The organism is Comamonas antarctica (assembly GCF_013363755.1).
Taxonomy (GTDB): domain Bacteria; phylum Pseudomonadota; class Gammaproteobacteria; order Burkholderiales; family Burkholderiaceae_C; genus Comamonas; species Comamonas antarctica.
In genome coordinates this window covers 2,092,867-2,150,537 of the sequence record NZ_CP054840.1, presented here as the reverse complement: position 1 = coordinate 2,150,537, position 57,671 = coordinate 2,092,867, and the positions used below count along the sequence as shown (strand labels likewise).

Genomic DNA, 57,671 nt, shown 5'->3' with positions numbered 1-57,671 from the left:
GTAGTTTCCGCCCGATCACTGATCACGCACTGCTTGGGAGCCAGCAGTACGGCGGACTGCTTTAGCAAGACTTCGTGTTGCTGTTGCAGTTCGCGCATCTCGCGTCGGCTATGGTCCAGCGCGGCCTGCAGAGCCAGCCGTTCCAGCAGGATTGCCTGTCCTGTCTCGATGGTGATGAAGGGATGCACCATGCGCTCGCCGCGACTGAACAGAAATCCCGGCCGATGCTCGGGATAGTGGGTGCGCATCCACCGCTTCAGATCGACATGGCGGACGGTCAGATCGAGTGAACTCACCAGATCTGGGTCATTAAGTGTGATCCCGTTCTTGCCGAAGGGTAGTTCGGCGTTGAGGATACCGTCGTAGATGCGTTCCGAGTACAGCCGACACTCGTTCCATCGCGGGCAGTCCAACATCTGCGGCAGACAACGCGGTGATGCGATCGATGCGACGATCACCGCTTCGTACCGCAACAACCCAGCCCACCGTATGGCAGCTTCGATGGGACGATAGAACACCTTTGATAGTGGTGGCTCCTTGTGCATGTTTTCGTCTCCTTTCGGAAGCGCTACATCACCGGCTCCTTCTTGCCCCACCAAGGGGCTGTTTTTTCGTTATGCCTGTGGCTGATGCCTGGGGCGATGCCCTGGAACATGGACGGAAGAGATCATGGCACCCGTCACAGGTGGTTCTCTCTTGCTCGATATGCAAGAATTGACCAGTTGCCGGTCCGTCGAGTAATAAGGAAGAAGCACGCTCGACAATTGCGCTCACGGTGCCAGCGTCATGGGGTGCGTCAAGCACATCAAGACCGATTCGATATGGTCTGATATCCCCACGGTTTCACAAGGCGCAGGGGATTGCATCCGCTGCTCCACGTCCAGAGGGACCTGGAGAAATCCGCGCATGTCATGCTTGTTTCGGCATCCTGATATATCGACATAGCATCTTGCGGCGAAGCATTTTGCTTGGTTCAATCCAACGCACTTTGCGTTCACGCGCCTGCGGTGTGGGCCAAACATGGTCACATCGCATCAGGATGCAGTGCAGTTCTATCGCCCGCTAGGCATCCTGCCTTCCCTTGAACTAGTCCGTGGTGCGAGAAGGCATCCGCCGCTCTTGATAGAAGCATCTTGCTGCCGCGATGACTTTGATGGGCGTGATGCGCGGAACATAGTCCAAGAACTCGACGGCGGTATGCCGCGAAGCCATGAATGACTTGCCCGCTGATTCTTATCCATTAATTCAATAATTGTTGTACTATCGAATCATGAACGAAGATCAAGCCGTTTCCGCCCTGAGCGCCTTGGCGCACACCCAGCGCCTGCGTGTGTTCCGCGCCCTGGTCGTCGCCGGCCCGGAAGGACTCACGCCCAGCGTGCTGGCCGACCAGCTCGACGTGGCCCGCAACACCTTGTCCTTCCATCTGAAGGAACTGGCCCACGCCGGCCTCGTCAGCATCGAGCAGCAAGGCCGCAACCTGATCTATCGCGCCGAATACGACCACATGAACGGCCTGATCGGCTACCTGACCGAGCATTGCTGCCAAGGCGGAGTGTGCGAGGTTTCCGAATCCACCCGCTGCGACTGCTGACGCCATGACCGACACGATCTACAACGCATTGTTCATTTGCACGGGTAATTCCGCCCGCTCCATCCTTGCCGAAGGCATGCTCAACGAGCTGGGCAAGGGCCGCTTCCACGCTTATTCGGCGGGCAGTCACCCCAAGGGCGAGGTTCATCCGCTGGCACTTGCCACGCTGGAGCGGCTGCACCTGCCGACGACCGGCTACCGCAGCAAGAGCTGGGACGAGTTCGTGGCACCGGGTGCGCCGGTGTTCGACTTCATCTTTACAGTTTGCGACAACGCTGCTGGGGAGGCTTGCCCGCTGTGGCCGGGCAAGCCGGTGTCGGCGCATTGGGGCGTCCCTGATCCGGCAGCCGTCGAGGGCACTGAGGAGCAACAGCGCAAAGCGTTCCTCGACGCCGCGATCACGCTGCGCCGACGCATTGAACTGTTCCTGTCGCTGCCGCTCCAGCGCCTGGACGCCATGTCGTTGCAGCGCGAGCTGCGCGACATCGGCCGCCAGTAAGGGCGGCGCGATGACTACAGAAACCGAAGCGGCCGGTCACGCGCCGGCCGCATCTGCCATGAGCAGCTTCGAGCGCTATCTGACCCTGTGGGTGCTGCTGTGCATCGTTGCCGGCATCGCGCTGGGCCAGTTCGCGCCGGGCGCGTTCCAGGCCATTGGCCAGCTGGAAGTCGCCCAGGTCAACCTGCCGGTGGGCTTGCTGATCTGGGTGATGATCGTGCCGATGCTGCTGAAGGTGGACTTCGGCGCACTCGGCCAGGTCAGGCGACACTGGCGCGGCATCGGCGTCACGCTGTTTGTGAACTGGGCGGTCAAGCCGTTTTCGATGGCGCTGCTGGCGTGGATCTTCATCCGCCATGTCTTCGCACAGTGGCTGCCGGCCGGGCAGCTGGACAGCTACATCGCCGGGCTGATCCTGCTGGCCGCCGCGCCCTGCACGGCGATGGTGTTCGTGTGGAGCCGGCTGACCGGCGGCGATCCGGTGTTCACGCTGTCGCAGGTGGCGCTGAACGACACCATCATGGTGTTCGCCTTCGCGCCCGTCGTCGGCCTCCTGCTGGGCCTGTCGTCGATCATCGTGCCATGGGTCACGCTACTGGTGTCGGTCGCGCTCTACATCGTCATTCCTGTCATCCTCGCGCAGCTCTGGCGCCGGGCGCTGCTGCGCCGGGGTCAGGTTGCGTTCGACCGGGCGCTGGAACGTATTGGCCCGCTGTCGATCGCCGCGCTGCTACTGACGCTGGTGCTACTGTTCGCCTTTCAGGGAGAGGCCATTATCCGGCAACCGCTGGTGATCGCCATGCTGGCGGTGCCGATCCTGATCCAGGTGTTCTTCAATTCCGGGCTGGCGTACTGGCTCAACCGCAAGGTAGGCGAGAAGCACAGCATCGCCGGCCCCTCGGCACTGATCGGCGCGAGCAACTTCTTCGAGCTGGCCGTGGCCGCCGCCATCAGTCTGTTCGGCTTCCACTCGGGCGCGGCGCTGGCCACCGTGGTTGGCGTGCTGATCGAGGTGCCGGTGATGCTGCTGGTGGTGCGCGTGGTCAACCGCTCGCGCGGCTGGTACGAGCGCCAAGCGTAATCATGGACAACACCATCCCGCGCTCTCGCGGCTGGCTGATTCCCTCGCTCGGACTGACGCAGATCGTCGCGTGGGGGTCGATGTTCTACGCCTACGGCGTCCTGATGCAGCCCATGCAGGACGAACTCGGCCTGTCCAAGCCCGCCATCGTCGGGGCTTATTCGGTGGCCTTGCTGATCTCGGGACTGCTTTCGACCGCGGCCGGCAGCATCATCGACCGCATCGGTGGACGTCTGCTGATGGGAAGCGGCGCCTTGCTGGCCGCCGTCATGCTCGCGTGCCTCTCGCGGGTACACAACGCGACGGAGCTTTACCTCGTGTGGGCCGGTATCGGCGTGGCCATGAGCGCGACCTTGTACCAGCCGGCCTTCGTGGTCATCACGCAGGTCCATGGCAGCAACTATCGCCGGGCGATCACGCACCTGACGTTGTTCGGCGGTTTCGCCAGCACGGTATTCTGGCCGCTGACGCAAACGCTGTTGCAACACGTCGGCTGGCGCGAGGTCTGGTTGATCTATGCGGCCGCGAACCTGCTGATCTGCCTGCCCATCCATGCCAGCCTGCCAAAGGGACGCGGCCCGGCACACGGCACACCCCCAGCGCGGACGGAAACCCGATCCCGCAATCTCACCGCGGTCATGCGCGAACCGGTGTTCTATCTCGTCACGGCGGCTGTGACGCTGAATGCACTGGTGTTCGCGGCGATGTCGCTGCACATGATCCCAGTCTTGCAGGCACATGGCATCTCTGCCGCAAATGCGGCCTGGGTCGGTGCGCTGATCGGGCCAATGCAGGTACTCGGCCGTGTGGTGCAAGCCACGGTCGGCAAGCGGGCCAGCACGCGCCAGGTCGGCATGGCGGCCATCAGTCTGCTGCCGCTGTCATTGCTCCTGCTCTTTGCTTCCGAGCAGTGGCTGCCGGTGTATGTCGTGTTTGCCGCGCTCTACGGCATCGGCAATGGCGTCATGACGATCGTACGAGGCGCCTTGCCCGCCGAGCTGTACGGTCGGGCCGCTTATGGCGCCATCAGCGGCGCGATGGCGACACCCGTGCAGATCGCAGTGGCCGCCGGCCCCTTCGTGGCCTCGCTGCTGTATTCCGCCGGCAACGGCTATCCCGGCACGCTGCTGGCCCTGACCGGCATCAGCGCGGCGGGCGCGATCCTGTTCGGCTATGTGATCAGGCATCTGCGCCAGCAATCCATGCTTCTCTCGAACGAAGGCACCTCGACATGAGCCACATCACGATCTACCACAATCCCGATTGCGGCACGTCACGCAACGTCCTCAGCCTGATTCGCAACAGCGGCGAGGAACCGGCTGTCATCGAATATCTGAAGACACCGCCCGACCGCGACATGCTGAAGGCGCTGATCGCCGCGATGGGCATCCCGGTACGCGCGGTGCTGCGCGAGAAAGGCACGCCGTATGCGGAACTCGGCCTGGGAGATCAGAAGTGGAGCGACGAGCAATTGATCGACTTCATGCTCCAACATCCGATCCTCATCAACCGACCTATCGTGGTCACGCCGCTGGGCACGCGCCTGTGCCGCCCGTCGGAAACAGTGCTCGACATCCTGCCGCAACCGCAGCGCGGCGCGTTCAACAAGGAAGACGGCGAGCCGGTAGTGGATGTGGAGGGCCGTCGTGTCTGAATCCCGTCTCGACCTGCCGAACATCGACGCCGCATTGCTCCAGCCGCCGGACATGGAACGGCTACTGGCACCCGAACGTTCCACCCATGCGCCACGCTTCCTGCTGCTCTACGGCTCGCTGCGCGAACGCTCGTTTAGCCGACTGGCCGCCGAAGAGGCAGCCCGCGTGCTGCGGGCGTTGGGCGGCGAGACGCGGCTGTTCAACCCGTCGGGCCTGCCGCTGGTGGATGACGCGACCGAGGATCATCCCAAGGTCAGGGAACTGCGCGAACTCGCGCAGTGGGCCGAGGGTATGGTGTGGAGTTCGCCGGAGCGCCATGGCGCGATGTCCGGCCTGATGAAAACGCAGATCGACTGGATTCCGCTGTCAGTCGGCGCGGTGCGTCCGACTCAGGGCAAGACGCTGGCAGTGATGCAGGTGTCGGGCGGCTCGCAATCTTTCAATGCTGTCAATCAGATGCGCGTGCTGGGCCGCTGGATGCGGATGCTGACCGTCCCCAACCAGTCCTCGGTCGCCAAGGCGTATCAAGAATTCGATGAAGCGGGACGCATGAAACCGTCGGCCTACTACGACCGCATTGTGGACGTGATGGAGGAACTGATGAAGTTCACGCTGCTCACGCGCGATGCGTCGCCGTATCTGGTGGACAGGTATAGCGAGCGCAAGGAAAGCGCCGAGGCGTTGACCAAGCGCATGCAGCAGGCGGTAATCTGATAACCCCTGATTCCATTCGCCTATCGCCGCACGACGGCCTTGGCCACTGGAGGCCCCATTGCATCGCGACAGCATCGTAGGGCGGTGCGACTGCGAAAAGAGCAGTCCTTGGACTTCAATGGAAGTCGTTGGATGAACTTTGTTGCCGAGGGCGAAAAACAAGGCTATAATTCAGGCCTTCGCTGCTCACCACAGCGGAGAAAGTGATTGGGAAACAGAGACTTATCGCTCTAGTGCATGACTCGTTTCCGGATTCACATTGAATGAGGCGAGCCGCGTCTTTCTGAATGTGAGTGCTGCGGATGTGGGCAGCTTCAGCCGTGTCGGAAATGACCTGGTATTTTCCGTTTGCGGCGATGTTGTCACCATTGCAGGATTTTTTCTCCCTGAAACCGCAAGCCAGCTGTTTCTGCGCAATGCCGAGGGCGAGGCGGTGCTGGTGGAGATGGAAACCACGGGCGCTGATGGCGCGATCATCGCGCGCTTCCTGCCCCAGGCCGAAGCCGCGCCGTTTGAATCCCTGACTTCGACGGCCGCTTCCGCCGCCTGCGTGATCGTTCCCGAATCGGGGCCGAGCCTGGCTGCGCTGGGCGCCGTGCTCGGCGGCGGGCTGCTGGTGGCGGGCATCGCCGGCAGCGGCAGCTCATCGTCCGCATCGGTCCCGGGCGGCCCGGGCCCCGGTGGGCCGGGCCCGGGCGAGCCCAATCCCGTGCCGCCCGCCTTTGTCTCCGCTGCACTCAACGCCGATGGCGGCGTGCTGACGCTGCGCTATGACGCCGCGCTCGATGCGGCCAATCCGCCGCTTGCCTCGAGCTTCGTGGTGCAGGTCAACGGCACGCCGGTGGTCGTGACGGGCGTGCGGGTCGACGGCAGCAACATCGAGCTGACGCTGGCCTCGCCCGTGCCTGCCGGCGCGACCGTCAGCGTGGAGTACACCGACCCGACGGCCGGCAATGATGCCAACGCCATCCAGGATGCGGCGGGCAACGATGCCGCCAGCCTGCCGCCGACCGGCGTTGCGAATCCGGTGGGCGAGGGCACGCCGCCGGCGTTCGTATCGGCCGCGACCAGCGCCGATGGCGCGACGCTGGTGCTGGCCTATGACCAGGCGCTCGATGCCGCCAATCCGCCCGCACCCGGCGCCTTCACCGTGGTCGTCAACGGCGTGGCGGTGGCCGTGACCAGCTTGGACATCAGCGGCAGCAACCTGGTGCTGACGCTGGCCGTGCCCGTGCCGGCGGGGGCGGCCGTCACGGTGGCCTATGCCGATCCCACGCCAGGCAATGACGCCAACGCGATCCAGAATGGCGCCGGAGACGACGCCGCAGCGCTGCTGCCGACCGATGTCAGCAACCAGGTAGCGGACGCCGCGGCGCCGGTGTTCGTCTCGGCAGTGACCCGTGCCGACGGTGCGGCGCTGGTGCTGACCTATGACGAGCCGCTCGATGCGGCCAATCCGCCCGCAGCGGGCAGTTTTGTGGTCAACGTGAACGGCGTGGCGGTCGCAGTGACGGCCGTGTCCGTCGTGGGCAGCACGGTGGTGCTGACCCTGGCTGCTGCGGTGGGCAGCGGCGCCGTGGTGACCGTCGCCTACAACGACCCCACGCCGGGCAACGACGCCAGCGCCATCCAGGATGCTGCCGGCAACGATGCCGCCAACCTGGACGCCACCGCGGTGGTCAACACCGTGGGCGACACCACGCCGCCGGCCTTTGTCTCGGCCGCGACCGGCGCGGGCGGCGCGTCGCTGGTGCTGACATTTGACGAGGCGCTGGACGCGGCCAATCCGCCCCCGGCAGGCGCCTTCCTGGTCGATGTCAACGGCACGGCCGTGGCGGTCACGGGCGTGTCGATTTCCGGCAGCACGGTGGTGCTGACGCTCGCTTCGGCCGTGCCGTCGGGCGTGCCGGTCACGGTTTCCTACACCGACCCCAGCGCTGGCAATGATGCCGCGGCGCTCCAGGATGGGGCTGGCAACGACGTTGCGACTCTCGCCACCACACCGGTCAACAACACCGTGCCGGATACGACGCCTCCGGCGTTCGTTGCGGCCGCGACCAGTGCCGACGGTGCGACGCTGGTGCTGACCTATGACGAAGTGCTCGATGCGGCCAATGCCCCGGGCGCGGGCAGCTTCGTGGTCAGCGTCAACGGCAGTCCCGTCGCGGTCACGGCAGTCTCGATCTCGGGCAGCAGCGTGGTGCTGGCGCTGGCTGCGCCGGTCGCGGGTGGCGCCGTGGTGACCGTGGCCTATGCCGATCCCGGCGCGGGCAACGATGCGGCCGCCATCCAGGACGTGGCCGGCAACGATGCGCTGAGCCTCGCGCCCACGGGCGTGAACAATCTGGTGCCCGATGGCGTGCGCCCGACCTTCGTGTCGGCGGCCACGGCGGCCGATGGCGCGACGCTGGTGCTGAGCTACAGCGAGCCGCTCGATGCGGCGAATCCGCCCGCAGCGGGCAGTTTCGTGGTCAATGTCGATGGCACGCCGGTGGGCGTGGCGGCGGTGGCCGTCGTCGGCGCCACCGTGGTGCTGACGCTGGCCACGCCCGTGGCCCACGGCGCCGTGGTCACGGTGGCCTACAGCGACCCCACGGCCGGCGATGATCCCAATGCGATCCAGGGGGCCGGCGGCAGCGATGCTCTGAGCCTGCTGCCGACCAGCGTGAGCAACCAGGTTGCCGATGCCAGCGCGCCGAATTTCGTGTCCGCGGTGACCGGCGCCGATGGCGCGACGCTGGTGCTGTCCTATGACGAGGCACTCGACGCCGCAAATCCGCCCGCGGCCGGGGCCTTCGTGGTCAACGTGGCGGGCGCACCGGTGGCCGTGACCGGCGTGGCCGTCTCCGGCAGCACCGTGGTGCTGACGCTGGCTATTCCCGTGGTCAATGGGCAGGCCGTGAACGTCGCCTACAACGATCCAACCACCGGCAATGACGGCAATGCCATCCAGGACGCTGCCGGCAACGATGCCGCGAGCCTTCCCGCCACGGGCGTGAGCAACACGGTGCCCGACGGCACGCCGCCCGCCTTTGTCTCGGCGGCCACCAGCGCCGATGGTGGCACGCTGGTGCTGACCTATGACGAAGCGCTCGATGCGGCCAATCCGCCGGCCGCCGGCAGCTTCGTGGTCAATGTCGATGGCGCGCCGGTGGCGGTCACGGCCGTGACCATCGTCGGCAGCACGGTGGTGCTGACGCTGGCCGCGCCCATCGCCAATGGCGCGGGGGTCACGGTCGCCTATGCGGATCCGTCGACCGGCGATGACGCCGCCGCGATCCAGGATGCGGCAGGCAACGATGCCGCCAATCTGCCCGCGACGGTGGTGAGCAACCAGGTGCCCGATACCGCTGCGCCGACCTTTGTCGCGGCGCAGACCGGCGCGCAGGGCGCGACGCTGGTGCTGACCTACAGCGAGCCGCTCGATGCGGCCCATCCGCCCGCGGTGGACAGCTTTGTGGTCAATGTCGACGGCACTGCGGTCGCCGTGGTGGGTGCAGCGGTCGTCGGCAACGCGGTCGTGCTGACGCTGGCCACACCGGTGGCCCATGGCTCGGCGGTGAGCGTGGTCTACAACGACCCCACGCCGGGCAATGACGCCAGCGCCATCCAGGATGCAGCCGGCAACGATGCCGCGAGCCTGTCCAGCACGGGCGTCACCAACCTCGTGCCCGACACCACGCCGCCGGCCTTTGTTTCGGCAATGACCAGTGCGGATGGCAGCACCGTGCAACTGAGCTATGGCGAAGTGCTGGATGCGGGCAATCTGCCGCCCGCGGGCGCCTTTGTGGTCACGGTCAACGGCACGGCCGTGGCCGTCACCGGCGTGGCCGCGGCAGGCAGCAGCGTGGTGCTGACGCTGGCCACGCCCGTGCCGACGGGCGTGCCGGTCACGGTGGCCTATACCGATCCTGGTCCCGGCAACGACCTCGACGCCATCCAGGATGCGGCGGGCAATGATGCCGCAAGCCTCGCGCCCACCGCGGTCAACAACGCCGTGCCCGACACCACGCCTCCGGCGTTTGTCGCAGCCGCCACCAGCGCCGACGGCGCCACGCTGGTGCTGAGCTATGACGAAGCGCTCGATGCGGCCAACCCGCCCGCGCCCGGCGCTTTCACCGTCACCGTGAACGGCGCGCCGGTGCTGGTTGGCAGCGTGGCGGTGGCGGGCAGCACGGTGGTGCTGACGCTGGCCAGCGCGGTCACAGCCGGCGCGGCGGTGAGCGTGGCCTATGCCGATCCGTCGACGGGCAACGATGCGGCAGCCCTGCAGGATGCGGCCGGCAACGATGTGGTGGACCTGCCCGCCACCGCGGTCAACAACCTGGTGCCCGATGGCACTAGCCCGACCTTTGTCTCGGCAGCGACCAGCGCCGATGGCGCGGCCCTGGTGCTGAGCTACGACCAGCCGCTCGATGCGGCCAACCCTCCGGGCGCGGGCAGTTTCAGCGTGACCGTCGGCGGCGTGCCGATTTTGGTCGCGGGCGTTGCGATCGATGGCGTAAACGTGGTGCTGACGCTGGCCACTCCCGTGCCCCATGGCGCCGTCGTCACGGTGGCCTACACCGATCCATCCAATGGCAATGACGCCAACGCGATCCAGGGGGTGGCCGGCAACGATGCCGCAAGCCTGCTGCCGGTGAGCGTCGCCAATCAGGTGCCCGACACCGCGGCGCCGAACTTCGTTTCCGCGCAGACCAGCGCCGATGGCGCGGCGCTGGTGCTGACCTATGACGAAGCGCTCGATGCAGCCAGCCTCCCGGCCGCAGGCAGCTTCGCCGTGACCGTCGATGGCGTACCCGTGGCGGTCAATGGCGTGGCGGTGAACGGCAGCAGCGTGGTGCTGACGCTGGCCACGCCCGTCGCCAACGGCGCGGTGGTGCGCCTGGCCTATACCGACCCGTCCGCCGGCAATGATCCCAATGCGATCCAGGACGCGGCGGGCAACGACGCCGCGAGCCTGGGCCCGGTCGGCGTCAGCAACACCGTGCCGGACGCCACGCCGCCGGCCTTCGTCTCGGCCGTGACCAGCGCGGATGGCGCCACGCTGCAACTGAGCTATAGCGAAGCGCTGGACGCGGCCAACCTGCCGGCTGCGGATGCCTTTTCCGTCACCGTGAACGGTGCCGCGGTGGCAGTGACCGGCGTTGCGGTCGACGGCAGCAAGCTGCTGCTGACGCTGGCGACGCCCGTGACCGAGGGCGCGGCGGTCAGCGTGGCGTACTCCGACCCCTCGGCTGCCAACGATGCCAACGCGATCCAGGACGCGGCGGGCAATGATGCCGCGAGCCTGCCGGCCACCAATGTCAGCAATATCGTCGCCGATGTCACGCCGCCGGTGTTCGTCTCGGCCGCGACCAGCGCCGACGGCAGCACGCTGGTGCTGAGCTATGACGGCCCGCTCGATGCCGCCAACCCGCCGCTGCCCGGCAGCTTCACGGTCAACATCGACGGCGCGCCGGTGGTGGTGACCGCCGCCGCCGTGAGCGGCAGCACGGTGGTGCTGACGCTGCCGGCGCCCGTGGCCAACGGCGCCGTGGTCACCGTGGCCTATGCCGATCCGACGTCGGGTGACGACGCCAACGCGGTGCAGGATGCCTCGGGCAATGATGCCGCGGCCTTGCCGGAAACCGTGGTGACCAACAACGTTCCAGACACCGCAGCGCCGGTGTTCCTGTCCGCCGTGACCAGCGGCGATGGCGCGAGCATCGTGTTGACCTATGGCGAGACGCTCGACGCGGCCAACCCTCCGGCCGCGGGCAGTTTCGTCGTCAGCGTGAATGGCGCGTCCGTGCCGGTCGCGGCGGTGGCCATTGCGGGCAGCAGCGTGGTCCTGACCCTCGCCACGCCGGTCGCCAACGGCGCTGCGGTGACGGTGGCCTATGCCGATCCCACGCCGGGCAACGATGGCGCGGCCATCCAGGACCTGGCCGGCAACGATGCCGTGACCCTGGCCGAGACCGGCGTCAGCAACGCGGTGCCGGACACCACGGCGCCGGTCTTCGTGTCGGCCGTCACCAGCAGCGATGGAACCACGCTGGTGCTGACCTACAGCGAGGCGCTGGATGCGGCCAATCCGCCGGACGCGGCCGCGTTTGCCGTCACCGTCAACGGCACTGCCGTGGCGGTGGCGGGTGTGGGCACGAATGGCAGCACGCTGGTGCTGACGCTGAGCAGCGCCGTGCCGTATGGGGCGGCCGTGACGGTGGCCTACACCGACCCCTCGGCGGGCAACGATGGCGCGGCGATCCAGGACGCGGCTGGCAACGATGCGATCAGCCTGCCGGCGACGAATGTCAGCAATCTGGTGCCCGATGGCGTGCCCCCGGTGTTCGTCTCGGCCGCCACCAGCGCGGACGGCAGCGAGCTCACGCTCACCTACGACAAGCCGCTCGACATGGCCAATCCGCCCGACATCGGCAACTTCACGGTCCGGGTCAATGGCGCGGCGGTCGGATTGCGCAGCCTGTTCGTCTCGGGCAACAAGGTCGTGCTGGGAATGAGCAGCGCGATTCCTGCGGGCGCCAGCGTCACGGTGGCCTATGTCGCTCCCGGCGCGGACGATCCCGGGTCGGTGCAGGACCCCGCCGGCAACGATGCGGCCAACCTGCCGGAGACCGGGGTCAACAACCTGGTGCCCGACGGCGTCAGCCCGACCTTTGTGTCGGCCGCCACGAGCAGCGATGGGGCGAGCCTGGTGCTGAGCTATGACGAAGCGCTGGATCCGGCCCATCCTCCGGCGCTGGGCAGTTTCGCCGTCAGCGTGAACGGAGCGGCGGTCGCGGTCACCGGCGTGGCGGTTGCCGGCAGCACCGTGGTGCTGACGCTGGCGTCGGCCGTCGCCAACGGGGCGGTGGTCACCGTCGCCTATGCCGATCCCACGGCCGGCAATGACGCCAATGCCGTTCAGGACGCCGCCGGCAACGATGCCGCCAGCCTCGCGCCGATCGCCGTCGACAACCTGGTGCCGGACACGCTTGCGCCGACCTTCGTCTCGGCCCAGACCAGTGCCGATGGCGCCACGCTGCAGTTGACCTACAGCGAGCCGCTCGACGCGGCCAATCCGCCGGCCGCGGCGAGCTTCGCGGTGACCGTCAACGGCGCGCCCGTGGCGGTGACCGCGGTCAGCGTGAGCGGCGCCGGCGTGCTGCTGATCCTGGCCACGCCGGTGGTCAACGGCGCCGTGGTGACGGTGGCCTACGACGATCCGAGCGCCGGCAACGACCCCGGCGCGATCCAGGATGCGGCCGGCAACGACGCGGCCAGCCTGCCGGTCACCGGCGTGGACAACACCGTGCCCGACACCACGCCGCCAGCCTTTGTCTCCGCGGCCACCAGCGCCGATGGCACGGCGCTCACGCTGACCTACGGCGAAGCGCTTGATGCGTCCAACCCGCCCGCGGTCACCAGCTTCGTCGTGCGTGTCAATGGCGCCCCGGTCGCGGTGGCCACCGCTGCCGTGAGCGGCACCAGCGTGGTGCTGCTGCTGGACACGCCGGTGCCCCATGGCGCCACCGTCACCGTGTCGTATGCCGATCCCACGGTCAGCAACGATGCGAATGCCGTCCAGGACGCCGCGGGCAACGACGCCGCCAGCCTTGCCGAGACCGCGGTGAGCAATCTGGTGCCCGACAGCACGGCGCCGGTGTTCTTGTCCGCCGTGACCAGCGCCGATGGCGCAAGCCTGGTGCTGACCTACGACGGCGCGCTTGACGCCGCCAATCCGCCGCCGCTGGGCAGCTTCGCGGTGAGCGCGGGCGGCGTGGCCCTGCCGGTCACCGCCGTGGCCGTGGTCGGCAGCACCGTCGTGCTGACGCTGGGTACGCCCGTGACGAACGGCGTGGCCGTGAGCCTGTCCTATAGCGATCCCACGGCCGGCAACGACGCGGGCGCGATCCAGGACGCCGCGGGCAACGATGCGGCCAGCCTGGCGAATGTCGGCGTGGTCAACAACGTGCCCGATACCACGGCGCCGGTGTTCGTGTCGGCGGTGACCAGCGCCGATGGCAGCACGCTGCAGCTGACCTACAGCGAAGCCCTCGACGGCGTCAACCTGCCCGCGATCGGCAGCTTTGTCGTCACCGTGAACGGCGCCCCGGTGGCCGTGAGCGGCGTGAGCGTGGTAGGCAACACGCTGGTGCTGGCACTGGCCAGCGCGGTGGCCAGCGGCGCGGCCGTGGCGGTCTCGTATTCCGATCCGACGCCCGGCAACGACACCGGCGCGGTGCAGGATGCAGCCGGCAACGACGCGGCCAGCCTGCCTGCGACCAGCGTCAACAACGTGGTGCCCGACACCACGCCGCCGCGCTTCGTCTCGGCCCAGACCGGTACCGACGGCACGACGCTGCAGCTCAACTACAGCGAAGCGCTCGATGCCGCCAATCCGCCCGCGGCCGGCGCCTTCGTGGTCAACGTCAACGGCGCCGTGGTGGCAGTGACCGGCGTCACCATTGCCGGCAGCAGCGTGGTGCTGGCGCTGGCCGCGCCGGTGGCCAACGGCGCCGCGGTGACGGTGGCGTATACCGATCCCAGCACCGGCAATGACCTTGGCGCGGTCCAGGATGCGGCCGGCAACGATGCCGCGAGCCTGCCGCCCACGGGCGTGGCCAACACCGTGCCCGACACCACGGCGCCGGTGTTCGTCTCGGCCGTCACCAGTGTCGATGGCGCGGCGCTGGTGCTCAGCTACAACGAAGCGCTCGATGCCGCCAATCCGCCGCCGGCAAGCAGCTTTGCGGTCAATGTCAATGGAGTAGCCGTCGCGGTGACCGCGGTGGCCGTCTCTGGCAGCAGCGTGGTGCTGACGCTGGCCACGGCCGTGCCGAACGCTGCGGCCGTGACCGTGGCCTACGCCGACCAGACACCGGGCGACGAGGTCAATGCGATCCAGGATGCCGCGGGCAACGATGCGGCCAGCCTGCCGGTGACCAGCGTGAACAACGCCGTTCCCGACACCAGCGCGCCGAGCTTCGTCTCGGCGCAGACCAGCGCCGATGGCGCCACGCTGCAGCTGGTCTACAGCGAGGCGCTGGATGCCGCGAATCCGCCCGCGGCCGCCAGCTTCGTCGTCAATGTCAATGGCGCGCCCGTGGCCGTGAGCGCCGTGGCGATTGCCGGCAATGCGGTGCTGCTCACGCTGGCGGCCCCGGTCGGCAATGGCGCCACGGTGACGGTGGCGTACGCCGATCCTTCCGCGGCCAACGACCTGAACGCGATTCAGGACCTGGCCGGCAACGATGCGGCGGCGCTGCCCGAGACCGGCGTCAACAACACCGTTGCCGATGCCACGCCGCCGAGTTTCGTCTCGGCTGCCACCAGTACCGACGGCGCCACGCTGGTGCTGGGCTACAGCGAGGCGCTGGATGCAGGCAATCCGCCCGACGCGGCCAGCTTCACCGTCACCGTGGGCGGCGCGGCCGTGGCGGTGACCGCGGTGGCGATTGCCGGCAACAGCGTGGTGCTGACGCTGGCCACGCCCGTGGCCAATGGCGCGGCGGTGAGCGTGGCCTATGCCGATCCCCTGCCGACCGACGACACGGCTGCGATCCAGGACGCGGCCGGCAACGACGCGGCCAGCCTGCCGACCACGGGCGTGAGCAATCTCGTTCCCGATACGACAGCGCCGGTGTTCGTGTCGGCATCCACCAACGCTGGCGGCGACCGCGTGGTGCTGACCTACGATGGCGCGCTCGATGCGAGCAATCCGCCGGCCATCGGCGACTTCGTGGTCAATGTCGGCGGCAGCGCGGCAGCAGTGAGCGCCGTGGAGATTCTCGGCAGCAGCGTGGTGCTGACATTGGCGACTGCGGTGCTCAGCGGCCAGCCCGTGACCGTGGCCTATACCGACCCCTCAGGCGGCAACGACAGCGGCGCGATCCAGGATGCGGCCGGCAACGATGCCCTGAGCCTGCCGGCCACCGGCGTCAACAACCTCGTGCCCGATGGCAATACGCCGACCTTCGTCTCGGCCGCCACCAGTCCCGACGGCAGCACGCTGGTGCTGAGCTATGACGAAGCGCTGGACGCGGGGAATCCGCCGGCGTCAAGCAGCTTTGCGGTCAATGTCAACGGCGCGCCAGCGGCCATCGCCGCGGTGGCGATCGTCGGCAACACCGTGCAGCTGACGCTGGCGACGCCCGTGGCCTATGGCGCGGTGGTGACGGTCGCCTATACGGACCCTTCGGGCGCCGACGACACCAGCGCCATCCAGGACGCGGCCGGCAACGATGCGGCAAGCCTGGCGCCTGCCAGCGTGACCAATCTGGTGCCCGACGCGGTGGCGCCGGTGTTCGTTTCGGCGCAGACCAGCGCCGATGGCGCCACGCTGGTGCTGGCCTACAGCGAACCGCTCGATGCGGCCAACCCGCCGTCCGCAGGCAGCTTCGTGGTCAATGTCAATGGCGCGCCCGTCACGGTCAATGCCGTGGCGGTCGCGGGCAGCAGCGTGGTGCTGACGCTGGCAGCGCCGGTCGCCAATGGCGCCGCGGTCACGGTGGCGTACCAGGACCCCGGCGTGGGCGACGACCCCGCCGCGATCCAGGACCTGGCCGGCAACGACGCCGTGAGCCTGGCGGAGACCGGCGTGAACAACACCGTGCCCGACACCACGCCGCCGACTTTCGTCTCTGCCGTCACCAGCCCCGATGGCGCCAGCCTGGTGCTGAGCTACAGCGAGTTGCTCGATGCGGCCAACCTGCCGCCCGCAGCCAGCTTTGCCGTCAACGTCAACGGCACGCTGGTGGCCGTGGACAGCGTGGGCGTGGCGGGCAATTCCCTGGTGCTGGCGCTGGCCAGCCCGGTGGCGCATGGCGCCGTGGTGAGCGTGGCGTACGCCGACCCCGGCGCCGGCAACGACGCGGCCGCGATCCAGGACCTGGCCGGCAACGATGCAGCCAGCCTGCCCGTGACCGGCGTGAGCAACACCGTGCCCGACACCACGCCGCCGATCGCGGTTTCGGCCATGACCAGCGGCGACGGCGCGAGCCTGGTGCTGAGCTACAACGAGACGCTCGATGCGGCCAATCCGCCGGCTGCCAGCAGCTTTGCCGTGACCGTCAACGGCGCCGCCGTGGCCGTGACCAGCGTCAGCGTGGCCGGCGCCAGCGTGGTGCTGGGCCTGGCGACGCCGGTGGCCAACGGCGCCGCGGTGAGCTTGGGCTACAACGATCCCACCGCGGGCAACGACGCCAGTGCCATCCAGGACCTGGCCGGCAACGACGCGGCCGGCTTTGCGCCCATGGCCGTCAACAATACCGTGCCGGACACCACGGCGCCGGCGTTCGTCTCGGCGGTGACCAGCAGCGACGGCACGGCGCTGGTGCTGACCTACAGCGAGGCGCTCGACGGCGCCAATCCGCCCGCGGCCAACAGCTTCGCCGTCAATGTCGATGGTGCGCTGGTGGCGGTGACCGCCGTGGGTGTCGCGGGCAGCACCCTGGTCTTGACGCTGGCCACGGCCGTGGCGAATGGCGCGGTGGTCAGCGTGGGGTACACCGATCCGACGGCGCTCGACGATGCCGGCGCCATCCAGGACTTCGCGGGCAACGATGCGGCAAGCCTCGCGCCGACGCTGGTCAACAACACCGTGCCCGACACGGCGGCGCCGGTTTTCGTCTCGGCGCAGACCAGCCCCGACGGCGCGGCGCTGGTGCTGGGCTTCAACGAGGCGCTCGATGCGGCCAATCCGCCGCCCGCCGGCAGCTTTGTGGTCAACGTCGGCGGTGCGCCGGTCGCGGTCACGGGTGTGGCGGTCGTGGGCAGCACGGTGCAGCTGACGCTGGCCACCCCGGTCGCCCACGGCGCCGCGGTCACCGTGGCCTACGACGATCCCACGCCGGGCAACGACGCCGGCGCGATCCAGGACGCCGCGGGCAACGATGCCGCGAGCCTGCCGGCGACCGGCGTCAGCAATACCGTGCCCGATACCACGCCGCCGGCGTTCGTCTCGGCGGCCACCAGCGCCGACGGCAGCGCGCTGGTGCTGAGCTACGACGAGGCGCTCGATCCAGCCAACCTGCCCGCGGGCGGCAGCTTCGTGGTCAACGTCAATGGCACGCCCGTGGCGGTGACCAGTACCGCCGTGGCCGGCAACACGCTGCTGCTGGTGCTGGCCACGCCGGTCGCCAATGGCGCAGCGGTGAGCGTTGCCTACAACGATCCGAGCCCCGCCAACGACGCCAATGCCATCCAGGACGCGGCCGGCAACGATGCCGCCAGCCTGCCGGCCACGAGCGTGAGCAACATCGTGCCCGACACCACGCCGCCGCAGTTCGTCTCGGCGGCCACGGGCGCCGATGGCAGCACGCTGGTGCTGAACTACAACGAAGCGCTCGATGCGGCCAATGCGCCCAGCGCTGGCAGTTTCGTCGTCAGCGTCAACGGCACGCCGGTCACGGTGACCAGCGCGGCGGTGGCCGGCAGCACGGTGGTGCTGGCGCTGGCCACGCCCGTGGCCAACGGCGCCGCGGTCACGGTGGCCTACAGCGATCCGACCACGGGCAACGACGTCAACGCCATCCAGGACGCCGCAGGCAACGATGCGGCCAGCCTGCCTGCCACCGTGGTCAGCAATACCGTGCCCGACACCACGCCGCCGGCGTTCGTCTCGGCCTCGACCAGCACCGACGGCACGACGCTGGTGCTGCGCTATGACGAGCCGCTCGATGCGCTGCGGCCGCCGGTCGCGGGCAGCTTCGCGGTGAGCGTCAACGGCGCGCCGGTCACCGTCACGTCCGCGGCCGTCGCCGGCAGCACCGTGGTGCTGACGCTCGCGACTGCCGTGACCAATGGGGCGGCCGTCAGCGTGGCCTATGCCGATCCGTCCGCGGCCAACGACGCCAATGCCATCCAGGATGCGGCCGGCAACGACGCGCTGAGCCTGCCGGCCACGGGCGTGACCAATTTCGTGCCCGACACGCAGCCGCCCAGCCTGCTGATCACCGCGGCCGACCTGCGCCTGGCCGCGGGCGAGACCACGACCCTGACTTTCGCCTTCAGCGAACCCGTGAGCGGCTTCGCCCTGTCCGACGTGGCGGTGGCAGGCGGCACGCTGGGCTCCCTCCAGCAGCTCAATGCGTCCACCTGGACGGCCACGTTCACGCAGGACGGCAGCGCCACGCCGCCCAGCGTCAGCGTCGCGGCCGGCAGCTATACCGATATCGCCCTGAACCCGGGCGCCGGCTACACGCTCGATGCCGCCCAGGGCCTGACGGCCGACATCATCGCGCCGACCTTGCTGATCACGGCGTCCGACCTGGCGCTGTCCAATGGCGAGGCCACGACCCTCACGTTCAGCTTCAGCGAAGCCGTGAGCGGCTTTGCGGCGGGCGACGTCGCGGTGCAGGGCGGCACGCTGTCGGGATTTGCGCAGGTCGACGCCACCACCTGGACCGCGGTCTTCACGCAAGACGGCACGGCCGCCGCGCCCAGCGTCAGCGTCGCCGCGGACAGCTATGCCGATCTCGCGTCCAACCCCGGCACCGGCTACACGCTCGATGCCGCCACCGGCCTGACGGCCGACATCACGCCGCCGCAGCTGCAGTCGATCACCACCAACGCCTCGGGCATCCAGCTCACGCTGGCCTACAGCGAAGCGCTGGACGGCGCGCAGCTGCCGCTGGCGAGCGCCTTCGAGGTGCGCATCAATGGCACGCTGGTGGCGGTCAGCCGTGTCGCGGTGTCGGGCAGCAATGTCGTGCTGAACCTGGCGCGCGCCGTGGTGTTCGGCGACAACGTGACGCTGGCCTACAACGACCCAAGCGCGGGCAACGATGCCGCCGCCACCCAGGACATCGCCGGCAATGATGCGGCCAGCATCGCCGCGCAGCCCGTGGTCAACGCCGTGCCGTCGACGGACACCACGCCGCCGACGCTGCTGATCACCGCCTCCGACCTGCTGCTGGCGCGCGGCGAGGCCACGACGGTGAGCTTCGAGTTCAGCGAGGCCGTGACCGGTTTCACGGCCAGCGACGTGGTACTGGCCGGCGGCGCGCTGTCCGGCTTCACGCAGCTCAACGCCAACACCTGGACCGCGGTGTTCACGCAGGACGGCACGGCCACGCCGCCGAGCATCAGCGTGGCCGCCGGCAGCTATACCGATGTGTCGCTGAACCTGGGCACGGGCTATGCGCTCAATGCCGCCACCGGACTCACCGCGGACATCACGCCGCCGACGCTGGTCAACGCCGTGACCGGCGCGGGCGGCACGACGCTGGTGCTGACCTACAGCGAAGCCATCGATCCGCTGCGCCTGCCCGCGGCCGGCAGCTTCGTCGTCAACGCCAATGGCGCGGCGGTGGCGGTCACCGGCATTGCCGTGTCCGGCGCCAGCGTCGTGCTGACGCTGGCCGCGCCGCTGGCCAACGGCGCCACCGTGACCGTGGGCTATACCGATCCCACCGCGGGCAACGATGCCAATGCGATCCAGGACCTGGCCGGCAACGACGCGGCCACGCGCACCGGCGTGGCGGTGCTCGATACGCTGCCGCCGGTGCTGCAGGGGGCGAGCGTGACGGGGACGGCGCTGACGCTGGCCTTCGACGAGGCGCTGGGCGCGGCGCCGCCCGTGGGCAGCTTCGTGGTCAACGTCAATGGCGCACCCGTGGCCGTGAGCGCGGTCGCGGTCTCGGGCAGCACAGTGGTGCTGACGCTGGCGAGCGCCGTCGCGGCGGGCGCGGTGGTGACCGTGAACTACACCGACCCCACCGCCGGCAATGATGCCAGCGCCATCCAGGACGTGAGCGGCAACGATGCCGCGAGCCTGGTAGGCGTGGGGGTGGCGAACACGCGCCAGCTGATCCAGGTCGACGAGGACGATCTGTCCGTCGCCGTGCCGGCCGTGGTCAGCGGCACGTTTGCCGGCGTGGCGGCCAATGCCGCGCTGACGCTTTCGGCGCCGGCGCTGGCCTTGACTTCGGGCGGCCAGGCCATCGTCTGGACCGGCGCCGGCACGTCCACGCTGACCGGGCACATCGGCTCGGCCACGGGCGCGGTGGCCGTCGTGGTGTCGATCGGCAGCGGCGCCAACGCGGGCCGCTACACGGTCTCGCTGTACGGGCCGCTCGACCATGTCGCGGGCAATGGCGAGAACCTGCGCGACTTCAACGTCGGCGTACTGAACAACGGCGCGGCCAGCAACCTGCAGCTCACGGTCAGCGTGATCGACGACGTGCCCGTGGCCGCACCGACCACGACACAGGTGCTCACGGCGGCCGGCAGCGTGCAGGGCAGCGCGGCGCTGACCTTTGGCGCCGATGGCGGCTACGTGCAGAGCGTCAATGTCGACGGCTTCCAGTTCAGCTACAACCCGGCCGCGCGCACCGTCACGCAGTCCGGCACCTCGACCTCGGTCTACGCGTATTCGTATGACAACCAGTCGACGCTCACGGTGACCACGCTGCGCGGCGAGACCTTCAGCATCGACCTGTCGAGCGGCCAGTACAGCCTGCTGGCCACGGGCATCCGCGCGTCCGTGCAGGCGAATGTCGCGCCCGTCGCCAGCGTGGGCCAGAGCGGCGGACTGCTGGGGCTGGTTGGCGCGAACGCGCTGGGGCTGATCGACCTGGGCCAGCAGCAGGCCTTCACGGCCAGCGATGCCAACAACAACATCCGCGAGGTCACGCTGGTGTTCGGCGGCGTCAGCGTGGGCTCGCTGCTGCGCAATCCCTTCGTGTTCTCGGCCTCGCTGGCGGCCGAGCTGGGCTTGCGCGTGGAGCTCAGCTCGCTGCTGCTGGTGCACCAGCTGCGCATCACCTCGCTCAGCGGCCAGCCCATCGACAGCCTGCGGCTCAACGAGTTGCTGGGCACGGTCTATCTCGACACCAGCCTGCTGGGCGCGCTGTCGGCGGACCTGCTGTCGACGCTGAACATGACCGTGACGGACACCGCGGGCCTGAGCAGCACCGCATCGGCTTCGCAGCTGGCCAACGTGCAGCTGCTGCAGTCGGTACTGGGCCGCGCGGCCACGGGCTTCGAGGCCGGCACGGCGGGCGCCGATGTGCTCGACGGCCCGGACGGCCTGGCGGCCGGCGTGAGCCGGCGCCTCTACGGCTATGGCGGCAACGACACGCTGCTGGGCAACCAGGGCAACGACATCCTGCGCGGCGGCGCGGGCAACGACACGCTCAATGGCTTTGCCGGCAACGACATTCTGGTGGGCGGCAGCGGCGCCGACACGCTGACCGGCGGCGAGGGCACGGACGTGTTCCGCTGGGAGTCCGGCGACCAGGGGACGGTGGCAGCGCCCGTGGTCGACACCATCACCGACTTCAACGTCGCCAGCGCCTGGGCCGGCGGCGACGTGCTGGACCTGGCGTCGATGCTGGTCGGGGAAGGGCGCATCGGCTTCACCTCGGGCAACCTGACCAACTATCTGCACTTCGCCAAGGTCGGCAACGACACGCTGATCAGCATCAGCACCCAGGGCGGCTTCATCGGCGGCTACAACGCGGCCAACGCCGGCCAGACCAACCAGCAGATCCTGCTGAAGAACGTCGATCTGGTCACCGGCTTCGGCAGCGACGCGACAATCATCACCCAGCTGCTGGGCCAGGGCAAGCTGCTGGTCGATGCGGCCAGCGTCAGCAGCAGCGGCCTGGACAACACCACCGATGTCGGCTTCACCATCGTCGACCGCGATGGCGACAGCGCCGCGGGATCGGTGACCTTCGACACCGGCGCGGTGGCGCCCGCCACGTTCAACCCGAACAACCGCGCACCCGAAGTGCAGCTGGCATCGAGCGGATTGCTCGGGGTGATCGGCGTCGATGCGCTGAACCTGGTCAACCTCGGCACCCAGCACCTGACGGCGATCGACCGCGACAACAACCTGAGCCAGGTGACGGTGCGCTACCAGCCGGTGCTGGCGCTGGGCCTGACACCGATACAGCTCACGGCTTCGCAGGCGATTGCCGCGGAACTGGGCTTGCAGCTGAGCGTGCAGAACGACGCCGGCGTGCTCAACCTGATCGCGCCGAGTTCGACGCTGGTCATCACCTCGCTGGTCGCGGGCCGCGCGGTCGGCAACCAGGCGGTCAACGAACTGCTGGCATCGGTGCATCTCACCGACCAGGCCGGCACGCTGCTCAACGGCTCGCTGCTGAGCGCGGATGTGCTCAACGCGCTGAGCATCACGGCCACCGACACCCAGGGCGCCACCTCGACGGCCTCGGTCGCCAGGCTGCTCGATGCGAATCTGGTCAACAACCTCAACGACCAGAGCGGCATCATCGAAGGCAGCAACGCCAGCGAAACCATCACCGGCACCGCGGGCGCCGACCGCATCTACGGGCATGGCGGCGACGACATCCTGCGCGGCGGCGACGGCGACGACCTGCTGCGCGGCGGCTCGGGCAACGACACCCTCGATGGCGGCAATGGCGACGACCTGCTGATCGGCGGCATAGGCAACGACACCTTCATTGGCGGCGCGGGCTCCGACGTCATCCAGCTGCTGGCGCCGAACTATGCGTCGATCAGCGGCGGCACGGGCTTCGACACGCTGCTGCTCGATGGCGGCATCAACCTGACGTTCACCACCGCGCCCACGCGCATCAGCAGCATCGAGCGCATCGATCTGGGCACGGGCGATACCGGTTCGGTGCTGACCCTGACCTCGCAGGCGGTGCTGGAGCTCACGGACAGCCCGTCGCACACGCTGCAAATCGTTGGCGATGCGCGCGACAGCGTGGTAATGTCTGGAGCGACCAAGGGAGCCGCCACGGTGGTGGGCGATGTCAGCTTCGTGTCCTACGCCTGGGGCGGGGCCACGGTGCTGGTCGAGCAGGAGATCACCAACGTCGTGGTGTGATTGAGGTATTCAAGGCAGTCCATAGAAAGTCATTTGCATGGGTTTGTTCATTGATTCGACTGCCAGCCTGGCAGCGGCGCAGGCCGCCGCCAGCGTTTTCAACCCGTGCGCAGCGCCGGCTGCGTTTGCAGGAGGGTGCAGCCGCAGCGCGCCGAAAGCCTTGCAATGAGGGCCCGCGCGCCCTCGGGCCAGCGGCTGGGTCTGTGCCTGCTGCTGGGATGCCTGTGGACCAGCGAAGCCGCGTGGTCCGCGGAGATGCTGCACCTGACGCGGCGGCTGGCGGCCGTCCCTGGCGGCGGGCCTGCGGCGTCGGCTGGCGCCGTCCCGGCTGCTGCCACGCAGCGCATAGCCGTGCCGCGGCCAGCCGCCATGGGACTGCGCGATGCGGTGCAGCAGGGGCTGGGCATCAACCCCGGCGTGCGCGCCGCGATGGCGCGCGTGAACCGCTACGACACCGAGATCGACATCGCGCGCGCGGGCTATCACCCGAACGTGCAAGCCGGCGTCGGCACCGCGGGCTCGGGCAGTTTCCAGCTCGGCTACGACGTGCTCGTGACGCAGATGCTCTACGACTGGGGCGCGGTGGAAAGCCGCGTCGACAGCGCCCAGGCCACGCAGCGCCATGCCGTGCAGGAACTGCTCGTGGCGCGCGAGGACAAGGCGCTGGAGATCAGCGAAGCCTATCTCGACGTACTGTTCGCGCGCCAGCGCGTGGCGGTGGCCGAGGCCTATATCGAGCGCCTCGATGAACTGCTGGCCCTGAGCCAGCGCCGCGTCGCCACCGGTTACGTGGACCGCAGCGAATCGGGCCGCGTGACGCTGGCGCTGGCGCGGGCGCAGGAGCAACTGCTGCTCGAGCAGGGCCGGCTGCAGGAGGCCGCGCAGCAGTTCGCGGTGCTGGTGGGCATGCCTGCCGGAGCGCTCGAGGCGCCGGCGCTGGTGCCGCTCGATGCGCTGCTCGAGCGCGGCCGCCGTCTTGGGCCACTGATCCTGGTGTCGCCGCTGTATCTGCAGGCGGTGGAGAAAAGCCGGGTCGAGGAGGCCAACATCAAGGCCGCCGATGCCGCGCTCAAGCCGCAACTCAACCTCGAAGGCACGGCGCAGCGCCGCGAGATCGGCGGGCAGCTCACGCGCGACACCACCATCATGCTGCGCCTGCGCATGGCGGCGTTCCAGGGCCTGTCCAACTTCAAGCGCGTCGACGCCGCGCGCCAGGCGCTCGAAGCCGCGCAATGGGACAAGGAGCAGATCGAACGCGACATCCGCCGCAAGGTGCAGGTGCTGATGGAGGGCGAGGCGCCGCTGGCCGCGCGCGAGGCCGCGCTGCGCGAGCAGATCGGCGGCGCGGGCGAGATCGGCGCCATCTACCGCGAGCAGTTCTTTGTCGGCATGCGCAGCATGATCGATCTGCTGTCCGTCGAGGCCGACCGTTTCGAGGCCGAGCGCCAGCTGCTGCAGCTGCAAGGCGAGCGCCAGCGCCTGCCGCTGCGCGCCATGGCCCAGCTCGGGCTGCTCGTGCCTTTGCTTGAAGACCGCATTGCGGAGAAGATTCTTCCATGAGCGCCATTCCATTCGTTACCGACCGGCCCGCGAGCGCGGCCTCGCGCGACCCGGTGCGCGAGGCGCTGGTGCTGCTGTGCGCGCATTTCGGCCATGGCGTGAGCGTGGCCGAGCTGGGCCAGGGCTTTGCGCTCGAACGCGGCCGGCTGCCGCTGGCGCTGGCGCCGCGCGCGCTGCGCCGCGCCGGGCTGCACGCGCGCGTGCAGGGCATCGCGCTGGGCGACATCACGCCGCCGCTGCTGCCGGCGCTGCTGCAGCTCAAGGGCGGCGGGCTGCTGCTGTGGGTTGAAACCATCGATGGCGCGGTGGTGCTGCTCGACCCCGAAAGCGGCGGCGGCCAGCAGCGCATGGCGCTGGCCGACCTGCAGCCGCTGTACGCGGGCCAGGCACTGTTCGCGCGGCCGCGCTACCGCCCGGACGGACGCGCCCAGGCGTTTGCCAAGGACGTGCCCACGCACTGGCTCAAGGGGCCGCTGCGCGCCTGCTGGCGCGACTACGCGCGCGTGGCGCTCGCGGCGCTGATGGCCAACCTGCTGGCCATTGCCTCGTCGCTGTTCGCGCTGCAGGTCTACGACCGCGTGGTGCCCAACAGCGCGTTCGAGACGCTGTGGCTGCTCGCCAGCGGCGCGGTGCTGGCCATCGTGTTCGAGTTCGTGCTGCGCAGCCTGCGCGCGCACATGCTCGAAGTGGTGGGCAAGCGGCTCGACCTGCACCTGTCTTCGCTGCTGTTCAACCAGGTGCTGCAGATCCGCCTGCAGTCCAAGCCGGCGTCGATGGGCGCGTTCAGCAACCAGGTGCGCGAGTTCGAGTCGGTGCGCGAGTTCTTCACCTCGACCACGGCGGCGACCATCAGCGACCTGCCGTTCGTGCTGCTGTTCATCGGCATCGTCTGGGTGATCGGCGGCCCCGTGGCCTGGGTGCCGCTGGTGGCGGTGCTGCTGATCCTGGGCGTGGGGCTGGCAACGCAAGGGGTGCTGGCGCGGCTGTCGCGGCAGAACCTGCGCGAGGGCGCGATCAAGAACGGCGTGCTGCTCGAGGCCATCGAGCATCTTGAAACCGTCAAGACCACGCAGGGCGAAGGCCGGCTGCTGCAGCAATGGGAGCGGCTCACGGCCGAGATGTCGAGCGCCACGGTGCAGCAGCGCAGCCTGACTTCGCTGATCAACTACGGCGCCGGGCTGGTGCAGCAGCTGTGCTATGTGGGCGTGGTGGTGGTGGGCGTCTACCAGATCAGCCAGGGCCATATGACCACCGGTGCCCTGGTGGCCTGCTCGATGCTGGCCTCGCGCGCGATCTCGCCGATGTCGCTGGTGGCGGGCATGCTGTCGCGCTGGCAGCATGTGAAAGTCGCCATGGAAGGGCTCGACAGCCTGATGGCGTCGCCCATCGAACGCCCGGCCGAACGCCGCTTCGCGCGGCCCGCGGTGCTGCTGGGCCACTACCGGCTGGAGAACGTGCGCGCGGGCTACACCAGCGAGGGTCCGATGGCGCTCGATATCGCGCAGCTGGAGATCCGCCCGGGCGAGCGCGTGGCGCTGCTGGGCGGCAACGGCGCGGGCAAGTCGACGCTGCTGCGCCTGTTGTCCGGACTCACCGCGCCGGGCGAAGGCCAGGTCAAGCTCGACGACCTGGCGCTCACGCAGATCGACCCGGCCGAACTGCGCCAGTCGATCGGTTATCTGCCGCAGGACACGGCGCTGTTCTTCGGCACGCTGCGCGACAACCTGTCGCCGCTCAACGGCAACCTGGGCGACGACGAGATGCTGGCGGCGCTCGAGGGCGTGGGCCTGGGCGAGTTCGTGCGCGCCCACCCGCTGGGGATGGACATGCAGATCAACGGCAGCACCAGCGTCTCGGGCGGCCAGCGCCAGGCCATCGGCCTGGCCCGGCTGCTGCTGCTCGACCCGCGCATCGTGCTGCTCGACGAACCGACGGCCGCGTTCGACCAGGAAAGCGAGCTGCGCGTGATCCGCTACCTGCATACCTGGCTCGAAGGCCGCACGCTGATCCTGTCGACGCACAAGCGCCAGCTGCTCGACCTGACCCAGCGCGCCGTGGTGCTGCGCCAGGGCCGCGTGGTCATGGATGGCGCCCAAAGCCAGCTGGTGCAGGGCAACCGGGTACAGGCGCAGGAGGGGCAGCCATGAGCGCGCGCAAGAAGGAAGAGGGCGCGCTGCTGCGCGCGCTGCGCGATCCCGCGCTGTCCATGGAGCATCCCGGGGCGCGCGGCGTTTTCTGGGTCAGCGTGCTGTGCATCGTCGCCTTCGTGGCCTGGGCCGCCTTGTCCGAGCTCGACGAAGTCACGCGCGGCGACGGCCGCGTCATTCCCTTCAGCCGCGTGCAGAAGATCCAGAGCCTCGAAGGCGGCATCCTCAAGCAGTTGCATGTCAAGGAAGGCCAGGAAGTCGAGGCCGGGCAGATGCTGGCCGAGATCGACAACACGCGCTTTCGCTCGGCCTATCTCGAAGGCCAGAGCCACATCGAGGCATTGAGCGCGACCGTGGCGCGGCTCGAAGCGGAAACGCTCAACAAGGACCGCATCAGCGTGCCTCGGGACCTGCCGACGGGCAGCCTGGCCATGGCCTCGGAGCAGGCGCTGTTCAAGGCCAAGCGCGAGAAGTTCAAGGCCTCGCAGGCTTCGCTGCAAAACGAGCTGCGCCTGGCGCGCCAGCAGCTGGCGGTCATCGAGCCGCTGGTGGCCACGCGCTCGGTCAGCGAGATGGAACTGCTGCGGCTGCGGCGCGAAGCCGCGGCGCTCGAAGGCCGGCTGCTGGAGCTGGGCAACGAGTATTTCCAGCAGGCCTACAGCGAGCTCTCGGCCAAGAAGGCCGAACTCAGCGCGCTGCAGCAGACCTCGCTGCAAAAAGCCGACCAGCTGCGCCGCACCGACCTGATCTCGCCGGTCAAGGGCAGCGTCAACGCCATCCTGATCACCACGCGCGGCGGCGTGATCCAGCCCGGCGAGGCAATCATGGAGGTGATTCCCAGCGACGAGCAGCTGCTGGTCGAAGCCAAGGTCAAGCCCAAGGACGTCGCGTTTCTCGTGCCCGGCATGCCGGCGCGCGTGAAGATCACCGCCTATGACTACACGGTGTTCGGCGACCTGTCCGGCAAGCTCGAACAGATCAGCCCCGACACCATCCAGGAAGACACGCCGCGCGGCAAGGAAGCGTTCTACAAGATCCTGGTGCGCACCGACAGCAGCCACCTGCAAAAGGGCGAGGAAAAGCTGCCGATCAAGCCGGGCATGGTGGCGGAAGTGGACGTGCTCAGCGGCAAGCGCTCGGTGCTGAACTACCTGATGCGGCCGCTGATCAAGGCGCGGTTGAATTGAAAAAGGTTTCAGATCCTTCGATTTATCGCAGCAGTCAAGATTCCGTTCGTCCTGAGCTTGTCGAAGGATGAATGGCCTGCCCTCTGGAACAGCACCCTTCGACAGGCTCAGGGCGAACGGTAGAACGAGACGGGACTGACGACCTCACCCCGGCAGAAACCGGATTCCGCTGCGCCGCACCAGCTCCTCATAGCTGATCGGCGCACTCATGCGCGTGCTGGCCGCATTGGCCTGCCAGTGCGCCCAGCTCTTGCCCGTGCTCGCGTCGTAGACCAGCTTGAACAGATGGCTGGGCACCTGCACCTTGCCCGGGCCGATGGTGCGCGTCGGGCCCGAATACACCGGGCCGGTGAAGACATAGACATCGCCTTGCGCGCGCTGCGCGTAGCTGCGCGTGTCCTGCTCGATCTGGCTCCACGGCCCGGCGTTGTGGGTCTGGTTCTGCGGCACCATGTTGGCCAGGCTGAAGCTCTGCGCCATGGCCTCTGCGCTGGCCATGTTGCCCGCGGGCGCCATATGGCCGCGCGAATAGCCTGAACCCTGGTAGTCGGCCAGCTCGGCGCGCTCGGCGCGCGGCAGGCGCGCGTCGGCGAAGAACCTGTCGGTGCGCTGCAGTCCCTTGGCCTGGACCACGCTGCTGCGGTTCAGCCGCTCGGCGACGAACACCGGCGCCTTGTGGCTGCCGCTGTGCAGCACCGCAAAGCCGCTGTAGCACAGCTCGCGCAGGTCGGCCGCGCCCGGCACCACGGGCGGCGTGCCCGCGGGAAAATGCTGGCGGCACTGCGAGAACTGCGTGGCGGTGCTGCTGGGCGTGCCGGCCACGGAACCTGCGGCGCTGCCGGCAACGCTGGCGGGCAGGCCCAGCAGGTCGTGCAGCACGTAGCGCGTGAGCCCGTCGGCCAGCGGCGTGAGCGAAGCCAGCGCCGAAGCCAGCAGCGGCGCAGCCACCGAGCCCGTGAACTTGGCCAGCACCGTGTCGTACAGGCCCGAGCCCAGCGTGCAGCCCGAAACCTGGTGGCCGACGGCCGCAGATGAGGTCAAGCCGAACCAGAAGCGGCGCATCCGCAGGAGGCCATTGATCTTGGATAGCAGGGCACTCTTGCGGGTGCGTTTGCGGGCGCGCTTCTTCATGTCTGGACGGATGTTAACCGCCAAAGCAAGCGCCAGCCCCGACCCCACGGATGTTTGCACTCGCACCCGCGCAGCAGCGCGCGGGTCCTGCGCGCAAGTGCGCGCCAGCGCTCGGGAAATTGCTTTTCGGGCGCTTTTTCAAAGACCGCTAAACACTGTAGTTTTCCTCAGGTATTGGCGCGTATTTCGCGCCTCAGACGCCCCAGGTGTCGCCACAGATGCTTTCATACCAGGCGAGCGCGTACCTGGCCTCGGCGCTGCGAAAGTCCGCGCCCGCACCGAGCGGGCTGATGCCGCCCGAACCCGGCACCTCGACCAGCGTGCCGGATTGCGCGCGATACACCCCGGCCACCGAGATGCCATGCTTCGGACCGATCAGGCTGTAGCAGGTGTTCGTGTAGAGCGCCTCGGGCGCATCGCGGCCCAGCAGTTCGGCCTGCAGGGCCGCTGCCACCAGCTTGGCCTGCGAGTTGGCGCTCGAGCCGGACTTGGGCATGGGTGCGGCACTGGCCGCGTCGCCAATCACGTGCACATGGGGCTGCAAGGTGGAGGCGAAGTTTCCGGCATGCACCGGTGCCCAGCCACTGGCATCGACCACGCCCGCGCGCACGGCGATCAGGCCGGCTTTCTGCGCGGGAATCACGTTCAGCACCTCGGCCCGGTGGCGCGCGCCATGCGCATCCTCGGCTTCGCGCCGCTGTGCATCGACACGCACCACCGCGCCGCCTTCGGCCGGCGGCCGCCACTCGACCATGTCCCCATACCGCTGCTTCCAGCCTTCGAGGAACAGCGGCTTTTTCGAGAACTCGTCCTTGGCGTCCAGCAGCACGAGCTTGCTGCGCGGCTTGCACCTGGCGAGGTAGTGCGCGACCAGCGCCGCACGTTCGTACGGGCCGGGCGGGCAGCGGTAGGGCCCGGCCGGAATCACCATCATGAAGGTGCCGCCATCGGGCATGGCTTGCAGTTGCTGGCGCAGCAGATGCGTCTGCGCGCCCGCCTTCCAGGCATGCGGCGCGAATTCGGCGGCGGCCTCATCGTAGCCGGGCAGGGCGTCCCAGCGCAGGTCGATGCCCGGCGACAGCACCAGCTTGTCCCATCGCAGCCGCTCGCCGCCGGACAGCGTCACCGTGCGCGCGACGGGATCGATGTCGTCGGCACTGGCCTGCACCACGTCGATGCCCAGGGTGCGCAGCGCGTCGTACCCATGGCCCAGCGTCTCCCAGTCGCGCAATCCCGCGAGGTAGAGGTTCGAGAACGCGCAGGTGTAGTAGCGCGCTGCGGGCTCCACCAGCGTGATGCGCGCGGCCCGCAGCCACTTGCGCAGATAGCGTGCCGCCGTGGCGCCGCCAAAGCCGCCGCCCACGACCACGATCTGCGCGGCGCCCGCCTGGGCATGCAACAGCGCCGGCATCGACCATGCCGCGGCACCTGCGCCCAGTGCGCCCAGCGCGCGGCGGCGCGAGGAGGAATGCAGCGGCGCCGGCATCATTTCACCTGCGCAAACCAGCGCGCCAGCGCCTGGATCTGCGCCTCGTCATAGCCCTTGATTAGCCGCGTCATGATGGTGGCATCGGGCGCGGTGCCGGACTTGAAGGCCTGCAGCCGCTGCAGCAGCCGCTGTTCGGACTGGCCCGCGAGGCTGGGAATCACAGTGGTCGAGCGGCCGTCGGGACCATGGCAGCTGAAGCAGCCCGCGGCCATGACGGCCACCGTCGCGGCCGACGGCTCTGGCAGCGGCGCTGCGGGCGGCGCGCCGTTGCCCGGCGCACCCTGCATGGCGAAAACCAGCGCCAGCGGATGGCGCAGGGAACTCAGGAGATGCATGGAAAGGCCTTTCTCGCAGGCCCGGCGGGGTGGCGCGGGCACAGGCTTTCGAGCATGCCCGGCGCCGTGGGCGGCGAGGATAAGGCCTGGCGCCCAGCGCTTGCGCGGCAGCGCCGACAAGGGCCGCCGCCGCAACCCGCTCAGGTGCTCTCGCGCACCACCAGCTCGTAACCCAGCTCGATACTGCCCACGGCCGGCTTGGCGCCGCGCATCATGCCGAGCAGCATGCCCGCGCCTTCGCGCCCGACCTCGCTGCGCGGCGTGCGCACCGTGGTGAGCGACGGCACCATCTGGTCGCTGCCGGCAAGGTCGTTGAAGCCGGCCATGGCAATGCGCGCCGGCACGGCCACGCCCAGGCGGTGCGCGGCCAGCAGACCGCCCTGCGCAATGTCGTCGTTGCAAAAGAAGATCGCGTCGATATCGGGCATGCGCTGCAGCATCTCCTCGAAGAGCCGCGCGCCCAGGGCAATCGACGAGCGTTCGGGGCTCAACATTTCGAGCCTCGGATCATAGAGGCCGGCTTCGCGCAGGCCGCGGCGGTAGCCCTCGGCGCGCTGCAGCACGCGCGGGTCGAGCTGCGCGCCGCAAAACGCAATGCGCCGGCGCCCGCGCTCGAGCAGATGCCGGGTGATGGCCGCGCCCGCATCGGTCTGCGAAAACCCGACGCAGGCCACGCCCGGCGCGTTGCTGGTCTCCATCAGGTGCACGCAGGGCACGCCGCTCTGTGCAATCAGCTGGCGCGCGGTTTCGCTGCGGTCGAAGCCCGTGACCAGCAGGCCCGCGGGCCGGTGCGGCAGATAGGTGCGCAGCAGCAGCTCCTCCTCGGCGCTGTCGTAGTGGGTCACGCCGATCAGCGGCTGGTAGCCTTCGGGAAACAGCGTGCGGTGCACGGCTTCGAGCAGGTCGACGAACAGCGCGTTCGACAGCAGCGGCACCAGCACCAGGACCTGCGTGCTTTTCTGCGACGCCAGTGCGCGCGCGGCCGGATCGGGCACGTAGCCCAGCGTGTCGGCCGCCTGCTGGACTTTTTCCACCAGCTGCGAATCGACAGCGCGCTCGCCACGCAAAGCGCGCGATACCGTGATCGGGCTCACGCCCGCAAGCCGGGCCACGTCGGCCAGGGTGACACGGCCGCTGGAGCGGCGGGCACGGCGCGGAGCTTCTGTCAAGGGTTTGTCCTGATGTCTGAGGGTTGGGAATGGGCTTATGATAGCGCTATCCAAGCAGGTCGGCATCGCGGTTTACCCGCAATCCTGCCTGCAATAATTCACTGCGCGCGGACTTCGGTCCCGCGCTTTTTTGTAAGTACCATGGATAGCGCTATCCCACAATCTCGCAGCGAATCTCCCTCGCCACGGCCCACGGCTTGGGTAGTCATGGGCGTGTCCGGCTGCGGCAAATCCAGCGTCGCCCAGTTGCTCGCGAAGGCACTCGGGTGGACGCTGCACGAAGGCGACAGCTACCACGCGCCCGAAAGCGTGCGCAAGATGCAGGCCGGCATTCCGCTCACCGACGACGACCGCAGCCTCTGGCTGCAGGACCTGGCCCGGATCCTGGGCCGGGCCACGCCAGCCACCGGCATCGTGCTGACCTGCTCGGCGTTGAAGCGCAAATACCGCGACCGCCTGCGCGCGGCGCTGCCCGATGCGGCCGTGGGCTTTGTGTTTCTGGACCTGGACTACGCCACTGCCTTGCAGCGCGTGCAGCAGCGCCCCGGCCATTTCTTTTCGCCCGACCTGGTGGCCAACCAGTTCGCCACGCTCGAGCGCCCCGATGGCGAAGACGGTGTGGTCGGTGTCGACGCCACGCTGCCGCTGGCCGAGATCGTGCGCCGCGTCACGGACTGGCGCGCGCCCGCCCTGGCGTGAACGATTCCAAGGATTCCCCATGCATGCAGAAACAAGTTCTCCCCGGCGCAAGCCGCGCCTGCAGCGCGCGGCCGAGCTGTTCATGGTGCTGGCGCTGGCCGGCATGGTCATCGCGGTGTTCGTCAACGTGGTGCTGCGCTACGCCTTCAACACCAGCATCGTCTCGTACGAGGAAATCTCGCGCCTGCTGTTCGTCTGGCTGGTTGCCGTCGGCTCCATCGTCGCGGCCTACGAGGGCAGCCACCTGGGCTTCGACATGGTGACCTCGCGCGTCAAGCCGGCCACGCGCCGCGTGCTGTTCTGGCTCACTCAGGCGCTGGTGCTGGCCTGCATGCTGATGCTGCTGTGGGGCTCGTGGGCCCAGGTCGAGGCCGGGCTGAGCAGCTACAGCACGGTGCTGGGCTACCCGCTGGCGCTGGGCGCGGCGGCCACGCTGGTGCTGGCGCTGGGCATGCTGGCGGTGGCCTTGCGCGACCTGCGCCGCGGCGTGCCGGCACCGTCCGACGACGGCGTGCTGGATATCGAATAAGGAGCACGCAGATGATCGTGACTTTCATTTTCCTGTTCGTGCTGATCGGCGGCATGGTGATCGGCATGCCGATCGCGCATTCGCTGATCCTTACCGGGGTGGCGCTGATGTGGCACCTCGACTTCTTCGATACGCAGCTGCTGGCGCAGAACCTGCAAGCGGGCTTCGACAACTTCCCGCTGCTGGCGGTGCCGTTCTTCATCCTGGCCGGGGAACTGATGAATGCCGGCGGCCTGTCGCGGCGCATCATCGACCTGGCCAGCGCCTTCGTCGGCCATATCCGCGGCGGCCTGGGCTTCGTCACCATCGGCGCGGCCGTGCTGCTGGCTTCGATGAGCGGCTCGGCGATCGCCGACACCGCGGCGCTGGCCACGATTCTGCTGCCCATGATGCGCGACCAGAAGTATCCGGACAGCTACAGCGCCGGCCTGCTGGCCTCGGGCGGCATCATCGCGCCCATCATCCCGCCGTCGATGCCCTTCGTGATCTATGGCGTGACCACCAACACCTCGATCAGCAAGCTGTTCCTGTCGGGCATCGTGCCCGGCCTGATCATGGGCACCTTCCTGATCGGCGCCTGGTGGACGATCGCGCGCAAGTACAAGCTGGCCGCGGGCGAGCGCGTGGCCTGGGGCGTGCGCGGCAAGACCCTGCTCAAGAGCTTCTGGGCGATGATGATGCCGGTCATCATCCTGGGCGGCTTGAAGGGCGGGGTATTCACCCCAACCGAAGCCGCCGTGGTGGCCGCCGTCTATGCGCTGTTCGTGTCGATGGTGATCTACCGCGAGCTGAGCTGGAGCAAGCTGTACGACGTGTTCCTGGCCGCGGCCAAGACCACGGCGGTGGTGATGTTCCTGTGCGGCGCGGCCACGGTGACGGCATACATGATCACGCTGGCCGACCTGCCCAACCTGCTGGCCGACAGCTTCTCCGGCCTGATGGGCAATCCGATGCTGTTCATGGCGCTGATGATGCTGTTCCTGCTGGCCGTCGGCACCGCGATGGACCTCACGCCCACCATCCTGATCTTCGGCCCGGTCTGCGCGCCGCTGGCGGTGAAGGCCGGCATCGATCCGGTGTACTTCGGCTTCATGTTCATCTATGTCGGCTGCATCGGACTGATCACCCCGCCCGTGGGCACGGTGCAGAACGTCGTGGCCGGCGTCGGCCGGCTGCGCATGGAAACCGTGATCAAGGGCACGACACCCTTCCTGCTGGCCTATGTGTTCCTCGCCGTGCTGCTGGTGATCTTCCCGCAGATCGTGCTGGCGCCGCTGCGCTGGATGCATTGAACGAATTTTTGCAACCGGGGGCAGGCTGCCCCCATATTCCAACCAGGAGACAGACATGCGAATCAAATTTGCCCTCGGCGCACTCGCCGTCCTGATGGCCGCCGGTGCCGTGCAGGCCCAGGATTTCAAGCCGCGCATCGTGCGCTTCGGCTACGGCCTGGTCGACGACTCGAACCAGGGCCGCGCGGTGCGCCTGTTCGCCAAGGAGGTCGAGAAGGCCACGGGCGGCAAGATGAAGGTGCGCGGCATCGGCAATGCCTCGCTGGGCTCGGACACGCAGATGCAGCAGGCGCTGATCGGCGGCGCGCAGGAAATGATGGTCGGCTCCACCGCCACGCTGGTCGGCGTCTCGCCGCAGATGGCGCTGTGGGACACGCCGTTCCTGATCAACAACACCCGCGAAGCCGACGCGCTGCTTGACGGCCCGGTGGGCGACAAGGTGCGCGCCACGCTCGACGCCAAGGGCTTGGTCGGCCTGGTCTACTGGGAAAACGGTTTCCGCAATCTGACCAACAACAAGCACCCCGTGACCAAGCTCGAGGACATGAACGGCATCAAGCTGCGCGTCATGCAGAACAATGTCTTCCTCGACAGCTTCAAGGCCCTCGGCGCCAATGCCGTGCCGCTGCCGTTCTCGGAACTGTTCACCGCGCTGGAAACCAAGGCCGTCGACGGCCAGGAGAACCCGTTCAACACCGTGGTGTCGAGCAAGTTCTACGAAGTGCAGAAGTACCTCACCGTCACCAACCACGTCTACAGCCCCTGGATCGTCACCGTCAGCAAGAAGTGGTGGGACGGCCTGAGCAAGGCCGAGCAGAACGTGCTGATGGATGCGGCGAAGAAGTCGCGCGACTTCGAGCGCAAGGACACGCGTGACGAGGCCGCCAAGGCCCTGGCCGACCTGAAGTCCAAGGGCATGCAGGTCAACGAGCTGTCGGCAACGGAAGCCGGCCGCATGCGCGACAAGCTCACCCAGGTCAATGCCTCGGTGTCCAATACCGTCGGCGCCGATCTGTGGAAGCAGACGCAGGACGAGCTGGCGAAGATCCGCGCCGCCAAATGAGCCACGCCGCCGTCCCTGCCGACGCCGCCCGCCGTGTCGCCTGGATCACGGGCGCCGGTACCGGCATAGGTCTCGCCGGCGCCCAGGCGCTGGCTACCGACGGCTGGCAGGTGGTGCTTTCGGGGCGGCGCGCAGACCTGCTGACCGCTGCCTGCGCGCAGCTCGAAGGAGCTGGCGGCCAGGCCGAAGCCCTGGCGCTGGATGTCGCCGACGCCGCGGCGACCGAGGCGGCCGCAGCGCTGATCACCCAGCGCCATGGACGCATCGACTTGCTGGTGAATGCCGCCGGGATCAATGTCCAGCGCCGCAGCTGGGCCGAGTGCAGCGCCGACGACTGGCAGCGCGTGCTGGACATCAACCTCAAGGGCACGGTCCACACCATGCGCGCCGTGTTGCCCGTGATGCGTGCCGCCGGCGGCGGCGCGATCATCAACGTCGCCTCCTGGGCCGGACGCTTCACTGCGTCGATGCCGGGCGCGGCCTATACCGCCAGCAAGACCGCCGTGGCGGCGCTGACGCATGAATTCAACATCGAGGAACACCGCCACGGCTTGCGCGCCTGCTGCCTGCTACCCGCCGAGGTCGCCACCCCGATATTGAAGCAGCGCCCGGTGCCGCCGTCAGACGCGGACATGGCACGCATGCTGCAGCCGCAAGACCTGGGCCGGACGATTGCCTTCGTCGCCAACATGCCGGCCCATGTCTGCGTCAACGAGATATTGATCAGCCCCACCTGGAACAGAATGTTCCTTTGAGAGAACGAATGACTTTGAACGCCACCGTCGAAGCGGTCACGCGCCGCATCCGCGAGCGCAGCGCCCCCGAGCGCGGCGCCTATCTGCAGCGGCTGCGCAGCATGGCGCAGCGCCCGCCGGGCGCGCAGCGCCTGGGCTGCGCCAACGTCGCGCATGCGTTTGCCGGCCTGCCCGGCAACGACAAGCTGCGCATCGTCGCCGAGCGCGCGCCCAACATCGGCATCGTCACGGCCTATAACGACGTGCTGTCGGCGCATGCGCCGCTGCAGCACTACCCCGATCTGATCAAGGACGAGGCGCGCAGAAACGGCGCCACGGCCCAGGTGGCGGGCGGCGTGCCCGCCATGTGCGACGGCGTGACCCAGGGCACGCCCGGCATGGAGCTGAGCCTGTTCAGCCGCGATGTGATTGCGATGGCCACGGCGGTGTCGCTGAGCCATGACGTGTTTGATTCCGCCTTGCTGCTGGGCGTGTGCGACAAGATCGTGCCCGGCCTGCTGATCGGCGCGCTGCAGTTCGGCCATCTGCCCACGGTCTTCGTGCCCGCGGGGCCCATGACCTCGGGCCTGTCGAACAGCGCCAAGGCCAAGGTGCGCGAGCAGGCCGCGCAAGGCCTGGTCGGCCGCAGCGAACTGCTGGCCGCCGAATCCGCGGCCTACCATGGCGAAGGCACCTGCACCTTCTACGGCACGGCCAACAGCAACCAGATGCTGCTCGAAGCCATGGGCCTGCATGTGCCCGGCACGGCCTTCGTCAACCCCGGCCAGGCGCTGCGCGAGGAACTCACGCGCGAAGCCGCGCGCACGCTGCTGGTGCCGGGCTGCGCGCCGATCGGCGAAGTGGTCGACGAGCGCTGCATCGTCAACGCCATGGTGGCGCTGCTGGCCACGGGCGGCTCGACCAATCACCTGATCCACTGGGTCGCGGTCGCGCGCGCGGCCGGCATCTCGATCGATTGGGACGATTTCTCGGAACTGTCGGCCGTCGTGCCGCTGCTGTCGCGCGTCTACCCGAACGGCAGCGCCGACGTGAACCATTTCCAGGCCGCGGGCGGCCCGGGCTATGTGATCCGCGAGCTGCTCGACGCAGGCCTGATGCACGAGGACGTGCGCACCGTGCGTGCCGGCGGCATCCGCGAGTACACACGCCTGCCCCAGGGCGACGCCGCGCACCGGCTGCATTGGGTCGATATCGGCGCCAGCCTCGACGACAGCGTGGTGCGCCCGGTGGGTGCGCCCTTTAGCGCCACGGGCGGCCTCAAGCTGCTGCACGGCAATCTGGGCCGCAGCGTGATCAAGGTTTCGGCGGTGCCTGAAGACCGGCATGTGGTCGAGGCGCCGGCGCGCGTGTTCGGCTCGCAGGCCGAGCTGCAAGACGCCTTCCAGGCCGGCGAACTCGACCGCGACGTGGTCTGCGTCGTGCGCTGGCAGGGCCCGCAGGCGAACGGCATGCCCGAGTTGCACAAGCTCACGCCGCCGCTCGCGGTGCTGCAGGGCAAGGGTTTCAAGGTGGCGCTGGTCACCGACGGCCGCATGAGCGGCGCCTCGGGCAAGGTGCCCGCGGCCATCCATGTCTCGCCCGAAGCCGTCGCTGGCGGCCCGCTGGCGCGCGTGCAGGATGGCGATCTGATCCGTCTCGACGCCGTGGCCGGCACGCTGGCCGTGCTGGTCGACGAGGCCGAATGGCTGGCACGCACCCCGGCGCAGATGCCGGCCGCGCAGGCCCTGGACAACACCTTTGGCTTCGGCCGTGAACTGTTTGCCGGTTTCCGGCGCAATGCGCTCAGCGCGGAAGAGGGAGCCTGCTCATGGCTGTAACCGGCACACCACTGACCGCGCGCGCGGTGATGCAAGACGCACCGGTGATTCCGGTCATCGTGCTGCATGAGGTGCAACACGCCGTGCCCATGGCGCGCGCGCTGGTTGCCGGCGGCATCCGCATGCTCGAAGTCACGCTGCGCACGCCGCAGGCCCTGGCCTGCATCGAAGCCATTGCGCGCGAAGTTTCTGAAGCCGTCGTGGGCGCGGGCACGGTGCGCAGCAGTAACGACGCTGCTGCCGCGGCACGCGCGGGCGCGCGCTTTGCCGTCAGCCCCGGCTACACGACGGCGCTGGGCAGCGCCTGCCGCGAAGCGGGCCTGCCGCTGCTGCCCGGCGTTGCCACCGCCAGCGAAATCATGGCCGCGCAGGCCGAGGGCTTCGACGCCCTGAAGTTCTTCCCGGCCCTGCAGTCCGGCGGCAGCGCGATGCTCAAGGCCTGGCAGGGGCCGTTTGGCGACGTCCTGTTCTGTCCCACCGGCGGTATCCAGCCCGGCAACGCGGCCGAGTTCCTGGCGCTGGCCAACGTCGCCTGCGTCGGTGGCTCGTGGCTGGTGCCTGGCGATGCGCTTGCACAGGGCGACTGGGAACGCATCACGGCGTTGGCACGGGCCGCAAGCCAACTCGCACGCGGATAAGCGCGGGATCAGGGTTTGGCCAACTCGCGTTCGAGATCCTGCTTTTCCGTGAGATAACGGTCGAGTATGGCTTGCAGCCGGCGCTGCTCCGTGTCGCACTGCGCCGCAATGGCCTGCATCTCGGCGCTCAGCGACTGCTCCCAGGTCGCGCCCGCGAGGTCGTTGCTGGCAAGCTTTTTTCGGTTGCGGACCGCGTCGAGCTCGGCCTGGCATTGCCTGCGGGCCCGTGCGATGTCGTCCTGCGCGCCGCCGATGCTGAGATTGTTGAGCGTCGACAGCCGGTTTTCCTTCGCCAGGCGTGCGGACAATGCATTGAGCCGGTCTGCTTCGGACGCGCGGGGCGAACTGCTATCTGCCGTCGCTGCATTGGAGGGTGGTGGTGAGGCTGGATAGCCCGATGCCGGCTGCACATCCAGCTTCGCGCCCTGCGTGGCGCCGCTGCACGCCGACTGCTGGAAAGTGACGCGGCCATTCGCATCCACGCATTTGTAGACGGCCCATGCAGGCACGCAGGTCCATCCTGCCAGGCCTATTGCGATAACCCAATGACGGCAATGCATATCTTCCCTTTCGCGGATGCCAAACGGTTTGGTAACGCCCTGGGAGGCATGGTTCCATGCATCGACACGGCCCGGCGCGGTCACATTCCGCAATGTGCTTGCATTTGACCTCAGGCGTACTGCGGCATGGATGATCAGGCTTGGGCGCCGCGCTGTGCCCTGCCAATCTTGCCGGGCCTTGCCGAGACGCTGACTAGCGGCTGTGCGCTTCGGTTTTCTTGGACCCTACTGCCCGCAAGCCCTGTGCGCCGAAGCTGTCGGCGGGCGATCCGGCCATGGACCAGAAGGTGCGCGATGTGATGGAGCGCCAGCTGGCGCAGATGGTGCGGCTGGTCGACGACCTGATGGACGTCAACCGCATCTCGCGCGGCAAACTCGAGCTGCGGCGCGAACGGCTGCCGCCGGCGGCAGCCGTGGAGCAGGCCGTCGAGGTCTGCCGGCCGCTGCTGCAGCAGCACGGACACCGCCTGCGGGTGGACCTGCCCGACCTGCCGGCCCTGCGGTGGGGCGACCCGGTGCGGCTGGCGCAGATCTTTGGCAACCTGCTCACCAATGCCTGCAAGTGCACACCTGCTGCCGGCGAGATCGCGTTGAGCGCCGCGCTGGCGGGCCCGCAGGTCCGGGTCAGCATCAAAGACAACGGCGCCGGCATTCCGGCCGATCAGCTGGAGCATATCTTCGAGATGTTCACGCAGGCCGGCAAGACGCTCGAGCGTGCGCAGGGCGGTCTCGGCATCGGACTGATGCTGGTGCGGCAACTGGTGCAGATGCATGGCGGCACGGTGCTCGCCCGAAGCGATGGCCTGGGCAAGGGCAGCGAATTCACGGTGCTGCTGCCGCTGGGCGGTCCGCCGCAGGCGCCCGTGCGACGCGCATCTGCCTGCGCGTTTGTCGGAAAGGGCGATTGCACGCGCAAGGCTTTGCAGCTTGCAGCTCGGCATTGATCGATTCGAGACCCACCAAGGCTTGAATCTTCTGCGGGTGTCTGCGGCAGCCGATGCTGCGGCAGCCGACGCTGCGGCAGAAAGCGCGCACGCGCTGGGCCGGCTCGCATGCGGTTCGGCATTTGAGCGGCCTCGGTGAGGGCCGGGCCATCGCCGTAGTGCATGCAGGGCGGCGGGAGGGCAGATGAGGCTCCGGGAATGTACGGAGGTCATTCGATCAGCTGTCCTACAACTGCTTTATGTTACTGATCGTAATATATTGCGCTAAGTGTTCAGAATTGTCCGTGGCCGTACAGGATGCTTCATGGTGGGCATTGTGACCGCGTGACTGCTACGTCCAGGGTGCGCTTGCTGCCTGGTTTTTCATCATTGAGGCGATTATGAGCAATGATTTTTACTGCATTTTGTACTGCAGTCAGCTAGCACCGTCAGCGCCTTTCAATGCGGTGCCGGACATTATAAGAACGGCACGCAGATTCAATGCTTCCAACGATGTCACGGGCATTTTGGTATTTGATGGAGTCAATTTTCTACAGCATCTGGAGGGGCCTGACATCATTCTGGTGGAATTGATCACGCGGATAGCCCGCGATTCGCGGCATGTGAATTTTCGACTGCAATATCAAGGAAGAGGCTTTGGCAAGCGGCGCTTTCGCAGCTGGTCCATGGCATATGCACACATTGAAGACGATGAGCCGCTGAAGACCATCCAGCGGCTTGAAGGCAGAGAGGCAATGATGCACTTCTCGGAGCTGGTGCCCAGTCTTGAGATTGCACCGTGATTTGGGTCTGTCTCGACATATCGATCAGGAATTGCCATGAGCGTCACCATTTATGCAGTAGTGAATCATGAAGGCTATATAGCGGCATTCGTCAACGCGCAACTGGTGCCGGAGATCGCGTTGCGGCCCGATGCGGTGCTTGCGCCAAAGGAGGAGGAGGTCTTGAGGGAGGGCAAGGTCTGGCGTTGGCGCGGGAATGCCTGGGCGCAAGTACCTGATCCCAGGGGATTGCTCAGCCACCATCTGCAACCTTCCGCGCGCGCGCAGGGCTGGGCGCAATGGCCGGGCCCCACCGGGCGGCCCTGAGCGAAGGTGGAAGCTATCAGCCGCGACTGGGACGAAAAGGCCCGCGCAATGGCGGGCCTGGAAGCTGTGCCAGCCGGCGCGGGCCTGAACGATCTGCGGGCTTCAGGTGGGGTGGCTGTCGCCGTCGTGCTTGGCCGGTGGGATCTTCGCAGGAGTGTTTTGAGCCGTGCGCCGAATCATCAAAATCGCAATTGCGGTGCCCGCGGCATACATGACACCGATAGCAAATTCAACCAGTTCATGCTTTCCAAAGGCACTCCAAAAGGCGAGTGCAGCAGCCGCGAAAAATATGAACGATAGAAAATGGATCAGCTTGTTTATATAGCCAAAAACTATCATGGAGGCCGATATAGCCAATGTTGCCACGACAAAAGCGGTACCCACAACCTGCGTATTTCTGTGCATAGATCCTCAGTTAGGTGAAGCTGGATTGTCGCGCATGACGCACTTTTGAAATGGTGTATGTAGGAGTAAGTCTTTACTTTGTACCTTTTGCGCAACTATCTAAGCAGGCGCTTGAGGATCCCATTGACATATGTACAGACTATTCGTTCATTGAAAGCAATAGGGAGTGGAGCGGTATGAAGGTGTGGAAGCCACTTCGCCGAATCCCTCCCCGGCACGGCGCACCGGAGCGTCCTGGCGTGACCCTCATTGAAGCGGGCTGGGCTTGATTCCAGCTGCGTCAACCGCGTGTCGCGTTTGTGCTTCGCTTCACTCTACGGCTTGCGTGTCCCTCCACGCCGCCACTTCAATGAGGGCCCCGGGCGTCACATCGGCGGCATGCTCCTCCACTAAAACTGTTGTTTTGAACAGTGTTGTGATTTTATACAGTTTTCATGGTCAGAAAATGCTTTCCATCGTTCACGCTGTCACTGGGTGGATCTAAGCAACGCTCGCGCAGCAAACGTACGGGAGCTGGGATGGGCGCGCGACGCCGTCGCTCTCAAGGGCGGTGGCGGGCCGCGCCTGGTTGGGACGAGCCAGAACGCAATGGCACGTCGAGAACCACCTCGAGCGCGGGCGCCATCAACGAACCCTTGCCATGGCCTTCCGTATGCATGCGATGTGATGGATTGTCAGGTTGGTCAACAGTCGTAAAAGGCACTTTCGTTACCTCAGGTCTTACCCTAATCTCTTTTCATCAATGTCATTGGATGTTGTTGAAAAGGATGCTGTATGAAAAAGGCATCAGCGCACCAGGAAACCATCGAGCGTCTGGCAACTTTGAAAGCAGAGGGCGGTCATCTGTTGTTGACAACCAAGGGTGATAACTCTGCGGCCCATGCGCGATTGCGCATGATTGATGCAAAGATAAGATCGCTATCGGGCCAGCTGGGACGCCCGGCATTGGCCGGCCCTAAAAGGTCGTGACAACCAGCCTTCGCTGCCACCCGCACCGCCCAGCTTGAAGCCAACGCCAATGCCTCGCGAGATCTCGCAGATCCGCACGCGCAACTCGGGGGGCTTGCTGCAAGAGGCGCGGGACTGATCGTCCGACTTGGCGGATTGAGCGAGCTCCAAGACGCCAGGTGAAGGCGCTGAAGGGGCAGGCGGCAGCGGATGATGTGCTGATCGGAGAGACAGCCAGTACTTTGAACCAGCGTCCCTGGAGTGTCCCCAGCAATCCCTGCTGCTGCTTTAAGTCGCTGACAAGCTGAAGAATTTCTGGAGCGGGCGATGGGAATCGAACCCACGCTATCTGCTTGGGAAGCAGAAGTTCTGCCATTGAACTACGCCCGCATGAGGTCGCCTGCCAACGCCTTGCACGTCGACTGAACCAGCGCCGCAAGTATAGGACATCCACGGCATCCGCTACAGGAAGTTGCATTCGGGCCGCGTCAGATGGCCGGCCGTGCCACATGGATGCGGTCGCGGCCCGACTGCTTGGCTTCGTAGAGCAGGGCGTCGGCATGCGCCAGCGCGGCGGCAAGCTGATCGAGCCCGGCGATGGGAGCGATGCCGAAGCTGATGGTCAGGCGTTGGCTGCTGGGCAACAGGTTCTTTTCTTCGCTCAGCTGGGCGCGGATGCGCTGGGCGATGGCTTCGGCTCCCGCCAAGTCCGTGCGCAGCAGGAGCACGAACTCCTCGCCGCCAAAGCGCGCCACCAGGTCGTCGCTGCGCACCTGCTGGGTCAGCGCACCGGCCACGGTCTGCAACACGCGGTCGCCATAGGCATGGCCCCAGCGGTCGTTGATATCCTTGAAATGGTCGATATCCCCCACCAGCAGCGTCCACGGCCCGCGTCGGCGGTCGCGCAGCCGCGGTTCGGCGGCTTCGCGGAAGGCGCGGCGGTTGAGCAGGTTGGTCAGCGGGTCGACGTTGCGCTCGGCACGCAGCGCACTCATCGCATCGCGCACGGTGACCGCCAGCAGCAGCACCGCAAACAGCAGCACGAACAGCAAGGTGATGCCGAGCATCATCATCCAGTAGAAGCCGAAGGCGCTGTCGCCTTCCTTCATGCGGCCGAGGGCCAGCGACAGCAGCGGGCGGATGCTGGTGTTGATGGCAAAGAGCACATAGGACCAGTACATGCTTCGCTCGAGCCAGCCGGCAGCGGGCCCGCGCCGCAGTATGGCTGGCGCGGGAAGCAATTGCAGCAGGCCCAGTCCGGCATTGAGCCAATACAGCCGGGTCCAGACATCGGGCTCGACCTGGCTGTAGTAATACATCGTGCCCAGAACGACTGACGCGATGGCCGCGCCCAGCAGGGGCCGGGCCGACACCCCGTAATACCCGGCGATGCCACGTGCAAAGCTCCAGGCGCCCAACAAATACATGACGCCCGTGACCAGTGCCCAGCGGTGCAGTTCCTCGGGCGGCATCAGGGTCTGCCAGCCCAGTGCCAGGCCGACCAGCGCATAGCTTGTCGCCGCCCAGGGCAGATAGTGGTGGCGGCGCTGCATCAGCCAGCCGCCCAGCAGCGTGCCGCCCAGCAGCAGCATGCAGGCTGGAATGATCAGCAAGAAGAGGCGGTCGACAAGAAAGGACACGGGGAAATACAGGCTCAGGGGGCGGAGACGCGAAGTGAGCGACCACGCCGGACGCTTGGGAGGCCATTGCGCGCGGTTCGCGGATGCGCATTCTGGCAGCGACTGTCATCCTGATGGTTCCCGGATGACCTACCGCAGCGTAGGTATTCCTTCATTTGCATCATGCCAGTAAGCGGATGGTTGCGGCAATTTTCGCATCGACGCGTTTAAGGAGTTGACGATGCACCAACACCTCTGCCGCTGTGCCTCGGCGGCGCAACCCCTAGAATTCCGGCTGGTGGCGCAGCATGTATTGGTCCTGGGAGCGGCGTGAGCGATTATTTTTCCGCGGTGCGCGCGGCTTTTTCGGCGGATGGTCTGATTGCGCGGGCGCAGCCGTATTTCCGCCCGCGCGCGGGGCAGACCGAGATGGCGATGGCGGTTGCCGAGACCATCGACCACGGCGGCGTGCTGGTGGTCGAGGCGGGCACCGGCGTGGGCAAGACCTATTCCTATCTGGTGCCCGCGCTGCTCAGCGGACAGCGTGTGTTGATCTCCACCGCCACCAAGGCCTTGCAGGACCAGCTGTTCTCGCGCGACCTGCCCAGCCTCACGCGCATGCTGGGCCTGCCGCTGCGCATGGCCCAGCTCAAGGGCCGCCCCAGCTACCTGTGCCAGCACCATCTCGCGCAGGCACGCCAGGGACGCGGTGCGCCACGCGACCCGCAACTGCTGCGCACATTGGCCCAGGTCGAGGAGTGGGCGAAGCTGACACGCACCGGCGATCTGGCGGAGCTGTCGTCGGTGGGCGAGGATTCGCCGGTCTGGCCGCTGGTCACCTCAACGCGCGACAACTGCCTTGGCAGCGCCTGCCCGCAGTTCGAGCCCTGCCACCTCAACGTCGCGCGCCGCGCCGCGCTCGATGCCGATGTGGTGGTGGTCAACCACCATCTGTTCTTTGCCGACCTGGAGGTGCGCGAGTCGGGCGTCGCGCAGTTGCTGCCATCCGTTGGCGTGGTGGTGTTCGACGAAGCGCACCAGCTCAACGAGACCGGCATCCAGTTTGCGGGCACGCTGATCGGCACGGCGCAGCTGCAGGGCTATGCGCGCGATTTCCTCGCGCAGGCGCTAGAACACGCGCGCGGCATGGGCGACTGGATGCAGCTGAGCGCCGATCTCGAGCGCTGCGTGCGCGACCTGCGCCTTGCCGCCGGGCGTTCGGCCGCGGGCACGCGCCTGCGCTGGCTGGGCAGGGTGCCCGATGGGCTCGATGCGCTGGCCTGGCGCGGCGCGTTCTCGGCGCTGGGCCAGGCCTTGCATGCGGCGCTGGTGGCACTGGGCAATGTCGAGGAAATGGCGGCCGAGCTGCGCCAGCTGTATGCGCGCGGCGAAGCGCTGCTGGGCCGGCTGGCGCTGTTCGGCAAGACCAGCAGCGACGACTGCGTGCGCTGGCTCGATATCGGCAGCCGGCATCTGCGCATGATCGAATCGCCGCTGAGCATTGCGCGCATCGTGCGCACGCGGCTGCTGCAGGAGGACGAGACCGGGGGCGAGGCCCCCGTCGATGCCTCTCGGCGTCCCGGCGCCTGGATCTTCACCTCGGCCACGCTGGGCGACGATGACGATCTGAGCTGGTTCACCGAACCCTGTGGCTTGCGCGATGCGCGCGTGCTGCGCGTGGACAGCCCGTTCGACTATGCACAGCAGGCCGCGGTCTACGTGCCCCAGGAATTTCCCGTCCCCGGCACGCCGGCCCACAGCGCCGAGGTCGCGGCGCTGGTGCAGCGTTCGGCCGAAGTGCTGGGCGGGCGCACGCTGGTGTTGACCACGACCACCAAGGCACTGCAAGCCATCGGCGCGGCGCTGCAGGCGCAGTTCGGGTTGTTCTCGGATCTGGAGGTGCTGGTGCAGGGCCAGGCGCCCAAACAGGTGTTGCTCGAACGCTTTCGCGCGGGCCGGCAGGGCGGCGGCAGGGGCTGCATCCTGGTGGCGTCGGCGACGTTCTGGGAGGGCGTGGACATGCCCGGCGATGCGCTTGAACTGGTGGTGATCGACAAGCTGCCGTTTCCGCCGCCCGACGACCCGCTGGTCGAGGCGCGCTCGCAGCAGCTCGAGGCCGTGGGGCGCAATGCCTTTCGCGACTATATGCTGCCCGAGGCGGCCATGGCCCTGAAGCAGGGCGCGGGGCGACTCATCCGGCGCGAAACCGATCAGGGCGTACTGGTGATCACCGACACCCGCCTGGTGTCGAAACCCTATGGCCGGCGGCTGCTGGCGGCGCTGCCGCCAATGCGCCGCCTGCACGCGCCCGCCGATTACGACGCGGCGCTGGCCGCGCTGGCGCTTACCAGAACTTCCACCAGGGATTCGACTTCTTCGTGAGCTCGCTGGCGCCTGGCGCGGCAGCCGTACCGGCGGGGTAGGTGGAGTCGAGCACGCGCTGGGCGTCGTCGCGCAGCTGGGTCATGCCCAGCGCGTCGTAGGACTTGATCAGGATCAGCAGCGCGTCGCGGCCCGCGGGCACGCCTTCGTAGTCGGTCAGAGCCGACTGGGCACGGCCGATGGCCGCCACATAGGCACCGCGGTCGTAGTAGTAGCGCGCGACATGCACTTCGTACTGGGCCAGCGAGTTGACGATGTACGTCATGCGCTGGCGCGAATCGTTGGCGTACTTCGACTCGGGAAAGCGCGTGACCACGGCGCGAAAGGACTCATACGAATCCTTGGCGGCCTGCTGGTCGCGCTCGGACAGGTCCTGGCGCGACAGCCAGGAGAACATGCCGAGGTTGTCGTTGAAGTTGACCAGGCCCTTGAGGTAGAGCGCGTAGTCGGTGGCCGGGCTCGCGGGGTGCAGCTTCAGGAAGCGGTCGAGCGTGGCCTGGGCCTGGGCCTTGTCGCCGGCCTTGTACTGGGCATAGGCCTTCTCGAGCTGGGCCTGCTGCGCCAGCGGCGTGCCCGCGGCGCGGCCTTCGAGCTTTTCAAACAGCGGCACGGCCTTGTCGAAGGCGCCGGCCGAGACTTCGTCGCGTGCTTCGGTATAGATCCGGTCGGGAGTCCACTTCGCGGTGGGATCTACCTGGGTGCTGGAGCAGGCCGCCAGCAGGCCCGCAGCGAGCACGGCAGGAAGAAGAGGCGAGGACAAACGCAGCATGGCAGCAAGCTTTCTGGCAATGAGGGGCATCTGTTGGCACTCCCGCGGGAGTGCAGAGCTGACGCGCATTTTCTGGAACGGGTCGTTCACCCTTCGACAGGCTCAGGACGAACGGAACCTGCGCCGTTCGCCTCGAGCCTGCCTTCAGCTGTTGCAACCGCGGGCATCGAAGCGAAAACGCGCTAGGAACCGCATTGTAATGTCCGCAAAGGCCCGCGCCGCGCGGGGCCTGCGGGCGGCGGCTGCGGCCCGGGCGGCCCCGGCCTTTCTACAATGCTGCCCATGTTTGTTCATTTGCGCCTGCACTCCGAGTTCTCCGTCGTCGACGGAACCACCCGTATCAACGCCATCGTCAAGGCCGCCGCGGCCGACGGGCAGCCGGCAATGGCCATCACCGACTACAACAACATGTTCGGTGCGATCAAGTTCTACAAGGAAGGACGGGGCAAGGGTGTCAAGCCCGTGCTGGGCACCGAGATCCAGCTGGAAGGCGAGGACGGCGCCGCGCCTTCGCGCGTGATCCTGCTGGTGCAGAACAAGGCCGGCTACCACAACCTGTGCGAACTGCTGGCGCGCGGCTGGACGCGCAACGTCGTCAAGTCGCAGGCGGTCTATACCTGGGAATGGCTGCAGGAGCTGGGCGAGGGCCTGATCCTGCTGTCGGGCGCGCAGGCCGGCCCCGTGGGCCAGGCCCTGCTGCGCGGCGACACCGCGGGTGCGTCGGCAATGGCGCTGCGATTGGCAAAACTGTTTCCCCATCGCTTTTACATCGAGTTGCAACGGGCGGGCCGACCGGACGATGAGCCGCATGTGCTTGCCGCGGTGCAATTGGCCGCGCGGCTGAACCTGCCCGTGGTCGCCACCCATCCGATCCAGTTCGCGACGGCCGACGACTACGAAGCCCATGAAGCACGCGTTTGCATTGCCGAGGGCGAGATCCTGGGCAACCCCAAGCGCGTGCGCCGCTTCACGCGCGAACAGCATTTCAAGACCCAGGTCGAGATGCAGGCCTTGTTTGCCGACCTGCCGTCGGCGCTGGAAAACAGCGTCGAGATCGCGCGCCGCTGCAGCCTGACGCTGGTGCTGGGCCAGCCGCAGCTGCCGAACTTCCCCGTGCCCGAGGGCATGACCATGGAGTCGTTCTTCCGCCAGGAATCGTTCGATGGTCTCGAAGTGCGGCTGGCGCTGCTGTATCCCGATGTCGCCAGGCGCGATGCCGAGCGGCCGCGCTATGTCGAGCGCCTGGAGTTCGAGCTGGCCACCATCCTGAAGATGGGCTTCCCGGGCTACTTCCTGATCGTGGGCGACTTCATCAAGTGGGCCAAGAACAATGGCTGCCCGGTGGGTCCGGGCCGGGGTTCGGGCGCGGGCTCGCTGGTGGCCTATGTGCTCAACATCACCGACCTCGATCCGCTGGAATACAACCTGCTGTTCGAGCGCTTCCTCAATCCCGAGCGCGTGTCGATGCCCGACTTCGACATCGACTTCTGCCAGTCCAATCGCGACCGCGTCATCGACTACGTCAAGCAGCGCTATGGCCGCGACGCGGTGAGCCAGATCGCGACCTTCGGCACCATGGCCGCGCGCGCGGCCATCCGCGACGTGGGCCGCGTGCTCGACATGAGCTACATGTTCTGCGACGGCATCTCCAAGCTGATCCCGAACAAGCCCGGCCTGCATGTCACGCTCAAGTACCCGCCGAATCCGAAGAAGGACGGCGACAAGTACACCTACGCGATCGAGGCCGAGCCGATGCTGGCCGAGCGCATCGAGAAGGAAGAGGACGTCAAGACGCTGATCGAGATGGCGCAGCGCCTCGAGGGCATGACGCGCAATATCGGCATGCACGCCGGCGGCGTGGTGATCGCGCCGGGCCGGCTGTCCGATTTCTGCCCGCTGTACCAGCAGCCCGGCAGCGACTCCGCCGTGAGCCAGTTCGACAAGGACGACGTCGAGTCCATCGGCCTGGTGAAGTTCGACTTCCTGGGCCTGGCGACGCTGACCATCCTGGAGATCGCGCGCGAATTCATCGTCAAGCGCCACAAGGGGCAGGAAGACTTCGCCTACGAGCGCATTCCGCTGGACGATTACCCGACCTACAAGCTGTTCTCCGAGGGCAAGACCGAGGCCGTGTTCCAGTTTGAAAGCCGCGGCATGCAGGGCATGCTGCGCGACGCCAAGCCGAGCCGCCTCGAGGACCTGATCGCGCTCAACGCGCTCTACCGTCCGGGCCCGATGGACCTGATTCCCAGCTTCGTGGCGCGCAAGCATGGCCGCGAGGTGGTCGAGTACCCGCATCCCATGGTCGAGAAGGTGCTGGCTGAAACCTACGGCATCATGGTCTACCAGGAGCAGGTGATGCAGACCGCCCAGGTGCTGGGCGGCTACTCGCTGGGCGGCGCCGACCTCTTGCGCCGCGCGATGGGCAAGAAGAAGGCCGACGAGATGGCCAAGCACCGCGAGCTGTTCCGCGAAGGCGCGGCCAAGAACGGGCTCGACCAGCAAAGGGCCGACGAGGTCTTCGACCTGATGGAGAAGTTCGCGGGCTACGGCTTCAACAAGTCGCACGCCGCCGCCTACTCGCTGCTGGCCTACCACACCGGCTGGCTCAAGGTGCACTACACGGCCGAGTTCTTCTGCGCCAACATGACCGTGGAAATGGATGACACCGACAAGCTCAAGGTGCTCTATGAAGACGCGCTGAAGATGGGCTTGACCTTCGAGCCGCCGGACGTCAACCGCGGCCGCTACCGCTTCGAGCCGGTCACCGACAAGGTCATCCGCTACGGCCTGGGCGCCGTGAAGGGCGGCGGGCAGGCCGCGATCGAGGCCATCGTGGCCGCGCGCGAAGGCGTGGGCACGGGCCCGCGCGGCAGTGAGAAGGGGCCGTTCAAGAGCCTGTTCGACTTCTGCGTGCGCGTGGACCGCACCCGCCTGAACAAGCGCACGCTCGAAGCCCTGATCAAGGCCGGCGCCTTCGATGCCATCCACCAGAACCGCGCGGCGCTGGTGGCATCGATCGACACTGCGTTCGAGTTCGCCAATGCCACGCATGCCAACGCCAACCAGGGCGGCCTGTTCGACATGATGGGCGACGACGCCGTGGGCTCGAGCACGCAGGAGCCCGAGCTGGCCGAGCGCCTGCCCTGGGGCATCAAGGAGCGTCTCACGTTCGAGAAGACCGCCGTGGGCTTCTATCTCTCCGGCCATCTGTTCGATGAGGTCGAGAGCGAAGTCCGGCGCTTCGTGCGCACGCGCATCGAGGAGATGCGCGACAGCCGCGAGCCGCAGGTCATGGCCGGCATCATCAGCGACTTCCGCGCCATCAGCGGCCAGCGCGGGCGGCTGGGCCTGTTCAAGATCGACGACAAGTCGGGCGTGATCGAGGCTTCTGCCGACGAGGGCGTGCTCAACGCGCACAAGGATCTGCTCAAGGAGGACGAGTTCGTCGTCGTCAGCGGCCGTCTGCAGCTCGACCACTTCAGCGGCGGCCTGCGCATGAAGGTGCAGCAGCTGTGGAGCCTGTCCGATGCGCGCTGCAAGTTCGGACGCTACCTGCAGGTGAGCGTCGGCGAGGTCATGCCCGACGTGATCCGCGTGCTCGGCGATTTCCCGGCGCGCCGCGTGGAGCAGGAACAGGCCGAACCGCTGGTGCACGGCCTGCGCGTGCGCCTGGGCCTGCGCTGCGAGTCGCCGCAGGGTGCGGCCACCGCCGAACTGCAGCTGGGCGACACCAGCCGCTTCTACCCCAGCGACGCGGCGCTGGCCGCCTGGTCGGCCCAGGCGGGCAGCGGCAAGGCGGTGGTCATCTACGAATGAAATCCAGGATCCGCGCGGCGCGGCGGCAGCCGCGGCGCCGCGCGGGCTTGAAATCGGCCTTTTCCTTCCCATCTGCTACCACTGAAGAGCCCCGGTGGCTCGCTAGAATGAATTCATGACACAACCCCCTTCCATTCCACCCAAGCCCCCGGAGGGCCCAGGCGCAGATGACGCTGGTTCGGTCGTGATGGAGCGGCGCGCGCAGCGTGTGCAGCCACCGAAGATGTACCAGGTAGTCATGCTCAACGATGACTACACCCCGATGGAATTCGTGATTGCCGTGCTGCAGGAGCTCTTTGGCAAGGATCGCGAGACCGCAACCCAGATCATGCTCAAGATCCATCTCGACGGCCGTGGCGTGTGCGGGGTCTACCCGCGCGACATCGCTGCCACCAAGGTCGATCAGGTGCATCAGGCGGCGGCAAAAGCAGGTCATCCACTACAGGCAACACTGGAGCCTGTTGAATAAGCTGCAACCGCCCCGATTTATCTCCATAATGAAATCACGCAAGCCCAAAGGAGTCCTCTCATGATTGCTCAGGAACTGGAAGTCAGCTTGCACATGGCCTTTGTCGAGGCCCGTCAGCAGCGCCACGAATTCATCACCGTGGAACACCTTCTGCTCGCACTGCTCGACAATCCCAGTGCGGCCGAAGTGTTGCGCGCCTGCTCGGCGAGCATTGACGATTTGCGCGCCTCCTTGTCCAACTTCATCAAGGACAACACGCCGCAGGTCGCCGGCAGCGACGAAGTCGATACCCAACCCACGCTGGGCTTCCAGCGGGTGATCCAGCGCGCCATCATGCACGTGCAGTCCACGGGCAATGGCAAGAAGGAAGTCAACGGCGCCAACGTGCTGGTGGCGATCTTCGGCGAGAAGGATTCGCATGCTGTGTACTACCTGCACCAGCAGGGCGTGACACGCCTGGATGTGGTCAACTTCATCGCCCATGGCATCAAGAAGAGCGAGCCGCCCGAGGCCGCGAAGTCCGAGGGCCAGTCCGAGGGCGAGGAGGGCGGCGGCAGCGAGCGCCAGGAAAAGGCCTCGCCGCTGGAGCAGTTCACGCTCAACCTGAACCAGGCCGCCAAGGAAGGCAAGATCGATCCGCTGATCGGGCGCAACTACGAAGTCGAGCGCACCATCCAGATCCTCTGCCGCCGGCGCAAGAACAACCCGCTGCTGGTCGGTGAGGCCGGCGTGGGCAAGACCGCGATTGCCGAGGGCCTGGCCTGGCGCATCACGCAAGGCGACGTGCCCGAGATCCTCACGGATTCGATCGTCTATTCGCTGGACATGGGCGCGCTGCTGGCGGGCACCAAGTACCGCGGCGATTTCGAGCAGCGCCTCAAGGGCGTGCTCAAGTCGCTCAAGGACAAGCCGAACGCCGTGCTGTTCATCGACGAGATCCACACCCTGATCGGTGCGGGCGCGGCGTCGGGCGGCACGCTCGATGCGTCCAACCTGCTCAAGCCGGCGCTCTCCAGCGGCCAGCTCAAGTGCATCGGTGCGACCACCTTCACCGAGTACCGCGGCATCTTCGAGAAAGATGCGGCGCTGTCGCGGCGCTTCCAGAAGGTCGACGTGGTCGAGCCCACGGTGAGCGAGACGATCGAGATCCTCAAGGGCCTCAAGACGCGCTTCGAAGAGCACCACAACGTCAAGTACGCCGCAGCGGCGCTGCAGGCGGCGGCCGAGCTGTCGGCCAAGTACATCAACGACCGCCATCTGCCTGACAAGGCCATTGACGTGATCGACGAAGCCGGTGCTGCCCAGCGCATCCTGGTGGCGTCCAAGCGCAAGAAGACCATCGGCAAGGCCGAGATCGAGGAAATCGTGGCCAAGATCGCGCGCATTCCGCCCGCGAACGTGTCCAACGACGACCGCAGCAAGCTGCAGACGCTGGAGCGCGACCTCAAGAGCGTGGTGTTCGGCCAGGACAAGGCACTTGAAGTGCTGTCGTCGGCCGTGAAGATGGCGCGCTCGGGCCTGGGCAAGGGCGACAAGCCGATCGGCTCGTTCCTGTTCAGCGGCCCCACGGGCGTGGGCAAGACCGAGGCGGCCAAGCAGCTGGCGTTCATCATGGGCGTGGACCTGATCCGCTTCGACATGTCGGAGTACATGGAGCGCCACGCGGTGAGCCGCCTGATCGGCGCGCCTCCGGGCTATGTCGGGTACGACCAGGGTGGCCTGTTGACCGAAGCCATCACCAAGAAGCCGCACGCGGTGCTGCTGCTCGATGAAATCGAGAAGGCGCATCCGGACATCTTCAACGTGCTGCTGCAGGTCATGGACCATGGCACGCTGACGGACAACAACGGACGCAAGGCCGACTTCCGCAACATCATCATCATCATGACGACGAATGCGGGCGCCGAGACCATGAACAAGGCCAGCATCGGGTTCACCAACCCGCGCGCGGCGGGGGATGAGATGGGCGACATAAAGCGCCTGTTCACGCCCGAGTTCCGAAACCGCCTGGACGCGATCGTGGGCTTCAAGTCGCTCGATGAGCAGGTCATCATGCGCGTGGTCGACAAGTTCCTGCTGCAGCTCGAAACCCAGCTCGCGGAAAAGCGTGTCGAAGTCACGTTCACCGATGCGCTGCGCAAGCACCTGGCGAAGACCGGCTTCGATCCGCTGATGGGCGCGCGTCCGATGCAGCGCCTGATCCAGGACACGATCCGCCGCTCGCTGGCCGACGAACTGCTGTTCGGCCGCCTGGTCGACGGTGGCCGCCTCGGTGTGGATTGGGTCGAGGGCGAGAACGGTGCGCCTGGCGAGGTCAAGCTGGACATCCAGGCCGTGCCGCGCAAGGACAAGGGCCGGTCCGAGCCCGCCGAGCCCGAAGAAGCCACCGCCGATTGACCACCCGGTGCTGACACCCTCCCAAGCCGACAGCCTTGCGCTGTCGGCTTTTTTTGTTCTTTCCGAGGTTTCCCGTGCAATGGATTAGCGAATACTGGAACAACGAGAATGCGTGGTCGATGTTCTGGCTGGTTTGGTCGGTGTATGCGCTGGTGATCGGTGTCTGGGTGCTGATGCAGCGCAGCGCTCCCGCGGCGACGCTGGGCTGGCTGCTGGCACTGGCGGCGCTGCCCGTGGGCGGGCTGGGCGTCTATTACTTCTTTGGTCCGCAGCGCCTCAAGCGCCTGCGCAACAAGCGCCTGCGCCGGCACCAGTCCTCGCGGCTGAGGGTCAGCGCGGCGCGGCTGCGCGAGCAGATTCCGGCCGCGACGGCACGCATGCACCAGGTCGCCCGGCTGGTGAACCGCACCGCCGAGTTCCCCGTGAGCAGCGCCACGCGCATGGACCTGCTGGTGGGCGGCGACCGCACTTTCGACAGCCTGCTCGAAGCGGTGCGCGCCGCGCGCCACCACATCCATCTCGAGTACTACATCTTCGAGCCGGACCGTACCGGTACGATGCTGATGGAGGCGCTCGTCGAGCGTGCACGCGCCGGCGTCAAGGTGCGCATGCTGGTCGACTCGATGGGCTCGAAGAAGATCCGGCGCAGGTTCTACGCGCCGCTGGTCGAGGCCGGCGGCGAGTTCGCGTTTTTTCATCCGTCCAAGATCGGCCGGCGCCTGCGCCCGGTGATCAACTTCCGCACCCACCGCAAGATCCTGGTCTGCGACGGCAGGGTCGGGTTCACGGGCGGCGTCAACATCACCGACGAGGAAAGCAGCCGGGTGATGGACTGTGCCTACCACGACGTGCACCTGCGGCTCGAAGGCCCGGTGGTCAACTGGCTGCAGACGGTGTTTCTCGAGGACTGGTCCTATGCGCTCGAGCGCACCCATCCGGTCGAGCCGCTCGATCTCGACTCCCTGCTGCCGGAGATCAAGCCGGGCGAGTTCGCGCTGCAGATCGTGACTTCCGGCCCCGACAACCGGCTTGAGGCGATCCACCGCGCCTATGTCGCGGCCATCAACGCGGCCGATGACCGTGTCTGGCTCACGACGCCATACTTCGTGCCCACCGAGGCCGCAATGACGGCGCTGACGAATGCCGCGCTGCGTGGCGTCGATGTGCAGATCCTGGTGCCGGAGAAATCCGACTCCTTCATCGTCACCGCGGCCGCGCGCTCCTATTTCGACGAGCTGATCGCCTGCGGCGCCAAGGTCTACGAGTACCGTGCGCGCATGCTGCACTCCAAGACTCTGGTCGTGGACGACAACATGGCCTTCATCGGAACGGCGAATTTCGACTACCGCAGCTTCTTTCTCAATTACGAGGTCTGCGCCATCGCCTACGGTCTCGAACTCAACGAGGACCTTGCCGCCCAGTTCAAGCTGGATCTGGAATGCGCGCGCTTAGTTCATTACGACCGCAAGCAGCGCTTTTTCCCGCGGCTGGGGGACTCGGTGGCGCGCCTGTGTTCGCCGCTGCTCTGATACGCTGGCGCGGCCAATTCCCGGGCATACTCCGGGCATGGCTGAAACCACGCTCTTCTGGCACGACTACGAAACCTTCGGTGCCCAACCCCGCTACGACCGCCCGGCGCAGTTCGCGGGCATCCGCACCGACATGGAACTCAACGAGATCGGCGAGCCGCTGGCGCTGTACTGCCAGCCGGCCAGCGATTACCTGCCCGATCCAAAATCCTGCCTGATCACCGGTCTCACACCCCAGCACTGCGCGGCCCAGGGCGTGCCCGAGCATGCGTTCGCGGCGCGCATCGAGGAGGAGCTCGCCGCTCCGGGCACGGTGGGCGTGGGCTACAACACCATCCGCTTCGACGACGAGATCACGCGCTTCATGTTCTGGCGCAACCTGATCGATCCTTATGCGCGCGAATGGCAAAACGGCTGCGGCCGCTGGGACCTGCTCGATGTGGTCCGCATGGTCTATGCGCTGCGCCCCGACGGCATCGTCTGGCCGCGCAAGGAAGACGGCACGGCAAGCTTCAAGCTCGAGGACCTGGCGCGCGCCAACGGCCTGGCGCACGAGCAGGCGCATGATGCGGTGAGCGACGTGCGCGCCACGATCGCGCTGGCGCGGCTGATCCGCAAGCTGCAGCCGCGGCTGTTCGACTTCGCCTTCGGCCTGCACAAGAAGGACCGCGTGCTGCAGGAGCTGGGCCTGCCGGCCGTGGCCGCGCATGCCAAGCCTTTCCTGCATGTCTCGGGCATGTTTGGCGCCGCGCGTGGCTGCATTGCCGTGATGTGGCCGCTGGCCACGCATCCGGCCAACAAGAATGAGATCCTGGCCTGGGACCTGTCGCAGGACCCGACGGAACTCGCCACGCTGGGCGTCGAGGACTTGCGCCTGCGCCTGTTCACGCGCAGCGCCGACCTGCCCGAAGGCGTGGCGCGGCTGCCGATCAAGAGCATCCATGTCAACAAGTCGCCGATGGTGGTCAGCAGCCTGAAGACACTGAGTCCGGCCATGGCGCAGCAGTGGGGCATCGATATCGAGCAGTCGCTGCAGTACGCCGCCGTGGCGCGCGACCTGCCGGACATGAGCGCGCTCTGGAAGCAGGTGTTCCAGCGGCCCGCGGCTGCCCCGGTGGATGTCGACCAGGACCTGTATGGCGGCTTCGTCGGCAACGAGGACCGGCGCCGCCTGAACCATCTGCGCTCGCTCACGCCGCTGGAGCTGGCCATGGACCGCACCGGTTTCGATGATCCGCGGCTGGGCGAACTCGTGTTCCGCTACCGCGCGCGCAATTTCGCAGAGACGCTGTCGCCCGAAGAGCAACAGCGCTGGCTGGAGCACCGCGCCGCCTGCCTGCTGGACGGCCGGGGCGGGGCGCGTACCGTGGAGCGGATGTCGGTCGAGATCGACGAGCTGTTCGAGACGGTCGACGAGCGCGGCGGGGAAATCCTCGAGGCGCTTTATGAATATGCGGAGGCGGTGGTTCCGGAGGCTTGAGTTGTCGAGGCAACACATCCTGGGCTGGGGTGATCTGTCAACCTGGCATCCTTCGACAGGCTCAGGGGGGCCGCCGAGGGGCGCCCGGCTAGGGGCGCCCGG

General features: G+C 67.4%; 35 protein-coding genes and 1 tRNA gene (1 of these 36 running past the window's edge). 26 read left to right on the top strand and 10 right to left on the bottom strand.

From position 1 onward, the window contains the following. Positions 1-545, bottom strand: the 5' portion of a protein-coding gene (locus HUK68_RS10115) for a hypothetical protein (protein ID WP_011871432.1). The gene continues 202 nt to the left of window position 1, outside the view; 545 of the gene's 747 nt are visible here — the first part of the coding sequence; its start codon is at positions 543-545; the stop codon falls past the left edge of the window. A 725-nt stretch (positions 546-1,270) separates the two neighbouring features. On the opposite strand from HUK68_RS10115, the gene HUK68_RS10110 reads away from it, so the two are divergent. The 10 genes from HUK68_RS10110 (at position 1,271) to HUK68_RS10065 (ending at position 28,243) form a co-directional block, all read left to right on the top strand. Beyond that, the gene (locus tag HUK68_RS10110) at positions 1,271-1,594 is read left to right on the top strand and encodes an ArsR/SmtB family transcription factor (protein WP_009876567.1); all 324 of its coding nucleotides are present in this window, start codon (positions 1,271-1,273) and stop codon (positions 1,592-1,594) included. Positions 1,595-1,598: 4 nt separating this feature from the next. Beyond that, complete coding sequence (locus HUK68_RS10105) at positions 1,599-2,093, top strand: arsenate reductase ArsC (protein WP_009876566.1); 495 nt, start codon at positions 1,599-1,601, stop codon at positions 2,091-2,093. A gap of 10 nt (positions 2,094-2,103) precedes the next feature. Next, positions 2,104-3,174: an ACR3 family arsenite efflux transporter gene (gene arsB / locus HUK68_RS10100; RefSeq protein ID WP_175504082.1), complete on the top strand. Its 1,071-nt coding sequence runs from the start codon at positions 2,104-2,106 to the stop codon at positions 3,172-3,174. 2 nt (positions 3,175-3,176) lie between these two features. Next, positions 3,177-4,409 (top strand): MFS transporter, encoded by a 1,233-nt coding sequence (locus HUK68_RS10095; RefSeq protein WP_175504081.1) that lies wholly within the window; start codon positions 3,177-3,179, stop codon positions 4,407-4,409. Continuing rightward, the gene (gene arsC / locus HUK68_RS10090) at positions 4,406-4,828 is read left to right on the top strand and encodes an arsenate reductase (glutaredoxin) (RefSeq protein ID WP_009876563.1); all 423 of its coding nucleotides are present in this window, start codon (positions 4,406-4,408) and stop codon (positions 4,826-4,828) included. Before HUK68_RS10095 ends, arsC begins: the two co-directional genes overlap by 4 nt. Beyond that, positions 4,821-5,543 carry an arsenical resistance protein ArsH gene (gene arsH / locus HUK68_RS10085; RefSeq protein WP_011871430.1) on the top strand — a complete coding sequence of 241 codons (723 nt, stop codon included), beginning with the start codon at positions 4,821-4,823 and terminating at the stop codon, positions 5,541-5,543. Before arsC ends, arsH begins: the two co-directional genes overlap by 8 nt. 259 nt (positions 5,544-5,802) lie before the next feature. Further along, positions 5,803-23,349, top strand: a complete 17,547-nt coding sequence (locus HUK68_RS10080; RefSeq protein ID WP_434082435.1) for a SwmB domain-containing protein — start codon at positions 5,803-5,805, stop codon at positions 23,347-23,349. 165 nt (positions 23,350-23,514) lie between these two features. Further along, positions 23,515-24,909 (top strand): TolC family protein, encoded by a 1,395-nt coding sequence (locus HUK68_RS10075; protein ID WP_208458658.1) that lies wholly within the window; start codon positions 23,515-23,517, stop codon positions 24,907-24,909. Then, positions 24,906-27,056: a type I secretion system permease/ATPase gene (locus HUK68_RS10070; protein WP_175504079.1), complete on the top strand. Its 2,151-nt coding sequence runs from the start codon at positions 24,906-24,908 to the stop codon at positions 27,054-27,056. The genes HUK68_RS10075 and HUK68_RS10070 overlap by 4 nt, the downstream gene beginning before the upstream one ends. Further along, complete coding sequence (locus tag HUK68_RS10065) at positions 27,053-28,243, top strand: beta-barrel domain-containing protein (RefSeq protein WP_175504078.1); 1,191 nt, start codon at positions 27,053-27,055, stop codon at positions 28,241-28,243. The genes HUK68_RS10070 and HUK68_RS10065 overlap by 4 nt, the downstream gene beginning before the upstream one ends. A gap of 144 nt (positions 28,244-28,387) precedes the next feature. On the opposite strand, the gene HUK68_RS10060 is transcribed toward HUK68_RS10065, so the two are convergent. The 4 genes from HUK68_RS10060 to gntR all read right to left on the bottom strand — a co-directional run bounded on the left by HUK68_RS10060 (position 28,388) and on the right by gntR (position 32,367). Further along, positions 28,388-29,305, bottom strand: coding sequence for a DNA/RNA non-specific endonuclease (locus HUK68_RS10060; protein WP_175504077.1), 918 nt, complete (start codon positions 29,303-29,305; stop codon positions 28,388-28,390). 262 nt (positions 29,306-29,567) lie between these two features. Then, positions 29,568-30,860 carry an NAD(P)/FAD-dependent oxidoreductase gene (locus tag HUK68_RS10055; protein ID WP_175504076.1) on the bottom strand — a complete coding sequence of 431 codons (1,293 nt, stop codon included), beginning with the start codon at positions 30,858-30,860 and terminating at the stop codon, positions 29,568-29,570. Beyond that, on the bottom strand, positions 30,860-31,198 hold the full coding sequence (locus HUK68_RS10050) for a c-type cytochrome (protein ID WP_175504075.1): 339 nt from the start codon (positions 31,196-31,198) through the stop codon (positions 30,860-30,862). The genes HUK68_RS10055 and HUK68_RS10050 overlap by 1 nt, the downstream gene beginning before the upstream one ends. A 140-nt stretch (positions 31,199-31,338) precedes the next feature. Continuing rightward, complete coding sequence (gene gntR / locus HUK68_RS10045) at positions 31,339-32,367, bottom strand: HTH-type transcriptional regulator GntR (RefSeq protein WP_244146137.1); 1,029 nt, start codon at positions 32,365-32,367, stop codon at positions 31,339-31,341. A 141-nt stretch (positions 32,368-32,508) separates the two neighbouring features. Here gntR and HUK68_RS10040 point away from each other — a divergent pair, with 141 nt between their 5' ends. The 7 genes from HUK68_RS10040 to eda are packed head-to-tail and all read left to right on the top strand — an operon-like array spanning position 32,509 to position 39,160. Continuing rightward, positions 32,509-33,066, top strand: a complete 558-nt coding sequence (locus tag HUK68_RS10040) for a gluconokinase (RefSeq protein ID WP_244146136.1) — start codon at positions 32,509-32,511, stop codon at positions 33,064-33,066. A 19-nt stretch (positions 33,067-33,085) separates the two neighbouring features. Then, positions 33,086-33,595 carry a TRAP transporter small permease gene (locus tag HUK68_RS10035; protein WP_175504072.1) on the top strand — a complete coding sequence of 170 codons (510 nt, stop codon included), beginning with the start codon at positions 33,086-33,088 and terminating at the stop codon, positions 33,593-33,595. 11 nt (positions 33,596-33,606) lie between these two features. Continuing rightward, entirely contained in the window at positions 33,607-34,887 is a 1,281-nt protein-coding gene (locus tag HUK68_RS10030) for a TRAP transporter large permease (RefSeq protein ID WP_175504071.1), read from the top strand. Positions 34,888-34,942: 55 nt separating this feature from the next. Next, positions 34,943-35,950 (top strand): TRAP transporter substrate-binding protein, encoded by a 1,008-nt coding sequence (locus tag HUK68_RS10025; protein ID WP_175504070.1) that lies wholly within the window; start codon positions 34,943-34,945, stop codon positions 35,948-35,950. Beyond that, positions 35,947-36,705, top strand: a complete 759-nt coding sequence (locus HUK68_RS10020) for an SDR family oxidoreductase (protein ID WP_175504069.1) — start codon at positions 35,947-35,949, stop codon at positions 36,703-36,705. The genes HUK68_RS10025 and HUK68_RS10020 overlap by 4 nt, the downstream gene beginning before the upstream one ends. An 8-nt stretch (positions 36,706-36,713) precedes the next feature. Beyond that, on the top strand, positions 36,714-38,522 hold the full coding sequence (edd, locus tag HUK68_RS10015; protein ID WP_175504068.1) for a phosphogluconate dehydratase: 1,809 nt from the start codon (positions 36,714-36,716) through the stop codon (positions 38,520-38,522). Beyond that, positions 38,513-39,160: a bifunctional 4-hydroxy-2-oxoglutarate aldolase/2-dehydro-3-deoxy-phosphogluconate aldolase gene (gene eda / locus HUK68_RS10010; RefSeq protein ID WP_175504067.1), complete on the top strand. Its 648-nt coding sequence runs from the start codon at positions 38,513-38,515 to the stop codon at positions 39,158-39,160. Before edd ends, eda begins: the two co-directional genes overlap by 10 nt. A gap of 8 nt (positions 39,161-39,168) precedes the next feature. Here the strand turns inward: eda and HUK68_RS10005 are convergent, their stop codons facing one another. Continuing rightward, positions 39,169-39,669, bottom strand: a complete 501-nt coding sequence (locus tag HUK68_RS10005) for a DUF4124 domain-containing protein (protein ID WP_244146135.1) — start codon at positions 39,667-39,669, stop codon at positions 39,169-39,171. 269 nt (positions 39,670-39,938) lie between these two features. Here HUK68_RS10005 and HUK68_RS10000 point away from each other — a divergent pair, with 269 nt between their 5' ends. The 3 genes from HUK68_RS10000 to HUK68_RS09990 all read left to right on the top strand — a co-directional run bounded on the left by HUK68_RS10000 (position 39,939) and on the right by HUK68_RS09990 (position 41,752). After that, positions 39,939-40,664, top strand: a complete 726-nt coding sequence (locus HUK68_RS10000) for a sensor histidine kinase (RefSeq protein WP_244146134.1) — start codon at positions 39,939-39,941, stop codon at positions 40,662-40,664. A gap of 380 nt (positions 40,665-41,044) precedes the next feature. Beyond that, positions 41,045-41,446: a BLUF domain-containing protein gene (locus HUK68_RS09995; RefSeq protein WP_175504066.1), complete on the top strand. Its 402-nt coding sequence runs from the start codon at positions 41,045-41,047 to the stop codon at positions 41,444-41,446. Positions 41,447-41,482: 36 nt separating this feature from the next. Beyond that, positions 41,483-41,752: a hypothetical protein gene (locus tag HUK68_RS09990; RefSeq protein WP_175504065.1), complete on the top strand. Its 270-nt coding sequence runs from the start codon at positions 41,483-41,485 to the stop codon at positions 41,750-41,752. A 102-nt stretch (positions 41,753-41,854) separates the two neighbouring features. Here the strand turns inward: HUK68_RS09990 and HUK68_RS09985 are convergent, their stop codons facing one another. The 3 genes from HUK68_RS09985 to HUK68_RS09975 form a co-directional block, all read right to left on the bottom strand. Next, positions 41,855-42,136: a hypothetical protein gene (locus tag HUK68_RS09985; protein ID WP_175504064.1), complete on the bottom strand. Its 282-nt coding sequence runs from the start codon at positions 42,134-42,136 to the stop codon at positions 41,855-41,857. 1,285 nt (positions 42,137-43,421) lie between these two features. Continuing rightward, positions 43,422-43,495 (bottom strand) — tRNA-Gly (locus HUK68_RS09980). Between the two features lie 98 nt (positions 43,496-43,593). Beyond that, positions 43,594-44,745, bottom strand: a complete 1,152-nt coding sequence (locus tag HUK68_RS09975; RefSeq protein ID WP_244146133.1) for a GGDEF domain-containing protein — start codon at positions 44,743-44,745, stop codon at positions 43,594-43,596. A gap of 309 nt (positions 44,746-45,054) precedes the next feature. Here HUK68_RS09975 and yoaA point away from each other — a divergent pair, with 309 nt between their 5' ends. Beyond that, positions 45,055-47,106, top strand: a complete 2,052-nt coding sequence (gene yoaA, locus HUK68_RS09970; protein WP_244146132.1) for a DNA repair helicase YoaA — start codon at positions 45,055-45,057, stop codon at positions 47,104-47,106. Here yoaA and HUK68_RS09965 read toward each other — a convergent pair. Beyond that, on the bottom strand, positions 47,069-47,875 hold the full coding sequence (locus HUK68_RS09965) for an outer membrane protein assembly factor BamD (RefSeq protein ID WP_175504063.1): 807 nt from the start codon (positions 47,873-47,875) through the stop codon (positions 47,069-47,071). The two genes, yoaA and HUK68_RS09965, sit on opposite strands and share 38 nt — an antisense overlap. Before the next feature lie 282 nt (positions 47,876-48,157). Here HUK68_RS09965 and dnaE point away from each other — a divergent pair, with 282 nt between their 5' ends. From dnaE to sbcB, 5 genes are all read left to right on the top strand, one after another. Next, positions 48,158-51,694: a DNA polymerase III subunit alpha gene (gene dnaE / locus HUK68_RS09960; RefSeq protein WP_175504062.1), complete on the top strand. Its 3,537-nt coding sequence runs from the start codon at positions 48,158-48,160 to the stop codon at positions 51,692-51,694. Between the two features lie 115 nt (positions 51,695-51,809). After that, a complete protein-coding gene (clpS, locus tag HUK68_RS09955; RefSeq protein WP_175504061.1) occupies positions 51,810-52,163 on the top strand; it encodes an ATP-dependent Clp protease adapter ClpS in 354 nt (117 codons plus the stop codon). A 60-nt stretch (positions 52,164-52,223) separates the two neighbouring features. Then, positions 52,224-54,560, top strand: a complete 2,337-nt coding sequence (gene clpA, locus HUK68_RS09950; RefSeq protein WP_175504060.1) for an ATP-dependent Clp protease ATP-binding subunit ClpA — start codon at positions 52,224-52,226, stop codon at positions 54,558-54,560. Positions 54,561-54,634: 74 nt separating this feature from the next. Beyond that, the gene (gene cls / locus HUK68_RS09945; RefSeq protein ID WP_390887747.1) at positions 54,635-56,089 is read left to right on the top strand and encodes a cardiolipin synthase; all 1,455 of its coding nucleotides are present in this window, start codon (positions 54,635-54,637) and stop codon (positions 56,087-56,089) included. Positions 56,090-56,126: 37 nt separating this feature from the next. Next, positions 56,127-57,569 (top strand): exodeoxyribonuclease I, encoded by a 1,443-nt coding sequence (gene sbcB / locus HUK68_RS09940; protein ID WP_175504059.1) that lies wholly within the window; start codon positions 56,127-56,129, stop codon positions 57,567-57,569. The last annotated feature ends 102 nt before the right edge of the window (positions 57,570-57,671 follow it).

Bases quoted from the DNA above. Each gene is read 5' to 3' on its own strand.
- arsC (WP_009876563.1), top strand. From the start codon at position 4,406: ATGAGCCACATCACGATCTACCACAATCCCGATTGCGGCACGTCACGC.
- HUK68_RS10095 (WP_175504081.1), top strand. From the start codon at position 3,177: ATGGACAACACCATCCCGCGCTCTCGCGGCTGGCTGATTCCCTCGCTC.
- arsB (WP_175504082.1), top strand. From the start codon at position 2,104: ATGACTACAGAAACCGAAGCGGCCGGTCACGCGCCGGCCGCATCTGCC.
- HUK68_RS10060 (WP_175504077.1), bottom strand. From the start codon at position 29,305: ATGCGCCGCTTCTGGTTCGGCTTGACCTCATCTGCGGCCGTCGGCCAC.
- eda (WP_175504067.1), top strand. From the start codon at position 38,513: ATGGCTGTAACCGGCACACCACTGACCGCGCGCGCGGTGATGCAAGAC.
- HUK68_RS10055 (WP_175504076.1), bottom strand. From the start codon at position 30,860: ATGCCGGCGCCGCTGCATTCCTCCTCGCGCCGCCGCGCGCTGGGCGCA.
- HUK68_RS10025 (WP_175504070.1), top strand. From the start codon at position 34,943: ATGCGAATCAAATTTGCCCTCGGCGCACTCGCCGTCCTGATGGCCGCC.
- HUK68_RS09995 (WP_175504066.1), top strand. From the start codon at position 41,045: ATGAGCAATGATTTTTACTGCATTTTGTACTGCAGTCAGCTAGCACCG.
- HUK68_RS10035 (WP_175504072.1), top strand. From the start codon at position 33,086: ATGCATGCAGAAACAAGTTCTCCCCGGCGCAAGCCGCGCCTGCAGCGC.
- clpS (WP_175504061.1), top strand. From the start codon at position 51,810: ATGACACAACCCCCTTCCATTCCACCCAAGCCCCCGGAGGGCCCAGGC.
- HUK68_RS10030 (WP_175504071.1), top strand. From the start codon at position 33,607: ATGATCGTGACTTTCATTTTCCTGTTCGTGCTGATCGGCGGCATGGTG.
- edd (WP_175504068.1), top strand. From the start codon at position 36,714: ATGACTTTGAACGCCACCGTCGAAGCGGTCACGCGCCGCATCCGCGAG.
- HUK68_RS10075 (WP_208458658.1), top strand. From the start codon at position 23,515: ATGAGGGCCCGCGCGCCCTCGGGCCAGCGGCTGGGTCTGTGCCTGCTG.
- HUK68_RS10105 (WP_009876566.1), top strand. From the start codon at position 1,599: ATGACCGACACGATCTACAACGCATTGTTCATTTGCACGGGTAATTCC.
- HUK68_RS10020 (WP_175504069.1), top strand. From the start codon at position 35,947: ATGAGCCACGCCGCCGTCCCTGCCGACGCCGCCCGCCGTGTCGCCTGG.
- HUK68_RS10110 (WP_009876567.1), top strand. From the start codon at position 1,271: ATGAACGAAGATCAAGCCGTTTCCGCCCTGAGCGCCTTGGCGCACACC.
- HUK68_RS10065 (WP_175504078.1), top strand. From the start codon at position 27,053: ATGAGCGCGCGCAAGAAGGAAGAGGGCGCGCTGCTGCGCGCGCTGCGC.
- HUK68_RS10040 (WP_244146136.1), top strand. From the start codon at position 32,509: ATGGATAGCGCTATCCCACAATCTCGCAGCGAATCTCCCTCGCCACGG.
- HUK68_RS09965 (WP_175504063.1), bottom strand. From the start codon at position 47,875: ATGCTGCGTTTGTCCTCGCCTCTTCTTCCTGCCGTGCTCGCTGCGGGC.
- HUK68_RS09990 (WP_175504065.1), top strand. From the start codon at position 41,483: ATGAGCGTCACCATTTATGCAGTAGTGAATCATGAAGGCTATATAGCG.
- dnaE (WP_175504062.1), top strand. From the start codon at position 48,158: ATGTTTGTTCATTTGCGCCTGCACTCCGAGTTCTCCGTCGTCGACGGA.
- sbcB (WP_175504059.1), top strand. From the start codon at position 56,127: ATGGCTGAAACCACGCTCTTCTGGCACGACTACGAAACCTTCGGTGCC.
- HUK68_RS10050 (WP_175504075.1), bottom strand. From the start codon at position 31,198: ATGCATCTCCTGAGTTCCCTGCGCCATCCGCTGGCGCTGGTTTTCGCC.
- clpA (WP_175504060.1), top strand. From the start codon at position 52,224: ATGATTGCTCAGGAACTGGAAGTCAGCTTGCACATGGCCTTTGTCGAG.
- HUK68_RS10070 (WP_175504079.1), top strand. From the start codon at position 24,906: ATGAGCGCCATTCCATTCGTTACCGACCGGCCCGCGAGCGCGGCCTCG.